Source organism: Sporosarcina sp. SG10008, assembly GCF_044569405.1.
Classification (GTDB): Bacteria; Bacillota; Bacilli; order Bacillales_A; family Planococcaceae; genus Sporosarcina; species Sporosarcina psychrophila.
The window spans coordinates 908,872-966,542 of the sequence record NZ_CP172607.1 but is presented as its reverse complement, the minus strand read 5'-3'; the positions used below and the strand labels follow the sequence as shown (position 1 = coordinate 966,542).

The 57,671-nt window shown below is 41.0% G+C and carries 54 protein-coding genes (2 of these 54 only partly in view); 10 read left to right on the top strand and 44 right to left on the bottom strand.

Annotated features, from left to right (window positions below):
* A protein-coding gene (locus tag ACGLYD_RS04770; RefSeq protein ID WP_399631635.1) for a polysaccharide deacetylase family protein crosses the window boundary here: on the top strand, positions 1-942 show its 3' portion. It extends 21 nt beyond the left edge of the window; 942 of the gene's 963 nt are visible here — the last part of the coding sequence; its start codon lies off the left edge, out of view; it ends in the stop codon at positions 940-942.
* A gap of 398 nt (positions 943-1,340) precedes the next feature.
* Positions 1,341-1,529 (top strand): hypothetical protein, encoded by a 189-nt coding sequence (locus ACGLYD_RS04765; protein ID WP_067207690.1) that lies wholly within the window; start codon positions 1,341-1,343, stop codon positions 1,527-1,529.
* Positions 1,530-1,588: 59 nt separating this feature from the next.
* Here the strand turns inward: ACGLYD_RS04765 and dnaI are convergent, their stop codons facing one another.
* From dnaI to citZ, 13 genes are all read right to left on the bottom strand, one after another.
* Positions 1,589-2,533 carry a primosomal protein DnaI gene (dnaI, locus tag ACGLYD_RS04760; protein ID WP_399631632.1) on the bottom strand — a complete coding sequence of 315 codons (945 nt, stop codon included), beginning with the start codon at positions 2,531-2,533 and terminating at the stop codon, positions 1,589-1,591.
* Between the two features lies 1 nt (position 2,534).
* Positions 2,535-3,914 (bottom strand): replication initiation and membrane attachment family protein, encoded by a 1,380-nt coding sequence (locus ACGLYD_RS04755; protein WP_187047312.1) that lies wholly within the window; start codon positions 3,912-3,914, stop codon positions 2,535-2,537.
* Between the two features lie 31 nt (positions 3,915-3,945).
* Entirely contained in the window at positions 3,946-4,407 is a 462-nt protein-coding gene (gene nrdR, locus ACGLYD_RS04750) for a transcriptional regulator NrdR (protein WP_067207676.1), read from the bottom strand.
* Between the two features lie 381 nt (positions 4,408-4,788).
* Complete coding sequence (locus tag ACGLYD_RS04745) at positions 4,789-5,811, bottom strand: glyceraldehyde-3-phosphate dehydrogenase (protein ID WP_187047311.1); 1,023 nt, start codon at positions 5,809-5,811, stop codon at positions 4,789-4,791.
* Between the two features lie 123 nt (positions 5,812-5,934).
* Positions 5,935-6,531 carry a dephospho-CoA kinase gene (gene coaE, locus ACGLYD_RS04740; RefSeq protein WP_067207671.1) on the bottom strand — a complete coding sequence of 199 codons (597 nt, stop codon included), beginning with the start codon at positions 6,529-6,531 and terminating at the stop codon, positions 5,935-5,937.
* Positions 6,532-6,553: 22 nt separating this feature from the next.
* On the bottom strand, positions 6,554-7,426 hold the full coding sequence (gene mutM / locus ACGLYD_RS04735) for a bifunctional DNA-formamidopyrimidine glycosylase/DNA-(apurinic or apyrimidinic site) lyase (RefSeq protein WP_067207669.1): 873 nt from the start codon (positions 7,424-7,426) through the stop codon (positions 6,554-6,556).
* Between the two features lie 9 nt (positions 7,427-7,435).
* The gene (polA, locus tag ACGLYD_RS04730; protein WP_187047309.1) at positions 7,436-10,060 is read right to left on the bottom strand and encodes a DNA polymerase I; all 2,625 of its coding nucleotides are present in this window, start codon (positions 10,058-10,060) and stop codon (positions 7,436-7,438) included.
* Positions 10,061-10,897: 837 nt separating this feature from the next.
* Positions 10,898-12,313 carry a two-component system histidine kinase PnpS gene (pnpS, locus tag ACGLYD_RS04725; RefSeq protein ID WP_067207664.1) on the bottom strand — a complete coding sequence of 472 codons (1,416 nt, stop codon included), beginning with the start codon at positions 12,311-12,313 and terminating at the stop codon, positions 10,898-10,900.
* The gene (locus ACGLYD_RS04720) at positions 12,313-13,023 is read right to left on the bottom strand and encodes a response regulator transcription factor (RefSeq protein ID WP_082786522.1); all 711 of its coding nucleotides are present in this window, start codon (positions 13,021-13,023) and stop codon (positions 12,313-12,315) included. Before ACGLYD_RS04720 ends, pnpS begins: the two co-directional genes overlap by 1 nt.
* A gap of 17 nt (positions 13,024-13,040) precedes the next feature.
* Positions 13,041-13,517, bottom strand: coding sequence for a MaoC/PaaZ C-terminal domain-containing protein (locus ACGLYD_RS04715; protein ID WP_067207661.1), 477 nt, complete (start codon positions 13,515-13,517; stop codon positions 13,041-13,043).
* A gap of 92 nt (positions 13,518-13,609) precedes the next feature.
* Positions 13,610-14,548, bottom strand: a complete 939-nt coding sequence (gene mdh / locus ACGLYD_RS04710; protein WP_067207658.1) for a malate dehydrogenase — start codon at positions 14,546-14,548, stop codon at positions 13,610-13,612.
* A 114-nt stretch (positions 14,549-14,662) separates the two neighbouring features.
* Positions 14,663-15,931 carry an NADP-dependent isocitrate dehydrogenase gene (gene icd, locus ACGLYD_RS04705; RefSeq protein WP_067207657.1) on the bottom strand — a complete coding sequence of 423 codons (1,269 nt, stop codon included), beginning with the start codon at positions 15,929-15,931 and terminating at the stop codon, positions 14,663-14,665.
* Between the two features lie 70 nt (positions 15,932-16,001).
* Positions 16,002-17,117, bottom strand: a complete 1,116-nt coding sequence (citZ, locus tag ACGLYD_RS04700; RefSeq protein ID WP_067207654.1) for a citrate synthase — start codon at positions 17,115-17,117, stop codon at positions 16,002-16,004.
* Between the two features lie 184 nt (positions 17,118-17,301).
* On the opposite strand from citZ, the gene ACGLYD_RS04695 reads away from it, so the two are divergent.
* Complete coding sequence (locus ACGLYD_RS04695; protein WP_187047307.1) at positions 17,302-18,276, top strand: AI-2E family transporter; 975 nt, start codon at positions 17,302-17,304, stop codon at positions 18,274-18,276.
* Here the strand turns inward: ACGLYD_RS04695 and ACGLYD_RS04690 are convergent.
* The 8 genes from ACGLYD_RS04690 to ACGLYD_RS04655 form a co-directional block, all read right to left on the bottom strand.
* Positions 18,266-18,649: an FxsA family protein gene (locus ACGLYD_RS04690; RefSeq protein ID WP_340741811.1), complete on the bottom strand. Its 384-nt coding sequence runs from the start codon at positions 18,647-18,649 to the stop codon at positions 18,266-18,268. The two genes, ACGLYD_RS04695 and ACGLYD_RS04690, sit on opposite strands and share 11 nt — an antisense overlap.
* A 215-nt stretch (positions 18,650-18,864) precedes the next feature.
* Positions 18,865-20,625, bottom strand: a complete 1,761-nt coding sequence (gene pyk, locus ACGLYD_RS04685; protein WP_067207646.1) for a pyruvate kinase — start codon at positions 20,623-20,625, stop codon at positions 18,865-18,867.
* Between the two features lie 163 nt (positions 20,626-20,788).
* On the bottom strand, positions 20,789-21,748 hold the full coding sequence (gene pfkA / locus ACGLYD_RS04680) for a 6-phosphofructokinase (RefSeq protein WP_067207620.1): 960 nt from the start codon (positions 21,746-21,748) through the stop codon (positions 20,789-20,791).
* 62 nt (positions 21,749-21,810) lie between these two features.
* Positions 21,811-22,764: an acetyl-CoA carboxylase carboxyl transferase subunit alpha gene (gene accA, locus ACGLYD_RS04675; RefSeq protein ID WP_338652901.1), complete on the bottom strand. Its 954-nt coding sequence runs from the start codon at positions 22,762-22,764 to the stop codon at positions 21,811-21,813.
* A 1-nt stretch (position 22,765) separates the two neighbouring features.
* Positions 22,766-23,626 carry an acetyl-CoA carboxylase, carboxyltransferase subunit beta gene (gene accD, locus ACGLYD_RS04670; protein WP_399631622.1) on the bottom strand — a complete coding sequence of 287 codons (861 nt, stop codon included), beginning with the start codon at positions 23,624-23,626 and terminating at the stop codon, positions 22,766-22,768.
* The gene (locus ACGLYD_RS04665) at positions 23,623-24,282 is read right to left on the bottom strand and encodes a FadR/GntR family transcriptional regulator (RefSeq protein ID WP_067207615.1); all 660 of its coding nucleotides are present in this window, start codon (positions 24,280-24,282) and stop codon (positions 23,623-23,625) included. Before ACGLYD_RS04665 ends, accD begins: the two co-directional genes overlap by 4 nt.
* 176 nt (positions 24,283-24,458) lie before the next feature.
* On the bottom strand, positions 24,459-27,542 hold the full coding sequence (dnaE, locus tag ACGLYD_RS04660; protein ID WP_399631619.1) for a DNA polymerase III subunit alpha: 3,084 nt from the start codon (positions 27,540-27,542) through the stop codon (positions 24,459-24,461).
* Between the two features lie 21 nt (positions 27,543-27,563).
* On the bottom strand, positions 27,564-28,499 hold the full coding sequence (locus tag ACGLYD_RS04655) for a bifunctional oligoribonuclease/PAP phosphatase NrnA (protein ID WP_067207610.1): 936 nt from the start codon (positions 28,497-28,499) through the stop codon (positions 27,564-27,566).
* A gap of 92 nt (positions 28,500-28,591) precedes the next feature.
* Here ACGLYD_RS04655 and ACGLYD_RS04650 point away from each other — a divergent pair, with 92 nt between their 5' ends.
* Complete coding sequence (locus ACGLYD_RS04650; protein WP_067207609.1) at positions 28,592-28,912, top strand: YtpI family protein; 321 nt, start codon at positions 28,592-28,594, stop codon at positions 28,910-28,912.
* A gap of 165 nt (positions 28,913-29,077) precedes the next feature.
* On the opposite strand, the gene ACGLYD_RS04645 is transcribed toward ACGLYD_RS04650, so the two are convergent.
* Positions 29,078-30,385, bottom strand: a complete 1,308-nt coding sequence (locus tag ACGLYD_RS04645; protein ID WP_067207606.1) for a DRTGG domain-containing protein — start codon at positions 30,383-30,385, stop codon at positions 29,078-29,080.
* Between the two features lie 122 nt (positions 30,386-30,507).
* Complete coding sequence (locus ACGLYD_RS04640; RefSeq protein WP_067207604.1) at positions 30,508-31,188, bottom strand: metal-dependent hydrolase; 681 nt, start codon at positions 31,186-31,188, stop codon at positions 30,508-30,510.
* 105 nt (positions 31,189-31,293) lie between these two features.
* Here ACGLYD_RS04640 and ACGLYD_RS04635 point away from each other — a divergent pair, with 105 nt between their 5' ends.
* Positions 31,294-32,391, top strand: a complete 1,098-nt coding sequence (locus ACGLYD_RS04635) for a Xaa-Pro peptidase family protein (RefSeq protein WP_338652903.1) — start codon at positions 31,294-31,296, stop codon at positions 32,389-32,391.
* Between the two features lie 81 nt (positions 32,392-32,472).
* Here ACGLYD_RS04635 and ald read toward each other — a convergent pair whose 3' ends face one another.
* Positions 32,473-33,591, bottom strand: a complete 1,119-nt coding sequence (gene ald, locus ACGLYD_RS04630) for an alanine dehydrogenase (protein WP_067207599.1) — start codon at positions 33,589-33,591, stop codon at positions 32,473-32,475.
* Between the two features lie 299 nt (positions 33,592-33,890).
* Between ald and ACGLYD_RS04625 the strand changes: the two genes are divergently transcribed.
* Entirely contained in the window at positions 33,891-34,340 is a 450-nt protein-coding gene (locus ACGLYD_RS04625) for a universal stress protein (protein ID WP_067207597.1), read from the top strand.
* A gap of 130 nt (positions 34,341-34,470) precedes the next feature.
* On the opposite strand, the gene ACGLYD_RS04620 is transcribed toward ACGLYD_RS04625, so the two are convergent.
* From ACGLYD_RS04620 to sppA, 5 genes are all read right to left on the bottom strand, one after another.
* Positions 34,471-35,661: an acetate kinase gene (locus tag ACGLYD_RS04620; protein ID WP_067207594.1), complete on the bottom strand. Its 1,191-nt coding sequence runs from the start codon at positions 35,659-35,661 to the stop codon at positions 34,471-34,473.
* 79 nt (positions 35,662-35,740) lie between these two features.
* Positions 35,741-36,652, bottom strand: a complete 912-nt coding sequence (locus ACGLYD_RS04615; protein ID WP_067207591.1) for a class I SAM-dependent methyltransferase — start codon at positions 36,650-36,652, stop codon at positions 35,741-35,743.
* Between the two features lie 64 nt (positions 36,653-36,716).
* A complete protein-coding gene (gene tpx / locus ACGLYD_RS04610; RefSeq protein ID WP_067207588.1) occupies positions 36,717-37,223 on the bottom strand; it encodes a thiol peroxidase in 507 nt (168 codons plus the stop codon).
* Positions 37,224-37,253: 30 nt separating this feature from the next.
* Positions 37,254-37,844, bottom strand: a complete 591-nt coding sequence (locus ACGLYD_RS04605) for an RDD family protein (protein ID WP_082786520.1) — start codon at positions 37,842-37,844, stop codon at positions 37,254-37,256.
* 13 nt (positions 37,845-37,857) lie between these two features.
* Positions 37,858-38,871 (bottom strand): signal peptide peptidase SppA, encoded by a 1,014-nt coding sequence (gene sppA, locus ACGLYD_RS04600; protein ID WP_067207586.1) that lies wholly within the window; start codon positions 38,869-38,871, stop codon positions 37,858-37,860.
* A 106-nt stretch (positions 38,872-38,977) separates the two neighbouring features.
* Between sppA and ACGLYD_RS04595 the strand changes: the two genes are divergently transcribed.
* Positions 38,978-39,778: an NAD kinase gene (locus tag ACGLYD_RS04595; RefSeq protein WP_067207583.1), complete on the top strand. Its 801-nt coding sequence runs from the start codon at positions 38,978-38,980 to the stop codon at positions 39,776-39,778.
* 1,369 nt (positions 39,779-41,147) lie between these two features.
* Here ACGLYD_RS04595 and ACGLYD_RS04590 read toward each other — a convergent pair.
* The 11 genes from ACGLYD_RS04590 to ezrA form a co-directional block, all read right to left on the bottom strand.
* Positions 41,148-41,486 carry a hypothetical protein gene (locus ACGLYD_RS04590; RefSeq protein WP_067207580.1) on the bottom strand — a complete coding sequence of 113 codons (339 nt, stop codon included), beginning with the start codon at positions 41,484-41,486 and terminating at the stop codon, positions 41,148-41,150.
* A gap of 65 nt (positions 41,487-41,551) precedes the next feature.
* Positions 41,552-41,884, bottom strand: a complete 333-nt coding sequence (locus ACGLYD_RS04585; RefSeq protein WP_067207578.1) for a hypothetical protein — start codon at positions 41,882-41,884, stop codon at positions 41,552-41,554.
* Between the two features lie 78 nt (positions 41,885-41,962).
* Positions 41,963-42,427 carry an N-acetyltransferase gene (locus ACGLYD_RS04580; RefSeq protein ID WP_067207576.1) on the bottom strand — a complete coding sequence of 155 codons (465 nt, stop codon included), beginning with the start codon at positions 42,425-42,427 and terminating at the stop codon, positions 41,963-41,965.
* A 137-nt stretch (positions 42,428-42,564) separates the two neighbouring features.
* Complete coding sequence (gene rarD, locus ACGLYD_RS04575; protein ID WP_067207573.1) at positions 42,565-43,470, bottom strand: EamA family transporter RarD; 906 nt, start codon at positions 43,468-43,470, stop codon at positions 42,565-42,567.
* A 176-nt stretch (positions 43,471-43,646) separates the two neighbouring features.
* Complete coding sequence (gene mbcS, locus ACGLYD_RS04570; RefSeq protein WP_067207570.1) at positions 43,647-45,218, bottom strand: acyl-CoA synthetase MbcS; 1,572 nt, start codon at positions 45,216-45,218, stop codon at positions 43,647-43,649.
* A gap of 179 nt (positions 45,219-45,397) precedes the next feature.
* Entirely contained in the window at positions 45,398-45,604 is a 207-nt protein-coding gene (locus ACGLYD_RS04565) for an alpha/beta-type small acid-soluble spore protein (RefSeq protein WP_067207567.1), read from the bottom strand.
* Positions 45,605-45,777: 173 nt separating this feature from the next.
* Positions 45,778-45,987: an alpha/beta-type small acid-soluble spore protein gene (locus tag ACGLYD_RS04560; protein WP_067207564.1), complete on the bottom strand. Its 210-nt coding sequence runs from the start codon at positions 45,985-45,987 to the stop codon at positions 45,778-45,780.
* Between the two features lie 166 nt (positions 45,988-46,153).
* On the bottom strand, positions 46,154-46,360 hold the full coding sequence (locus ACGLYD_RS04555) for an alpha/beta-type small acid-soluble spore protein (RefSeq protein WP_067207561.1): 207 nt from the start codon (positions 46,358-46,360) through the stop codon (positions 46,154-46,156).
* A gap of 403 nt (positions 46,361-46,763) precedes the next feature.
* Positions 46,764-47,966: a tRNA uracil 4-sulfurtransferase ThiI gene (gene thiI / locus ACGLYD_RS04550; protein ID WP_067207559.1), complete on the bottom strand. Its 1,203-nt coding sequence runs from the start codon at positions 47,964-47,966 to the stop codon at positions 46,764-46,766.
* Positions 47,966-49,099 (bottom strand): cysteine desulfurase family protein, encoded by a 1,134-nt coding sequence (locus ACGLYD_RS04545; protein WP_067207557.1) that lies wholly within the window; start codon positions 49,097-49,099, stop codon positions 47,966-47,968. The genes thiI and ACGLYD_RS04545 overlap by 1 nt, the downstream gene beginning before the upstream one ends.
* A 183-nt stretch (positions 49,100-49,282) precedes the next feature.
* Positions 49,283-50,974: a septation ring formation regulator EzrA gene (gene ezrA, locus ACGLYD_RS04540; protein WP_067207555.1), complete on the bottom strand. Its 1,692-nt coding sequence runs from the start codon at positions 50,972-50,974 to the stop codon at positions 49,283-49,285.
* Positions 50,975-51,170: 196 nt separating this feature from the next.
* Between ezrA and ACGLYD_RS04535 the strand changes: the two genes are divergently transcribed.
* Positions 51,171-51,650 carry a GAF domain-containing protein gene (locus ACGLYD_RS04535; RefSeq protein ID WP_067207552.1) on the top strand — a complete coding sequence of 160 codons (480 nt, stop codon included), beginning with the start codon at positions 51,171-51,173 and terminating at the stop codon, positions 51,648-51,650.
* Positions 51,651-51,841: 191 nt separating this feature from the next.
* Here ACGLYD_RS04535 and megL read toward each other — a convergent pair whose 3' ends face one another.
* A complete protein-coding gene (megL, locus tag ACGLYD_RS04530) occupies positions 51,842-53,053 on the bottom strand; it encodes a methionine gamma-lyase (RefSeq protein ID WP_399631603.1) in 1,212 nt (403 codons plus the stop codon).
* Positions 53,054-53,122: 69 nt separating this feature from the next.
* Positions 53,123-54,991: a GGDEF domain-containing protein gene (locus ACGLYD_RS04525; protein ID WP_399631601.1), complete on the bottom strand. Its 1,869-nt coding sequence runs from the start codon at positions 54,989-54,991 to the stop codon at positions 53,123-53,125.
* A 348-nt stretch (positions 54,992-55,339) separates the two neighbouring features.
* Here ACGLYD_RS04525 and rpsD point away from each other — a divergent pair, with 348 nt between their 5' ends.
* Positions 55,340-55,942 (top strand): 30S ribosomal protein S4, encoded by a 603-nt coding sequence (rpsD, locus tag ACGLYD_RS04520; protein ID WP_067207545.1) that lies wholly within the window; start codon positions 55,340-55,342, stop codon positions 55,940-55,942.
* A gap of 82 nt (positions 55,943-56,024) precedes the next feature.
* A complete protein-coding gene (locus ACGLYD_RS04515) occupies positions 56,025-56,837 on the top strand; it encodes a cobalamin-binding protein (RefSeq protein ID WP_340741802.1) in 813 nt (270 codons plus the stop codon).
* 67 nt (positions 56,838-56,904) lie between these two features.
* On the opposite strand, the gene ACGLYD_RS04510 is transcribed toward ACGLYD_RS04515, so the two are convergent.
* Positions 56,905-57,060, bottom strand: coding sequence for a hypothetical protein (locus tag ACGLYD_RS04510; protein ID WP_156475989.1), 156 nt, complete (start codon positions 57,058-57,060; stop codon positions 56,905-56,907).
* A 203-nt stretch (positions 57,061-57,263) separates the two neighbouring features.
* On the bottom strand, positions 57,264-57,671 hold the final stretch of the coding sequence (gene tyrS, locus ACGLYD_RS04505) for a tyrosine--tRNA ligase (protein ID WP_399631597.1). 858 nt of this gene lie beyond the right edge of the window; only the last 408 of its 1,266 coding nucleotides appear in the window; the start codon falls outside the window, past its right edge — the gene reads right to left on this strand; it ends in the stop codon at positions 57,264-57,266.

Below are 57,671 nucleotides of genomic sequence, written 5' to 3'. Positions count from 1 at the left end.
ATTATGATTTTTATTGTGCTAGTCTCAGTGCCGAGCATTCTCATTAAGACATTTACAGATATTTCTTCAAAGCCTGACGCCGAAAGCTCCATCACTACTTTCTCAGAAGCTGATAATGATGAACTTATTAAAATGATTTCAGCTTATAATGACCAACATAAAACTGAACCTATTAACGCTAAAATCGACAGAGTCTGGAAAGCAATACCCGGATATAATGGCTTAGAAGTAGATATTGAAGCCAGCTATAAGAACATGAAACCCAGCACAGATATTGATACAAATAAAATCATTTTCAAGGAAACTTCTCCGGAAATCCATTTGAGCGATTTAGAACCGTCACCGATTTATCGTGGGAATCCTGAAAAACCAATGGTAGCCCTACTCATAAATGTCGCTTGGGGCAATGAGTACATTCCGGGTATCCTGAAAACATTATCAGACAACCAGGTAAAGGCAACATTCTTTTTTGACGGTAGTTGGGTTAAAAATAATCCCGATCTGGCTACAATGATTAACCTTGAAGGTCACGAAATCGGCAACCATGCTTATAGTCACCCCGACCTTAAACAGCGTTCTCGAAATGAAACAGTGAATGAATTGAAAAAAACAAATGATGTAATTGAGGAAACTCTTGGTATAAAACCGATATGGTTTGCACCGCCAAGTGGAAGCTTTAATCAGGAAACCATTTTGGTCGCCAATGAGCTTGGCATGAAAACCATTCTATGGACGGTCGATACAGTTGACTGGAGAAAGCCAGCAACCTCCGAAATGGTTGTGCGTGTTGTCTCTGGGGTAAGTAGCGGTGCGATGGTTCTAATGCACCCCACAAAAGCCGTTTTTGAAGGGCTGGAAACTATGATAATTGAAATTAAAGGGAAAGGGCTTCGACTAGGTACCGTAAGTGATTTAATGAGCGAAAAGCGGATTGACGACTAAAACCAGCCCTAGTAGCAACGGTATTTAATAGTGAGGTAAAAGGGAGATAAAGTGAATAACGAGGACATTCACCCGCCCGATATTGATATAGGTAAATTTATAATCATTCAGGCCACTTTTCCGAAGAATTTGAGCCGGAAAGAACAAAATATCAAATTCTGTACAGGAGTGAATAGGGAGTTTGTAGCATTATTGTTATCAATTACGAAACGCGAAGGCTTGTCAAAAATATGAAGTTAAAAATCAGACATCGCACTTGATATATATGTTGAACTAATGATTCTATGTGCCGAGCGTTGTTGAGAGGATTCTTTATGTCAACATATATAGGTAGAATTAATTACCATGGAATGAAAAGCTGCATTAAACACATGATACGTTTATGGAGGTGATTAATCTTGCCAAATAACAAAGACAGAAATCCAAACCGTGACCAAAAACAAAATCAAGACCGTAACAAAAACCAAAAACCAAATGATATGCGTGAAGAATTCGGCTCTACATTCGATATCGATAAGTTGAATACTCAAGAAAATGAGAATCAAAAGCAAAGAGAACAACGCACAAACCGTTTTGAAAAAAGATAATAAATAAACTATTAAAAATGACAGAAGCTCAATGCTTCTGTCATTTTTAGGTTTCCCTTTTATTTATCGCGTCTATTTTCACCATCGAGTCGTATTGGAATGCTAATCATTTGCACCCTCTCCATGATTCTTGCCGCTTTTACAGCTTCTTTTTCACCACGCTGTGTGTATGTCAAATGATCTTCAAGTTCAGCGTAACTAAGGTTAGATGTGAAAAAAGTCGGCAATTTTTCTGCCATCCTGTATTGTAAAATAGTGCCGAGCACTTCATCACGCGTCCAAGCAGACATTGTTTCTGCACCAATATCATCAAGCATAAGTACTTGTGCGTTTTTCACAAAATCAATTTTCTCATTTAAGGTCTGATCTTGAATAGATTGTTTCATTTCCCTTAGGAATTCCGGGACATATACAGCAACTGTACGTATCCGACGATTGGCTAATTCGTTCGCCAATGCTCCAAGCACGAATGATTTACCGATTCCAAACGGGCCATAAATGTACATACCTCGCTCTGGAAGTTTTCCGGTTTCATCGAAAGCGTTCAAGAAATCTTTTGCAGCTCGAACCGCCGGCACCCTACTATCATCAAAAAACATATCAATGCTTTGCAATTTCGCTTCCATGACATCTTTGGGCATATACATACTGTCTATCATCTTCTTAATATTACGTTGATCATCATCAACTAATTTGTTGGGACACTTTGTATATTCCACATCTATAAGCCCACGGGATAATACCAATTTCGGTTCGAAGCCGTTCATGATATTCACACATCCTGCGAGGTCGGGACATTTTCCACAACTATGGGAAGCGGTGGCGTATTCGTATAGTTTCCCAAGACTCCGCTCGACCACTTCGCCATCAACTTCAGTGGAATGATCCGTCAAAAATTGTTGTACCCCTGGACTCTCCATCACTTCTCTGCGCAATTCATCATATCTTGCGGCAAATGCCGGTGATTTCACGACCCGTTTCAACGTATCGCCAATATGTTCCATTTCACTTCACCGTCCCGTCCCCCGTTACGCCTAATTCCTCAAGTAATTTACGGCGTTCTTCATCAATCTCTGAAGAAGACTTAACAGGTTTATCTGATTTTGTTTTCTTTTCTTCTTTTTTATAAAACCATTCCGGTACTTTCTCTTCCCGCGCGGATTTTCGTCTAGGCGTCGATTTCGATCCTGTGCTCTGACCTTCATTTTTCCATTTAACATACTGGTCATGCTCATTCCTCGACATTTCAAGTGCAGTTTTCACTGTATCAACCTTTTTGTTCATCCAATGGGAAGCAATCCTCTCGACATAACTATTCGTTATTTTCCCGTCATTGCGCAAATGAACGTATTGCAGCAGAACATTGACGACACCGACGGACAACCCATGTGTATTGACCAACTTTTCAGCAAGCTTCACGTCTACAGAAAGTGGCTCTTTCCCGTTAATCTCACGCAACATTTCAAGGGGTGCCGTATTTTCAAGGTAATGCACCAATTCTTCATCTCGCGTTAATAGTCCTGTTTCAGGCTTAGGTAATTCTTTCGCATACACTTTATGCAAGACTGGCGCCTCTTTTGAAACATTCATTTTATAAAACTCCGCTGCTGACTTTCGCAATCTGTCTTCCGGCAACTTGAGATCTTCATCGAGAGCCATCATGATGACTTTTTGCATATCTAGCGGCGTGAGCGAATAAAGGAATGCGATTTTCGCAATTAATTCCTTAGAAACAGAAGATAATGAAGCTTTGGGAACCATTTGTTCAGATAACCCCGAACTTAGCAGATTGAAATCAAAGTCTGAATGCAAAAACGGAACACCTTCCGGTTCATTCCGTCCGATAAACTGCTGGCCCTCGCCCATATCCATGCTATAGCCCTGCTGAACGGGCGTATACACATCTAAAAATGTACGAGAAACATCTTCAAATCCAACTTCATTAACACTGTCTAGCGCAAAGCGGCTACGTAGATTTCGGTATGCCTGTTCTCCGATTTTACTAAACAAGAATGTCGACAACAGTGGATCTAGGAAAAAAGCTTTGGCATCAAGTGGAGGAAGCAGATCGTAAACAAATAATCTCGCATCTCCATCTTTTTTCTTGTACGTTCGTAATAAGCCGATTGCTTCAAGAGATATACGGGCTTCGAAGACAGGTCCCAGTGGCATCGTCAAAATGTTCATAAGGTGGTAATGGTTGTATTCACGGTCATCTTCACGCTCTGCGTCCGCCCATAATGTCATAAACAAACTCATCGCACCTGGGCCAATCAGCGGTTGGTAAAATAAAGTGAGGAGTTGACGATCATAATCTGAAAAGGGCTGCGATAACCGTATTTTGTATGCGTCAACTGGCTGTAGTTCTTTATAAAGGGGTGCCATCAAACTCTACTTCCTATCTGAATGGGATACGTTACTTTTTCGTTCGTTTTTGTAGGTCTTGCAATTCTTTTATGAAAACTGTGATGTCTTTATATTGGCGATAGACTGAAGCGAATCTGACATAAGCGACTTCATCAACTTCCGATAGCTGTTCCATAACCATTTCCCCAACATCATCAGAATTAATCTCCACGACACCTGCGCTTCTCAATTCTTTTTCAATAGAATAGACGATCTTTTTTAGGTCCTCAAGGGAAACAGCGCGTTTTTCACATGCTCGAATAAGACCTCTGAGCACTTTTTCTCCACTAAATTCTTCACGCGAATCGTCTTTCTTCACGACAATCAAAGGCATTTCCTCAACTTTTTCAAATGTCGTAAAACGGAATGCGCATTGTTCGCATTCTCTGCGACGCCGGATGGATCTATTCTCCTCGGCCGGTCTAGAATCAACTACCCGGGTGCCATTGAACTGGCAAGCTGGACATTTCATAATGTGTATCCTCCGCTTTTTCTTAGATAATAACTTAATTATAACAGAAAACGACAAAAAAAATCGAAATAGAGTGGAAAGAAGCATTGTACAATGAGAAAAGCGCAAGACGCCATCCACCCCGACAGGCATAAGTGATAAAAGAAGGCAGTTGAAGTTCGCGACGTCCTGTCGCTATGACTGCTTACAAGTACGAGGAGGCGTACTTCAACCCCCACACAGGAGAGATGTAGTTCAATCCCTTCCCAAACAACTTATGACCCAAGGGTTGGCGCCTGGAGCCTGGGCACCGTTCCACGTCGAAAACATATACTTGTCTTCCAAGAAAAAACGTCCCTAAAGTCATCGTTCACTGACTTTAGGGACGCTCTCTATTCACAATTAAGCAAGTTCTTTTGTTTTCAAAGCTACTGCAACTTTCTTTGTCAAATCGACGACTCGTGCAGAATAACCCCACTCATTATCGTACCAGGCAAGTACTTTCACTTTGCGATCTGCCATAACAATTGTTGAAAGACCGTCAATGATTGCTGAGTCAGTTGTTGTATTGTAATCAATAGATACAAGCGGCTCTGTTGAGAAACGGAGAATACCTGCCATCGCTCCTTCAGAAGCCTGCTTAAATGCATTGTTTACCATCTCTACTGTCACGTCTTGCTTCAAATCTACAACTAGGTCGACAAGCGAAACATTCGGCGTAGGTATACGAAGTGACATTCCGTGAATCTTCCCTTCCAATTCTGGAAGCACAAGTGCCAACGCTTTCGCAGCCCCAGTAGATGTTGGAATGATAGATTGTCCGCATGCACGTGCACGTCGAAGGTCCTTATGAGGATTATCCAAGTTCTTTTGGTCATTTGTATACGCATGAACCGTTGTCATTAAACCGTTGTCAATCCCAAATGTATCGTTTAATACCTTAGCTACAGGAGCAAGACAGTTCGTTGTACAACTTGCATTCGAAATGATGTCATGCTTTTCGATATCTAATTTATCATCGTTTACACCTAAAACAATTGTGATATCTTCATTTTTACCAGGTGCCGATATAATGACTTTTTTTGCCCCCGCTTCAAGGTGAAGAGCCGCTTTGTCACGCGAATTGAACTTACCAGTCGCTTCAATGACAATATCGACACCAAGCTTTTTCCAAGGAAGGTTAAGCGGGTCACGGTCAGAGACGATTTGCACTCGTTTCCCATTGACGACAATCGCATTTTCTTCTGCAATGACTTCGCCATCAAATGTACCGTGATTCGTATCGTACTTTATAAGATGAGCGAGTGTTTCTGATGAATACATTGCGTTAATCGCAACGATTGTTACATCTTCTTCTGTAATCATTTGACGGAATACCATTCGTCCAATTCGTCCAAACCCGTTTATCGCAATAGAAGTAGTCATATAAAGATCCTCCTGTATGTATGTTATACTTTTTATCTAATACTCGTCATTAGTATAACACATATTATGCTAAAACCAAGATTTACTATGGACAATTGAAATGTTTCATTTTTCAGAATCACTTCAAGGCTCTGCATTCCATTTAGAAAGTACCTCAGTCAACTGGCTTTCTGTCTCTTCCACTGGACCGTTATTGAATAAAACCGCGTCTGCACTCAGTTCCTTCTCTTCGATTGATAGTTGGGAACGGATTCGTGCATCCGCTTCTTCTTCCGATAACACATTCCTCGCAATGAGACGTTCCTTTTGTATTTCTGCTGTGACAGACACGACAATAATTTTATCCACGAACGATTGCAACTTGCTTTCAAACAACAAAGGGATGTCCATGATAACTGTATTCGATCCCGTTGAAATCAATTGCTCTTTTTGCCTTAACATCTCTTGTCGTATTGCAGGATGGATGATACCATTCAACTTTTGGCGCTCTTCTACATTACCGAATATTTGCTGTCCTAGCTTTTCACGATTAAGCGATCCGTCCGAACGTAAAATCCCCTGACCAAATACGCGACTGATCTCTTGTAAAACTGGACTCCCGGGTTCGACAACAAGACGTGCAATTTCATCCGCATCTACAATTGGAAAGCCCTTTTTCTTCAACATCTTGGATACGGTGCTTTTCCCACTTGCAATACTGCCCGTTAAACCGATAATCATAGCTCACACAGCCCTTCAACAATCATTTCTGGCATGTCGGACAATAAACGGATGTCCTACCTGCGATTTTCATACTCTCCGTGGCAGAGCCGCAAGCAGGGCAAAATTTCCTGCCATACATTTTAAGACGATCCTGCATTGTGCCCGCTTCCCCATTAATATTCCGGTAATCAGAAATGGAGCTGCCTCCCGCATCAATACTTTCCTGTAAAATAGCCACAATCACATCAAATAATTCATTTTTTCTTTTTAGACTAATCCGCTCCGTAGTCCTTTCGGGATGAATCTTCATCTTATAGATTGCTTCCGTCGCATAAATATTCCCACATCCAGATAGTACATGCCCGTCCATAATGACTTCTTTGATTGGTTTTCGGGCATATTTCGGCATAGCTGCAAACTCAAGGAAATGCTTGCGCGCTCCAGTAGCGAACGGTTCAGGAGCCATTTTCAATAGTGGCGGATGATCTGCTTCACAGCCAAGAAGCCGTAGTTCTCCAAAACGACGAATATCCGAATACACCAGTAGTCCCCCGCCTTCCAGCGTAAAAACAACATGAACATGGTTACGGAACTTCATTTCCGTAATGTCATCAACGCTGTCAACTGTGAACCAAGCCCCTGTCATACCAAGATGACTGACAAGAAGACAGGTGTTACCATCTTTCATTAAATGAAAGTAAATGTATTTACTGCGCCGTGTGACATTTCCAATCGTCATACCAGCCATATCTACTATAAAATCTTCGGTTGTAATTCCTTTTATCACAGCTTCTTTACCTAGTTGTTTTGATTTGATAACCGTATCTGAAACGGTTACGTTCTGGATTGTCCTTCCAATCGCAATTGGTGCGAGTGCACGGACAACCCCTTCTACTTCCGGTAATTCAGGCACTTTATCCCCTCACTTCGTCTCATACCAAGATAATCCGAATGCCCAATCTACTTTCAATGGCACGTCAAGCGCTAGAGCAGATTCCATCACTTCAGGTACGATTTCTTTTAGTTTCTCAATTTCTTCTTGTGGTGCTTCAAAGATCAATTCATCATGTACTTGCAGGAGCATACGTGTCTGCATGCCTTCAACTTCAAGCCTGTTAGCCATTTCAATCATTGCTTTTTTAATAATATCGGCTGCACTTCCTTGAATCGGTGTATTCATAGCAGTCCGTTCCGCAAAACTTCTTAAGTTGAAATTCGAACTTGTGATTTCTGGTAAATAGCGTCTCCGGTTCATAAGCGTCGTCACATAGCCTTTCCTTTTCGCCTCTGCAACAATGTCGCTCATATACTGTTTGACTCCCGGGAAACTGCTGAGATAAGTATCGATGAATTGTGCTGCGTCTTTGCGCGTAATATCCAAGTTTTGCGAAAGTCCGTAATCACTTATACCGTAGACAATTCCAAAGTTGACTGCTTTTGCTGCTCGTCGCATGTCTGACGTCACTGAATCTTCATCAACACCGAAAACATCCATTGCTGTCTTCGTGTGAATATCTGCACCTGCACGGAAAGCCTCAATCAGTTTTTCATCTTGCGACATATGTGCGAGTACCCGCAGTTCGATTTGTGAATAATCCGCGGCAAATAGATACCAGCCCGGTTCAGATGGAACGAACGCTGCACGAATTTTCCTTCCCTCTTCAAGCCGTACAGGAATGTTCTGTAAATTGGGATTGATGGAACTAAGTCGACCTGTTGTCGTGAGTGCTTGCTGGAAACGGGTATGAATCTTGCCATCCTCGTGAATTTCTTTCAATAGTCCTTCGATATATGTCGAATTCAATTTACCGAGTTGGCGATAGTTCAATATATGGCTGATAATTTCATGTTCGCTTTCAAGCTTCTCAAGCACATCCGCCGCAGTTGAATAACCAGTTTTCGTCTTTTTAATCGGAGTAAGTCCGATTTTCTCAAAAAGGATGACGCCAAGCTGTTTAGGTGAATTAATGTTGAATTTTTCTCCTGCAATTTCATAAATAGTTGTCTCAAGTGTGGCCAGTTTAGCAGACAGTTCAGTTCCGATTGTCAGAAGCGTCTCTCGGTCCGTCTTAACACCAGTCGTTTCCATTTTCGCAAGAATCGCCGCAAGCGGTAACTCAAGTTCATGGTATAAATCATATTGATCATTATCTTGTAATTTCTCTTCAATCTCTGCGTGCAATTTCCAAATCGCCAGCGCTTTTCGACCGGCGTGGTCTGCAATTATTTCTTCGGTCGGTATCGCTTTCTTAGCACCTTTTCCATAAATCACTTCATCCTGCTCGACTTCTGTGTAACCAAACTCTCCTGTAATGGAAGCTACATCGGTATAGGTCGTCGATGGGTTGACGATGTAGGTCGCCAGCAATAGGTCAAACTGGAAGCCTTCTGCATCTAGACCTTGACGCGCTAGTGATGCACTAGCTGCTTTTGAATCAGACGAGTATTTCAGCTTGTCCGTATTTTGCAACCAGTTTTTGAATGGTGTCGATTTTTTTGCAACTTCAAGCGGTATAAATAGAATGTTTTTTTCATCCGCTAAACTAATGCCTAAAATCTCTGCAGTCAAATAGTTTTCATCCATCATTTCAACATGAATCGCCATCTCATCTGATAAATCCTTGTCCAAGAGTTCGGCAACAATCGTGACTTCAATTGCTTCTTTTGGTTCTTCAGCTGCTTGAGGAGTAATTTTTTCGAGGAGCGTTTTGAATTTCAACTCCCGGTAAATAGTCGTCACTTGATCCATATCGGGGCCGTCATACGCTAAATCATTAATGTTAACCGTGATCGGTGCATTCACTTCAATTGTCGCAAGATCTTTGCTCATAAACGCTTGCGCTTCATTTTCCGTTAGGTTCTGATTCAGCTTTTTAGCAGTAATTTTAGCAAGTGATTTATAAACATTTTCAATCGAACCGTATTCGATTAACAATTTGAGCGCAGTTTTCTCCCCGACTCCAGGAACGCCGGGAATATTATCGGATGCATCGCCCATTAGTCCTTTCATATCAATGATTTGATGGGGCTCAATGCCGTATTTCTCCATGACGTGTTCAGGCGTGTATTTCTCAATATCCGTCATCCCTTTTCGAGTGATGAACACCGTTGTATGGCTACTGGCAAGTTGCGTTAAATCCTTATCCCCTGAAATGACGACGATTTCGGAACCGTCCGCATCTCCCGCTTTGCTAAGCGTGCCGATGATATCATCCGCTTCATACTGATCCAGTTCGTACTGGGGGATATTGTATGCTTCAAGCAACTTTCGCAGATAAGGGAATTGCTCGGATAATTCAGGTGGCGTTTTCTGACGCCCACCTTTATATTCTCCGTATGTTTTATGCCTGAATGTTGTTTTGCCAGCATCCCATGCCACGAGAATATGCGTCGGTTTTTCATCCTCAAGGATGTTTTGTAGCATCATCGTGAAGCCATATACCGCATTGGTATGGATACCGTTATCATTTGTTAATAAAGGTAATGCAAAAAATGCCCGGTACGCAAGACTGTTTCCGTCAAGTAACACAATTTTCTTTGTCGTCATGTACATTCCACTCCCATTCAAAAAAACGTCATCTTCATTCATCTTACCACGGGGGCGGATAGAATTGAAAATGACGCGTTGTTTAGTGTGCTTCTGTAATTCTTTACTTATGAACACGTCTGTTGATTAACCATTTATTCGTATAAAATACGGATGAGTAGGGCTTGGGAAAACCCATTTTCACTGGATCATTTCCGGTTCGTTTTCGGCGAACTAATCACGACACATTTAACGAGAGATATGTGTGGAAGAAGTGACTCCGTCACTTCTAGCCACACTTTTTCGGTAATCCTGTTGAGAATAGTTGCCTGTCGCGTACCTACAATGTTCAAGTGAAAAATGCGGTTAAGTTTGAAAGAAATGAATAGATGACTTTCTATAGAGATTGTAGTGCCCGAAGATGCAATTTCGGGCACCCTTGCACATTGTACGATGTGTTCCTTGCTTACTTTTAGTAAAGTTTATGCATCTAATTATGTGATGTCTACTAGAAAGTGACACTTCTTTTAATAAAGAAAGGCAAAACCATAGAGTAAGCATCAGCCGCCAAAATTGCATCTTTGGCGGCTTTTATCCAGGTAGATGCCCCTCTATTCTTTCGTCCCAATAAGCTTGAGCACTTCGTGGACTTATCCATTTGGAGCAGGGCGGATGAAGGACCACCATACGATTACCGAAAAAATGTGTAGGAATGCGACAAATTCGCATCCCTACACATCCAGATATCTCGGTAAAAGTATAGAAATCATTCAATCCAAGCAAACCAAAAGCAATTATACACGTAGCGCCCAGTGTGTGATCCTGGTTACTTTGGTTAATCAACAGACGTGGGATTGCTTAATTACCTTGTCGTAAAGGTAGACAGATACGAATCAATGTACCAACACCGATTGTGCTCTCCACTTCGACTGTACCACTATGGGCTTCCACGAGATGTTTGACAATGGCTAGTCCTAACCCTGTGCCACCCGAGTCACGGCTCCTTGCACGGTCAACACGGTAGAAGCGTTCAAACAGCCGTGCCAGTTCAACTTGTTCGATACCGATTCCTTCATCTTGTACTTCAATAATTACATTTTGCGCTATTTTTTTTACTGAAACAGTGATTTTTGTCTGTTCTTTTGAATAGTTAATCGCATTTGATAAGAGATTCACCATTACTTGAATTAATCGACTTGCATCGCCTTCGATAGCAATTTCATCTGCAATATCCAAGTTGATAGCCATCTTCTTACGCTCCAAACTACCGGAAACGATTTTCAATGCATCATTCATCAGTTCTAACAGCTCAACATGTCCAAACTGAAGTGAAAAGTTTTCTCTTTCCATTGCTGATAATTCGAGCAAGTCATCAATTAATAGATGTAGGCGGTTACTTTCTTTCTGAATGATTTCAAGAAATTCTTTCATTATGACAGGTTCATTCATCGCACCATCTAATAATGTTTCAGTGAACCCTTTAATTGAAGTAATAGGAGTACGAAGTTCGTGGGATACATTTGCAACGAAATCTTTTCTTACTTCTTCTAGCCGGACAAGCTTTGTAATATCATGCATGACAACAACAATTCCGAGCCAATTCCCATGATGGCCGATAACAGGCGCACCATAAACGCCCATGTAGGAATAAAAACCTCCAGAATCAATCCTAACCTGTTTTTCACGTACTTGTTCTGTCATAAAAACATCTTCAATCAAATCTTCAATTTCAATAGGCAAACCGATTGTTTTGAACGTTTTACCAATTGGCTCCTCTTTTGAAAATCCAAATGTCTTTTCGAATACCCCATTTACAAGATTGACTGATCCTTCACGACCAAACATCAGAAGACCGCTTCCCATACTTTCTATAAGTGTTTTCAAGCGTTCTTTTTCCATCATTCGAAGTGTCGACATTTCTTGCAGATTACTCGCTATTTTGTTAATAGAAATCGCAAGTTCATTATCATATTCTGGTTCATCCGTTTTAGTCCTTGCATGGTAATCGCCCTGTGCAATTTGAACGGCCACTTTTGTCACTTCATCGACCGGACGAGCGTATTGCATCATCATCCGCATCGCTATAAAGAGAGAGAGAATAAATGCAATTATCAGCGTGACGATTAAATAGACCCAGTATTGTCGTTGCAGATCAAGTGTGATATCACGCGCGAATAAAGGGAAAAACTGACCCAGGACAATACCGAGGCCAGTTAAAAGAACCGAAAGAAGAATTGCACACGCAATAGTTAATCGGGAATATAAATCTTTCATCAAATTTTCGGCTCCTCAAATTTATAGCCAATTCCCCTTACCGTCTTGATGAAAACAGGTTTCTTCGTGTTTTCTTCAATTTTCTCCCGTAGATGACTGACGTGAACATCGACGATGCGTGTATCGCCAGCAAAGTCATAATTCCAGACTGCACTTAAAAGTTGGTCCCGTGATAGAACACGATTCTTGTTCTGCATGAAATAAACAAGAAGTTCAAATTCCTTTGGTGTGAACTCAAGTTCTACTTTGTCAAGATAAGCTTCATATTGTTCAGCGTGCACAGTTAAAGATCCAGTGGTCAAAATCCCTGTTTCTTCGACACGGCCTGTCCATTCCCCACTACGTCTCAATACAGCCTTAACGCGTGCAACAACCTCTCTAGGACTAAACGGTTTCGTCATATAATCATCCGCGCCAATTTCAAGACCTAGCACCTTGTCGAGCTCGTCCCCTTTTGCCGTCAGCATGATAATCGGAATATCGAGTCCCCGCTGTCTTAACGTTTTGCAGACATCAATCCCATCCATTTTCGGAAGCATTAAGTCAAGTAAAATTAAATCAGGTTTTTCCATTTCTGTTTTCAATACAGCTTCTTCTCCGTCAGCAGCGGTGATTGTTTCGTATTGCGCCTGCTTTAAGTTGTATTCTAATAGTGTTCGAATCGGCTGTTCGTCATCGACAATCAATATTTTCTTTATACTTGAACTCAACTTGCATCAATCCCCCGTCAAAAGTTATCCATTGCTTGTGATGTAAGACGCTCTTCCACTTTTGGCGGAGTGACTGTCACTATTCCAGAAATAACGATATCTTCCTTTTCGTCACACGCTTCTATTGAAATGTCTATTGAGTTTTTTTCTTTATCAACATGAATTACTTCGAGCAAAAAATTGATAGTTGTATAGTGATACACAGCTTTTGGGAATGACAATTGCTGTTTCACGATATGTGAACCAGGTCCAGGTAAATACTTTGAAACGGCGGATGTCACAATCCCTGTCAGCATAATAGTTGGTACGATAGGCAATCCATAAGCCGTCTGTGAAGCGTAATCATGCTGGATATAGAGCGGGTTACTATCATTTGTTAGACCAAGATAGAGTAGGAGATCTTTATCTTCAATTTTCTCTGTCAATTTCAACTTTTCTCCAACAGTGATTTCCTCTATCTTTCTACCTAGACGTCTTTTCTTCCCTAGTATCAACTTATTTCCCCCTTTTAGTATGATAATACAAGTTTATCAATAATCAGAATAAAAATCGAGTAGCATATGCTACTCGATTTTTATTAAAGATATTAGACAAGAACTTTCATAACAGCTTTAACTGATTCAGCAGAATTAGCCAATGCCGCCATTTCGTCTTCAGTCAATTCAAGTTCGATGATTTTTTCGATACCGCCTGCGCCAAGCACAGTTGGAACACCAATGTAAATACCGTCAAGGCCGTACTCACCCTCAAGATATGCTATCGAAGGAAGTACACGTTTCTGATCTTTTAGAATCGCTTCAGCCATTTCAACAAGTGATGCTGCTGGTGCATAGTAAGCAGAACCATTACCAAGAAGGTTTACGATTTCTGCTCCACCTTTGCGTGTGCGATCTACGATTTCTTCAAGACGCTCAGGAGAGATCAACGTTTCAAGTGGAATACCACCCGCATATGAGTAGCGTACAAGTGGAACCATATCATCGCCATGACCGCCAAGAACGAAACCAGTGACGTCTTTAACAGACAAGTTCAATTCTTGCGCTACAAACGTACGGAAACGTGCAGTGTCAAGTACACCAGATTGTCCGATTACGCGTTCTTTCGGCAATCCTGATTCTTTGTATACTGTGTACGTCATAGCATCGACAGGGTTTGTCAATACAATGATGGTTGTATTCGGAGAATGTTTTACGATTTCACCTGTTACGATTTTCATGACTTTTTGGTTCGTCTGAACAAGGTCATCACGGCTCATACCTGGTTTGCGTGCAATACCAGCTGTGATAATGACGATATCAGAGTCTTTTGTATCCGCGTAATCTGAAGTTCCAATAATACTCGCGTCAAAACCTTGAATAGGTCCAGCTTCCATCATATCAAGAGCTTTCCCTTTTGTCGGATTTTCCATTTGTGGAATATCAACGATCACTACATCACAAAGCTCTTTTTGAGCTAAAAGAAATGCTGTAGTCGCACCTGTGAAACCAGAACCGATAACTGAGACTTTTTTACGTTGCATTGTCATGAGTTGTCTCTCCTTTTATTCATATGTATGAGGGGTTGAGCCCTCATTTAATCTACTATAAACCTTCAGCGGTGAAGAAAACCGAAGTCTTCTCCACCGCTAAAGTAGTAATAATTAAAGGTTTTTGATCAATTCATTTGCGAATTCAGATGCTTTCACTTCAGTTGCACCGTCCATAAGACGAGCAAAGTCGTATGTTACAACTTTAGAAACAATTGTTTTTTCGATTGAAGCAGTGATCATAGCTGCCGCTTCGTTCCATCCAAGGTGCTCAAGCATCAAGACGCCTGAAAGAAGGAGTGAAGAAGGGTTAACTTTGTCAAGTCCTGCATATTTCGGTGCAGTACCATGAGTTGCTTCAAAGATTGCATGCCCAGTAATGTAGTTGATATTTGCTCCAGGAGCAATACCAATTCCACCAACTTGTGCAGCAAGTGCATCAGAAATATAGTCGCCGTTCAAGTTCATTGTTGCAACAACATCGAACTCTTTTGGACGTGTCAAGATTTGTTGCAAGAAGATATCAGCAATTGCATCTTTAACGATGATTTTGCCTGCTGCTTCAGCTTCAGCTTGTGCTTTGTTTGCAGCATCAGTTCCATCAGCATCTTTGATTTGATCATACTGGTTCCATGTGAAGACTTTATCGCCGAATTCTTGTTCAGCTACTTCATAGCCCCAGTTTTTGAATGCGCCTTCTGTAAACTTCATGATATTTCCTTTATGGACAAGCGTCAGTGACTTGCGGCCTTCTTTAATGATATAAGCAAGAGCAGCACGTACAAGACGTTTTGTACCTTCTTCAGAAATAGGTTTGATACCGATACCAGAAGTTTCTGGGAAGCGAATATTTTTAACACCCATTTCGTTTTGTAGGAATTCGATTACTTTTTTCGCTTCAGGTGTACCTTCTTTATATTCAATACCTGCATAGATATCTTCCGTATTTTCGCGGAAAATAACCATATCGCAATCTTCAGGACGTTTAACTGGTGAAGGAACACCTTCAAAGTAACGTACTGGACGTAGGCAAGTGTAAAGATCCAATTCTTGGCGAAGCGCAACGTTCAATGAACGGAAACCGCCACCAATTGGCGTAGTAAGTGGTCCTTTAATAGCGATCAAATACTCATCGATTGTGTCTAGTGTTGCTTGTGGAAGCCATTCGCCAGTTTCGTTGAATGCTTTTTCCCCTGCAAGAACTTCTTTCCACACAAGCTTTTTCTTGCCGTCGTAAGCTTTATCAACAGCTGCTTCAAGTACGCGTGATGCCGAATGCCAAATATCCGGACCAGTACCGTCACCGATAATAAAAGGAATTGTTGCGTGATCAGGAACGTTTAAAACACCATTAGTTACTGTAATTTTTCCACCGTTAGTCATGAATAATTTCCTCCCAAATTCAAAATCAGAGGGCCGGCATATATCTATGCTGCCCCATGTATTTTCGTTCTTATCGTTCTTTAATTGGAACGTATTTTTGCATGCCCGGTCCCGTATAATCTGCACGAGGACGGATCAATCTATTGTTCGCATATTGCTCACGGATATGTGCAATCCATCCCGAAATACGAGATACTGCGAAAATCGGCGTGAATAAATCATGATCGATGTCGAGTGAATGATAGACAGAAGCCGAATAGAAATCGACGTTCGGCGGCAAATTCTTTTCGCCGGTAACAATTTCTTCGATTTTATTGGACATATTGTACCATTTCTCTTCGCCGCGAAGTTCAGTCAAACGCTTAGACATCTCACGCAGATGTTTCGCACGTGGATCACCTTTACGGTAGACACGGTGGCCGAAGCCCATGATTTTTTCTTTGTTATCCAATTTTGCACGGATATATGCTTCTACTTTGTCTTCTGAACCGATTTCCATCAGCATTTTCATTACTTGTTCGTTTGCGCCACCGTGAAGTGGTCCTTTAAGTGCACCAATCGCTGCTGTCACACCTGAATACATATCAGAAAGCGTAGCTACACAAACACGTGCTGTGAATGTAGACGCATTTAGCTCATGGTCTGCATGTAGGACAAGTGCTTTGTCGAATGCTTCAATTGCAATTGCTTCAGGCTGTTTTCCTGAAAGCATGTATAGGAAGTTTTCAGCATAGCCAAGTTCAGCTTTTGGAGCAACCGGCTCAAGGCCTTTACGGATACGTGAGAATGAAGTAACGAGTGTAGCGATTTTCGCCTGAAGCTTAATCGCTTTTTCGTAATTTGCTTCATCAGACATATCTTCTGCTTTTTCATCGTATAGTCCAAGTAGAGATACTGCAGTACGCAGTGCAGCCATTGGGTGTACTTCCCCAATTGGATACGTTTTGAAATGATTAAGTACTTCTTGAGGAACAGACATGTTCTCTGCAAGCTGTTTTTTCAGCTCTGCAAGCTCGTCCTCTTTTGGCAGACGCTGGTGCCAAAGAAGATAAATAACTTCTTCAAAGCTGGCGTTATCTGCAAGATCATCAATATCATAGCCGACATATGTAAGTGTGTCATCAATAATAGAACTGATTGCTGACTGTGTCGCTACGACTCCTTCCAACCCTTTGGTTGACGTCATATAAATCGCTCCCTCTTTCAGTACAGCTGTCCAATCTACAAAAAGGAGACAGAAGAACAGCTAGTCTGCTAATACTAATTCGCTACTTAAAAACGCTTACAACGACCATTATAATCAATATTGTCATCTTTGTGAATGGATACGCTTGTTTTTGTTTTTAGATTTATAAAAAGGGGGACGGAAAATGCCGGAAAATCGGAACAAGCAACAAGCATTTCAATCAATTTTCATGAAATGGTTGCCTGCTTTTTTGGCGGGTATTATCCTGTTCACTGTTCCCCCGGCGGCAATCGCTATCATTATCGCCTACTTCACTGCCCCTATCTTATCATCCGTCCGCTCAATGACCAAGCTTCCGCTTACAATTGCAACATTATTCGTTATGACACTTATGCTTTTTTTAATTAGCGCGTTCACTTTCATCGCAATCCATGGGCTTATTGACACCGTTCCAACTGTCGAACGCCATATAGCTCCATTCACACAAAATACCGACATCCCTAGCAAGCTATTCACTTTCCTCGAGGATAAAGTTGTAGAATATGGCCATGCGCTTTTAGAATACACCCTAACAATCATCAGTACCGTTTTTCAACAGTTATTCAGCTTGTTCATTTTCCTCGTTGCTTATTTTTTTGCCTTACGGGAATCCGGAAAAAACCGCTACTGGTTTCTAGTCTATTTCCCTAGCACCATACGCCTGCCAGCAAAAGGTATGTTTACGAAATCCGGTAAACTTATCGGCACTTTCGTATCAGTAGAAGCCCGCTTATTCTTCCTGACATTCTGTATTATCTCAATAGGGTTCTTGCTTCTACGGTTCGAGTCACCCATTGGCAACGCTTTTCTTATCTCGCTGGCAGATAGTCTGCCATTCCTCGGTATCGGCCTGTTCCTACTGCCCATGGCCGCTTTCTTCCTATACACAAACAATTTATATATAGGTATCTCACTTATTTTACTCTATCTATTCACCATGATAACTAGACAAATGGCCGAATCATACATGTGGGCATCCACTTTCCACCTAAAGCCCATTCATGCTTTTTTCATAACGGCTTCTTCCTTCTATTTATTCGGATTACCCGGTATTCTACTGACACCATTCTTACTTTTTACCGCACTGAAAGTCAGACAGCATCCTTTATTTACCGGATAACAATTTGTCCTTTTTTCATTTTATTATAAATCCAATTCTGAATAAATGGTCTGATACTATTTCTTGGTCCTTTGAAAAGGAGTAATAAGCCGACTAAGTCGGTAATGAAACCAGGCATGATTAGCAGAAGCCCCCCAAATAGGATACAAACACTATCAATAAGTGCATCTCCAGGTGTCTCCATAGCTGTCATACGCATTTTCAATTCAGTCCAAGCCTTCATACCTTGGCGTTTGGCGAGATATGCCCCTCCTATCCCCGTGATAAAAATAATAGCTATCGTGGGCAATAGACCTAGCGTCTTCCCTGAATAAATTAGTAAAGCAAGCTCAGCTGCCGGAACAGCAATAAATGTGAGTACTATCCATTTCATGCAAAATTCATCTCCTAAAAAAGGCTGCTTACCGAGCATTTCGGAAGCAGCCTTATCTTATTTATCCCGAATGGGTAGGGCCAATGAGGAAGAATTGCAGTTCATTCCTCCCTGTTGGTTACTTAGGTTTTGCCACAGGACGTGGCGCACTTAGCCTAAGTTCTTTAAACAATCAGTGGGGGATGAAGAACCCCCACTCTGATTGAAGATTAACTTTATAGAACGCTCGCGTGTCCATTATAGATAACGCCAGATTCAGCATCCATCGTAATTTCCTTGCCATGTTGGATAAGCTCGGTAGCATTTTCAACTCCGACAATTATCGGTATACCTAAACTGAGTCCGACAATTGCACCATGACTCGTCAATCCGCCTTCTTCCGTAATGAGTCCTGCGCATTTCTCGATGGCAGGCATCATATCACGATCAGATGCGTTCGTTACAAGAATAGCTCCTTCTGTATCATACGCCAATGCTTCAGCTGCATTTTTGGCTACAACAGTTCGACCATAAGCTACATCTTTGCCAATTCCTTGTCCTCGTGCAAGCAAATCACCTATGACATGTATTTTCATCAAGTTCGTCGTTCCCGCTTCACCAACTGGAACACCTGCTGTAATGATAACCACATCACCATGTCCGACATATTGATGTTTAACACTCTCTTCTACAGACTCTTGCAAGATTTCATCAATCGAAGAAGCTTTTTTTCCAACTATCGGGTAGACGCCCCAGATAAGTGATAGTTTTCTTGAACACATTTCAGATGACGTTACCGCAATAACTGGGCAACCTGGACGATATTTGGCAATCATTTTAGCTGTGTGACCACTTTCTGTTGGGGCAAGGACAGCCTTCACTTTCAAGTTGATAGCCGTGTATGCTGCAGCTTGTCCAATCGCTTCAGTCATATTACCATGTTTTTCTCGTCGACGTGTCGACACTACAGAGCGATAATCGATGGCCGCTTCCGTAGTAAGCGCAATTCGATCCATCGTTTGGACTGATTCGACTGGATAAATTCCTGCTGCCGTCTCTCCTGACAGCATAATTGCATCGGTACCGTCAAAAATCGCATTCGCTACATCGCTCGCTTCTGCACGTGTAGGACGCGGGTTACGCTGCATCGAATCAAGCATTTGTGTTGCCGTGATAACCGGTTTACCCGCCTGGTTACACTTCTCAATCAAATTTTTCTGGACAAGTGGTACTTCTTCTGGTGGTATTTCTACACCCAGATCACCACGTGCTACCATAAGACCATCTGAAACATTCAAAATTTCATCGATATTGTCGACGCCTTCTTGGTTTTCTATCTTCGGAATAATTTGCAGGTTCGAGCCGTTGTTGTTCTCAAGAAGGGCACGGATTTCCATAACATCGGAAGCCCGTCTTACGAATGAGGCAGCTATGAAGTCGACACCTTCCCTAATACCAAACAGGATATCTTCTGCATCTTTTTCCGTCATTCCAGGAAGTTGTACTGAAACACCCGGTATGTTAACGCCCTTATTATTGCTTAATGACCCCGAATTAATAATTAGTGTATGAATTAACCCTCGTGCTACGTCTTTACCAGTAACTTCTAATTGGATTAGACCATCGTCTAAAAGAATGACAGAACCCTCGTTTACATCTTCAATAAGTTTATCGTAACTTACTGAAAATACATCATTGTTTCCTTCGACTTGCGTCATGGAAATATCAATTTTTTGTCCCGTTACAAGTTCCAACTTTCCATTCATCATGGAATGCGTCCGAATTTCAGGTCCTTTCGTATCTAATAGAATCCCAACAACTTTGCCTTTTTCACGAGCGACTTTTCTAATGGAATCGATACGGGCTTTATGTTCCGCATGATTACCATGGGAAAAATTCAGCCTCGCTACATTCATACCAGCCTCAATAAGTTGTTCCAATAATTCCGGTGATTCACTTGCAGGGCCAATCGTACATACTATTTTCGTTTTTCTCATCAAATATCGCCTCTTTTAGTTTTTTTAACAACCCAATTAATTGCACCCAGATTTTAAATAGTGCTCGCTCGATTCAGCCGACATTTTGATGCCCTCTGAATTACTGACTTCGTTCGCGTTTGTCTTCCCACGTATAAAGGCAGGGAATTTTTGCTACACAAAGTTAAATAGACAATTCGTTGGACAGCTTGTACATTTCCATATCCAAACCATTTGATTGTTCGAAAACATCTGTCAACTCATAGTCTACCACCACATGATTTCGCATGCCAATCGCAATGCCACCGCGTCCTTCTTTCAATACTTCTACAGCTTTTGCTCCGTACTGACTTGCAATGACACGATCACGTGCAGAAGGTGAACCTCCTCGCTGAATATGTCCAAGCACTGATATACGTGTTTCGATATCTGCTTCGCGCTTCAATATTTCAGCAAGCTCTGCGGCCGACATAACCCCTTCAGCTACAATAATGATACTATGCTTTTTACCTCGTCCCTTACCGCTTTTCAGCCGTTCGATGATCGTAGGCAATTCATACTTCTCTTCCGGTACAAGAATCGTTTCAGCACCGCCAGCCAGTCCCGCCCATAAGGCAAGGTCTCCAGCATCGCGTCCCATAACTTCAATAATGAATGTACGTTCATGAGATGTAGCAGTATCGCGAATCTTATCGATGGCATCTATGACTGTATTCAATGCCGTATCAAAACCGATTGTGAGTTCAGTGCCATTGATATCATTATCTATTGTTGCTGGAACACAGACACATGGTAGACCAAGAGCCGTTAATTCAAGTGCACCTCTGAACGAACCATCACCGCCAATGACGACTAAAGCCTCAATCCCGTTCAACTTCAATTGTTTCAGTGCTTTTTGACGGCCTTCGAGCGTCCGGAATTCAGCGCTGCGGGCTGACCGTAATATGGTCCCGCCCCGTTGAATTATATCACCCACGGAACCCAGTTGTAGAAGTTCGATTTTTCCTTCGATTAATCCTTGATAACCATTGAAAACGCCTGCAACTTCAAGTCCTTCATAAATTGCTTTCCGAACAACTGCACGAACTGCAGCATTCATCCCAGGCGCGTCTCCCCCACTTGTCAACACAGCAATCTTCTTCATTGAAATCACTCCTATGTAGATTTTTATGAACACGAAAAAATGCGGTCACCCGCATCTTTCTTTTATTCAGAAAAAACGCCTATACAGCGAAATTTATCATAACGATGGTCAACTAAGCCTTTACCATCTAGCGTTCCTAATTCATCCAACGAAGTTCGAATTGCATTCCCGATACTAATAGCTTGCGCTTTCGAGTCACGATGCGCACCACCTCGAACTTCTGGAATAATATCATCGATAATACCCATTTCTTTCAAGTGTGGAGCTGTAATCTTCATAGCTTCGGCAGCTTGTTTGGCAAGACTTGAATCTTTCCAAAGAATGGTAGCGGCTCCTTCAGGTGAAATAACAGAGTAAGTTGAGTGCTCAAGCATATGAATATGATTTGCCACCCCAAGTGCCAGCGCTCCGCCACTCCCGCCTTCTCCGATGACGATAGAGATAACTGGAACAGTCAAGCCAGCCATTTCAACAAGATTACGTGCAATCGCTTCGCTTTGTCCCCGCTCTTCAGCCGCCTTGCCAGGAAAAGCACCTTTCGTATCGATGAAGCAAATGATTGGTCTGCCGAATTTCTCAGCCTGTTTCATAAGGCGCAATGCTTTCCTATACCCCTCAGGATGCGGCATTCCGAAATTCCGTTTGACGTTTTCTTTTGTGTCTTTCCCACGCTGATGGCCGATAACTGTTATTGGAACCGATTCAAATGAAGCGATCCCCCCCACAATTGCTGCATCATCACCATAAGCCCGATCCCCGTGCAGTTGCATAAAATCTTCAAACAACATATTGATATAGTCAATTGTAGTTGGACGTTCCGGATGCCTTGCCACTTGAACACGGTCCCACGGTTCCATATTCTCATATATTTCTTCTTCCAAGTTCTTCAAACGAACCTTTAACGTTCCGATTTCATCTGAAAGGTCAACCGAATTGTTCGCTGTGAACTCTTCAAGTTCTACGATTTTCTCGCGCAGCTTGACGATTGGTTCCTCGAATTTCAACGTTTTCCCCATTTCAGTTAGCCCCTTTCACGTGAAGTCGAACAATCTTAGATATAGTTTCTTTCATATCCGTACGATGAACGACTGCATCCAGTTGGCCGTGGTCCAGGAGAAATTCTGCTGTTTGGAAGTCGTCTGGCAATTTTTCTCTAACAGTTTGTTCGATAACGCGTCTACCTGCAAAACCTATGAGAGCTTTTGGCTCCGCGATATTAATATCACCAACCGATGCGAAACTTGCTGACACGCCGCCTGTCGTTGGGTATGTCATGACTGATATATATAACAAACCTTCACTGGCGTGACGCGTAAGTGCGACACTTGTTTTCGCCATTTGCATGAGTGATAACACGCCTTCCTGCATACGTGCCCCACCGCTCGCCGAAAAGATAATCATTGGAATGCCAAGTGCAGTCGCTTTTTCGATTGCGCGGGTAATCTTTTCACCAACAACCGACCCCATCGAGCCCATACGGAAATGTGAATCCATAATAGCTACAGCAATTTCCAGTCCATCGATTTTACCTGTTCCAGTAAGAACTGCCTCATTCAAACCCGTTTTTCTCGAATCTGACTCAACTTTTTCAGTGTAAGCAGGAAAATTAAGTGGATTTTCCGTCTTCAAATGATCGTCAATTGATTTGAATGTCTCTTCATCGAATAGACAAGCTACACGTTCTGCTGCTGTCATCTTCAAATGATGATCACATTTCGGGCAGACTTTCATTAGTTTGATTAGATCTTTTGTTAAAATAATATTTTTACATTCTGGACACTTTGTCATAATTCCTTCTGGTACATCATTTTTAGCGTCAACGGAAGGTATTGTCGTCGTATGCTTTTTTCTATTTTTCATAAATAGATCGCGAATCATTTATTATTGTCCCCTCTTTCACTTTCAACTAGTTCAATCCATTCAGAATAGGCTTCCAACGTGGCAATCACGTTGCCATCACCCAAGTTTAGAAGCAACATTTTCACACTATCGTTTTCATCAACTTTTGTCATTTCACTGAATGGTACTTTACTATATTGTTTTAATAAAAACCAAATTTTAAGCGATAATCGATTTCCCGCTGCAACAATCATCTCACGGACAAGGTCCTCTCGTAAAATTTCCCCATCCTGATCAATTTTTTTCAGCAAGCTCTCCCATACTGGTAATGCCCGTAATGCACTGTCCTTACATATAGCGAGGATTGCCGCCGTTTCGTGAATTCTCCGTGTTTCCTGAACATCGATGACGGAATCGGGCTGTTGCATGATGAAAGCTGCAAGGACTTCAACAAGTTGATGCTTCCTGAAATCGACAAGGAACGTACCTTCACCACGCCGAGTTTCGATAAGCCCGAGCAGTTCCAAACTTCGTAACGCTTCACGAACCGTGGATCTTCCTGCCTGCAGACGTTCTGCCAGTTCACGTTCGGAAGGTAGCTTTCCACCGGTTTCAATGCCCTCTTCTTTAATTATCGATTTAAGTTCACCGACAATATCTAGAAACATTTTCGACGATGGTTTTGGATTTTGCATGCGTGGACCCCTTTGGAAATAGACATGATGATAAGTGGTCTGACCACTCCTGCCTTTAGCATACAGAAAACGATGCTGAACGTAAAGTGAAAGATGGAAATCGAATCAAACCGTAATACACAACACATACTTTTATGCAACGGTTAAGAGACATGCCTGTTATATCAGCATGCCTCTTAACTGCCTTTCGTTTGTTGAACAAGTATTTGTGGCTTCCCTCTACGACGTTCGACAGTTCCTTCTACATGAATTATCGCCATTTCAGTAAGCTGACTTTCTGAAATCATATACTGTTTCGGGAATAATGTACAAGAAATTTGTCCCGTCTCATCTTGAATCGTAACAAATGCCATAGATTCCCCTTTTTTTGTTCTTATTCGTTTTATCTCAGTAATCAGACCCACCATTTTCACATATGCGCGGTCTGGAATTCCATCAATTGAAGTAATGGTATGGAATCCACCACCTGCCGCTTTTTTCACTTCTGCTGCAGGGTGTTCTGAAAGATAGAAGCCAAGTACTTCTCTTTCATATTCGAGTAGCGTCATGCGGGGCAGTGTGCCACCCGGAGAATATTTTGGGCTCGCCACCGAACGAAGCACTTCACTTAATAAATCATCGCCATCATCAGGGCGGATGAACAATGCATGAGATATCGCCGCGTCAATTGAAGCGATCAAAATAGCCCGTGATTCTCCAAACTCATCGAGTGCCCCTGCTTTTACAAGTGGCCGAATCGCCTTCTCAGTAAATACATCCCCACCGACTGATGCTGCCATATCAAATAATGTCTTCCAATTACCACCAGACTTCCTTGCACGCTTTATAGCATCGTAAAATGTAGGCGTCACACCTTTGATAGCGCCAAGTCCAATCCGAATTGAGCCTTTTTCAACTGTATACATATATTTACTATACTTAATAGATGGCGGTAAAATCTTAACGCCCGCCGCCTCAGATTCACGCATTAACTCCATTGCCTTGTCATTATTTCCAGTCATCGATGAAAGGAGTGCAGCATAAAAATAAGCGGGTTCATTCGCTTTTAAATAAGCAAGCCGGTACGAGATAAGGGAATAGGCAACAGCATGGCTTTTCGGAAATCCGTAGTCCGCAAACTTTACAATAAGATCGTAAATTGCAACAGCGGAATTTTCCGGAAAACCATTTCCAAGAGCTTTTTGCGTGAAATGAGTTCGTTCATTTTCTAGATTCTCCCGATTTTTCTTACTTACAGCACGCCTTAACAAATCCGCTTCACCCATCGTAAATCCTGCCACGCGGACAGCGATTTCCATGATTTGTTCTTGATAGACGATAACCCCATAGGTTTCTTTCAAAACAGATTCAAGTTGCGGATGAATATACGTTATTTTTTCATTATCATTTTTACGCCTGCTATACAATGGAATATTGTCCATCGGTCCTGGTCTATAAAGTGCATTAATTGCAAAGATATCTTCAAATTTATTCGGTCGAATCAAACGAAGGGCATCTCTCATTCCATCCGATTCAAACTGAAAGATCCCTGTCATATCTCCCGCCCTAAAAAGCTCAAAGGTTTTTTCATCGTTTAGGGGAATCTTTTCAAAATCCAAGCGAATTCCTCTGTCATAAGTAATCATAGATCTGATACGGTCTAATAAAGTTAAATTACGCAGACCTAAGAAGTCCATTTTCAATAAACCTTGTTCTTCAACATCTCCCATCGGCCATTGGGTAAGGTAAATTCCATCCGCACCACTTTGAAGCGGTACCACCTCAACAAGCGGGACAGGCGATAAAATCACACCTGCAGCATGTGTAGATGCGTTACGAGGTAATCCTTCAAGACGAATTGCTCCTTTCAACCAATCATTTCTTAGCGGGTCAATTGCAATCCAATCTTGCAGTGCCTTCGATTCTGCAACTGCCGCTTCAAGCGTAATTCCATGTCTATTAGGAATTTCCTTCGATAAATAAGCCATTTCTTCATTTGAAAAGTCAAACACACGTGCCACATTTCGAGCAACCGATCTGGCAGAAAGCGTGCCAAACGTAATGATTTGCGCAACATTTGTCTTCCCGTATTTCTGTGCAACATAGTCAATTACTTCCGCACGTCGATTATCCGCAAAGTCAATATCAATGTCCGGCATTGTTACCCGGCCCGGATTTAGAAATCGTTCAAAAATGAGCCTATATTTAATCGGATCAACATCTGTGATGCCAAGCGCATAAGCAACGAGCGATCCGGCCGAAGACCCCCGCCCTGGACCCGTCAAGATAGCATTTTCTTTAGCGTAACGCATAAAATCTTCGACAATCAGGAAGTAATCGGCAAAGCCCATTTCACTAATTACACTAATTTCATAACGGAGTCGTTTTTCATATGCCTCATCCACTTTGCCTAGTCGTTTTTGCAAACCCGTCATTCCATTTTGCTCCAACAAACTTGTCGCCGTTTCTCCCGCCGGAACTGGAAACACAGGCATAAGCGATTGACTCGGAGGCAATTCTGCATCACACGCCAAGAGGATACTTGACGTATTTGTAAGCCACTCTGCTCTGTCTGAGAACCATTCAGCAAGCTCAGCTTCTTCTGGTAGATATGCTGCCTTGTGACGGTTTTCAGGCCTAGCAGGGTCATTCAGCTTGAATCCTGTCCGAATTGCTTCCGCAACTTCATAAGCGAATGCATCCTCCTTGTCGGTGTACCGACTTTCATAAACCGCAACGATAGGCGTATTGGTTACATCTGCAATTTTCTCAATTAATTCTTCATCAGGATGTCTGACGCCTTCTGTCCTAGCAACACCAATGAATATCGATGACTTGTCGCAATCCTTTATGACGCGCTGGAACACTTCTTCGTTATGTGATAGTGAAGGCCCCCAGGATATATCCGTCAACGGACAAACGATGATACAGCCTTTGCTGTATGCTTTCAACCATTGTAGCGGCAGCGTTTCAGACTCTCTTACGGAAACGGCACTGCTCATCTTCAACAAATTTCGATAACCTTCATCATCTTTTGCGTAAACGTAAAGAAGAGCAACTACCCCTTCTTCAATTTCTAAAAAGATAGATAATCCTATAACCGGACGAATTCCGTATTTTTTCATCACCTTATAAAATGACCGAATACCGTACAACTTCGAGTTAACGATCGCGACGGCTTTAGCCCCTCTCCTTTTCAGAAGCGGGGCTAAATAATCTAGTTTATTAATTCCACGCAGAAGATCGGCGCCAGTTACTACTTGCGGATAGACAAGTGTCAATGCAATCCCTCCGCCTGTTTTTTATAGACATAATTGTTTTAACTTCGCGATGACTTCGTCTACTTCTTCCCATGAATGAACAGAAGCACCCGAGGCAAGAGGATGTCCACCGCCACCGTATTGGGCAGCTAAAGTATTGATGACAGGACCTTTTGAGCGTAGTCGAACGCGAATTTGATCCTCTTCTTCTATGAATATGATCCATGCACAAATCCCTTGCACGTCACCTAACGCCCCAACGAGTTGAGATGTATCAGATGCAGTTACGCCAAATTGTTTAAGTGTCGCTTTATCTATTTTAACAAATGCGGCTCCATTTTCATCCATGGTAAAGTTTTGGTACATATATCCTTTTAAATGTAGCAATTCCCGCTTAACTTCGTACATTCCCGCAAATAATTCCGGACGATCAAAATCAAATTTGATAAGCTCGCTAACTGCTTCAAAAGTTGTTGTTGTTGTACTTGGAAACAGAAAACGTCCTGTATCCCCGACAATTCCCGCGAATAGCAACCTAGCCACATCAGTGGTCATTTTCCACCCATAAAACTGTTTGCCTTCTTCATACAACGAGTAGATCATTTCAGATGTCGAGCTTGCAGAGGTGTTAACCCATTTGATATCGCCGTATGGGTCTGCATCAGGATGATGATCAATTTTCATAAGTACAGCACCTTCTGTATAAAACTCGCTGTCAATTCGACCCGTGTTTCCTGTATCAGTGACAATCACAAGAGCTCCTTCATAAAACGACCGCTCGACGTGATCTTGTTGCGCGAGATAGGTAAGTGATTCTTCGTGTTGGCCAACTGCAAACACTTGCTTATTAGGATAGTTTGCTTTTATCAATTCCTTCAGTCCTGATTGTGATCCGTATGCATCAGGATCTGGTCTCACATGACGATGAATAATGATTTTATCGTACTTTTCAATTGTGTCGATGATTTGTCTTTTCATATCCGATTCCCCCAAGCTTCGATATATTCAGTTCGCATTCTGCTCCAAAAGCCGCTACAATGTAAGAAGTTTGTATGTAATGGAGGGCTTTCATGTTAACGATAAATTTCATTTTCGTATTTTTCATCATCGCTTCTGCGGTCTTCTACTTTTACTTTAAGACTCGGCAGTTCCGCACAAGATCACTATTTCCAATTCGCAAGAAAATGTATGCTAGTATGTCTGGCGCCTCGCTCGGCGGTTTGCTGTTGTTTTTCGGATTCAATCAGCTGATGCTTTTTGACGGTATCACAACATATGTTATCGCAGCCTTATTTATCCTATTCGGAGCTTACGTAGGTATTTTTAATTTCAAGGCCTATAAACATTACAGAAGCTTTGTAGATGAAGAAACAAAGTTGAACGACAACTGATGCGCACATGTGCATCAGTTTTTTTGTCTTTATACGTTAAAATAGAGAATTCCATTGAATCCGCTGCGGCTACCCCTTGAAAGGCGCCTACGCTCAGTTATCAATACTTCAACTTATATGACCAATTTACGACAGGATGCTGCGTCCTTGGACCGCGTTCTTTAATTATCGTTCAAACAATTGATACATAATCATGGCCTTTGCAACTAGGTCCCCTTCGGTTAGTATGTCGAAATCGACTTTTACAAACCTTCTGCTCATATGTAATATCTTTGGAATAACGACAACTATACTTCCAAGTTCAACATTCTTAATGAAGTACAGTGACATATTTTCCGGGACACTTTCCCCGCGTTTCCGCATTTTGATAGCTCTGTTGCCTGCCTCAGTTAAAAGGGTGGTCAAAGCTCCGTATGACAAAGAACCAAACTGATTCGTCATCTGCGGGATAACTGTAAATTCGACAGTATGCGGTTGTTCAGGAATGGATTTCATCTGATTTTTAACAATATCATCAATTGTTTCACCCTGCTGAGGTTGACGCTGAGTCATTTGAAGCGCCTTCAAGACATCTTGACGACTAATAATTCCAGCAAGCAATCCCGCATCCGAAACAACTGGTAACAAATCAATACCTTCCCAAATCATACTATGCCCAGCCGAAGCAACAGATGTTTTTCCCGTAACTGTTATCGGATGACGTGTCATTACTTTTTCAATCAATTCATCATCCATTTTACCAATCGCGTCACGTGAAGTAATTACACCCACAAGTTTCCCCTTTTTCTCTACAACTGGATAACCAGTATGAGATGTCCTATCGTTCACTTCATGAAAATGAGTGACCTGATCTTTTGCTGAAAGTGTAATTGTGTCAGCGAGCGGGGTCAAAATATCTTCCACCAGCAAAATTTCTTTTTCAATTAACTGATCATAGATTGCCCTATTCAACATCGTTGCTACGGTAAATGTGTCGTAACTCGTCGAAATAACCGGTAGTTCCAATTCATCCGCTAACTTCTTCACTTCATCGGATGCGTCAAATCCACCAGTGACTAGCACTGCAGCCCCTGCAAGAAGCGCAGTTTCATGCGCTTTCAATCTATTTCCGACAATCAAAAGACTTCCCGCATCGATGTAGCGCATCATGTCGTCTAATTGCATTGCACCTATAACGAATTTCGTCAACGTCTTATGTAATCCCCCACGGCCACCGATTACTAGCCCGTCGACAATGTTAAGTACTTCTGCAAATGTGAGTCGTTCAATATTCTCTTTCTTTTTCTTTTCAATCCGGATTGTTCCTACACGTTCAATCGTATTGACGAGCTTCTGATTTTCCGCCTCTTTGATGGCCCGGTAAGCAGTCCCTTCGCTGACAGACAGCGCCTTCGCTACTTGGCGGACCGAAATTTTCTCACCGACGGCTAACCCCTCGATATAGCGGAGTATCAATTCATGTTTTGTCGCCATGTCTTCACCTTTTCTCTATCATGACCTTAAGGACATTCTACCACAAAAGGCTTAAGAAAAGCGCTAACCGGGCGCCTGGACGCAATAGATAAGCTATTTCAAAAAACTTTCGCATAGCTCTTTTATAATTCAAAAACTTCTCCCGCTATCATTATTTTCACTTCATGTCCTTCCACTAGCGCTTTGAATGTTTCGGGGTCTTGCTCAATCGGCGGAAATGTATTGAAATGGATTGGTACAGCTAGTTGCGGATTGAGCAACTTGACTGCGCATGCAGCATCTTCAGGGCCCATTGTAAAATTATCACCTATTGGAACAAATGCGACATCGATTGGATGACGCTTACCAATCATCTCCATATCGCTAAAAATTGCCGTATCCCCAGCATGATAAATTGTTTTCTCTTCCACCATTACTAAAATACCTGCTGGCATACCTGTATAAATGATGTCATTGGTCTCTGTTGTGTAAGAAGAACTATGAAATGCTTGCGTATATTTTACTGTACCGAATTCAAATTTACAGGCACCTCCAATATTCATGCCATGTGTTCTTATTCCCTGCCAACCCAAGTAAACGGCAAGTTCATTTGGTGCTATAACTAGTGCATCGCTCGCCTTTGCAATTGCCACCGTATCTCCAACATGATCATTATGTCCATGCGTCAGTAAAATAATATCCGGTTTTTCGTTTCCAACTTCAAGATCTGTAAGCTTATTTCCTGTAATGAACGGGTCAATGAGAATTGTGCAGTTGCCTGTTTTTATTTTCACAATTGAATGACCGTGGTATGATATTTGCATTGAATAATCTCCTCCATTTTCTTATCTTATTAAACAATTTTCGTTATACAACCTGAAAACCCTCTTTTTTGTTATGATAGAAGTATATTAGAGGAGGTCATTGAATTGAGTAAAGTTAAAGAAATACAACAGTTTTTACAGAAAGAAAACTTGGACGCGGCATTTATCACTACACCAGATAACGTATTTTACGTATCTGGATTCCAGAGTGACCCGCATGAACGTCTTCTTGGCGTAATGGTATTTAAAGATGCAGAACCATTTGTAATTTGTCCCTTGATGGAAGTACCTGACGTAAAAACAGCGGGCTGGTCCTATGACGCTGTTGGTCACGAAGATACAGATGATGCTTGGGTTATCGTAATGGAGGCTGTCCGTAAACGTGGAGAACTCCCTGCTTCAATCGCAATTGAGAAATCTCATTTGACAGTGGAGCGTCTTGAGCGGATGAATGAACTGTTTACTGGCGCTAAATTTGTTCGCCTTGACGAACAGCTAAACGGCATGCGTAACATCAAAAGCGAAGATGAACTAAATAATTTACGTAAAGCCGCTGAACTGGCTGATTACGCTATTGAAGTTGGTTGCAGAGAAATCGCTGAAGGAAAAACTGAACTTGAGATTCTTATGGCAATTGAGTTTGAAATGAAGAAAAAAGGAGTTCAGAAAATGTCGTTCGATACGATGGTTCTTTCTGGCCCGAAAACAGCATCTCCACACGGTACACCTGGAGATCGTAAAATCCAAAAAGGCGACTTCATCCTCTTTGACCTAGGCGTCGTTTATAACGGCTACTGTTCAGATATTACACGCACAGTTGCGTTCGGTGAACCAACGGATGCAATGCGTGAAATTTATGAAACGGTAAGAAAAGCGGAGCAGGCTGCTGTTGATTTGGTTCGTCCCGGCGTCAAGGCTATGGAAATTGATAAAGCTGCGCGTGATGTGATTGATCAAGCGGGTTACGGTGAATACTTCACACACCGTATCGGTCACGGACTTGGAATTTCAGTTCACGAGTTCCCATCCATGACTGGTACAAACGAATTTGCCCTTGTGGAAGGTATGGTCTTCACAATTGAGCCAGGTATTTATAATCCAGCAGTTACGGGTGTACGGATTGAAGATGATGTTGTCGTTACAGCTGATGGCGTCGAAGTATTAACCAAGTTCCCTAAAGAATTACAGATTATTCAACCATAATTAGAAAAGGCTGTCCACACTCTAACAAGTGTGGACAGCCTTTTTATATCAGCAGGGACTTCTGCTGAATCAAGTTAAACATTATTGATTCAAAAGTGTTTCAGCGGATACATACTCAACACCTTGAGCATCTGCTACAGCTCTATACGTAACATGCCCTTCCATTGTGTTGATACCTTTTTGAAGAGGAACGTTGTCTAAACAAGCTTGTTTGTAGCCTTTATTCGCAATTTGAAGTGCATAAGGAACTGTAACGTTCGTTAATGCAGTTGTTGAAGTTTGTGGAACTGCACCTGGCATATTCGCTACCGCGTAGTGAACAACACCATGTTTCACATAGGTTGGCTCATCATGAGTCGTTACACGATCCGATGTCGCAAAAATACCACCTTGGTCAATTGCAATGTCTACAAGAACAGATCCAGGTTTCATTGATTTAACCATTTCCTCTGAAACAAGTTTCGGCGCTCTCGCTCCTGGGATTAAGACCGCCCCGATAACAAGGTCTGCATTTTTTACTGATTCAGCAATGTTGAATGGATTTGAAACAAGTGTCTGAATATCATTGCCGAAGATTTCGTCTAATTGACGCAGACGATCGACTGACAAGTCAAGAACAGTTACTTTCGCACCCATACCAACCGCAATACGAGCAGCATTTGTTCCAGCTTGCCCACCACCAATAACAGTTACGTGACCACGTGAAACGCCCGGTACGCCACTCAATAGAATACCTTTACCACCATTTGTTTGTTGTAAGTATTGTGCACCAATTTGTGTAGCCATGCGGCCTGCAACTTCACTCATAGGAGCTAGAAGAGGCAACGAGTTATTTGGAAGCTGTACTGTTTCGTAAGCGATTCCTACAACTTTATTGTCAAGAAGTGCTTTTGTTAATTCTACTTCAGGGGCAAGGTGCAAGTAAGTGAACAAGATAAGCCCTTCACTGAAATAACCATACTCAGCGGCAACCGGTTCTTTTACTTTCATAACCATATTTACATTCCATGCTTCTTCTGCAGTTGCAACGATTTTAGCGCCTGCTGCAGTATAATCCTCGTCCGTAAAACTTGAACCTAGACCTGCACCTTTTTCAATGATAACTTCATGACCTGCCGACTTTAAGTTAAAAACCCCTGCAGGTGTCATAGCGACACGGTTTTCGTTGTTTTTCACTTCTTTTGGGACACCAATAATCATTGCGATTCCTCCTAAAGATAACATTTAGTTAGTTGACCATTCGAAAATCTTTCATCCAGGCCAATCTATTTTTAATATTATCAGATAGTAAGGATTTATGCTGTATTTTATCAATTCGCAGAATACTCTATTACTCAAAAGTCTTATTATTCGAGAAATTTTTTACTCTTAATTCGAAAATGTGACATTTTTGTCGAAACTAAAACTATTCGTCACTTTATTCTTTATTATTAAAAGGTTTTTCATCCTTTTTATCGAAGTAAGTAAGTATACCTATTTAAAGAATGGAGTGAAATTAAATGACATTAGTATACAAACAAATTCTTGTTGCTGTCGACGGATCAAAGGAATCAGAGTGGGCTTTCAAAAAAGCGGTGGCAATTGCCGATAGAAACGAGGCTACATTAAACTTGATTAACATCATCGACACACGTTCATATGCTGCGGTCGAAGCTTATGATCGGTCGATTGCCGAAAGAGCACAAAAGTTCGCAGAAGAATTGTTAAACGACTATAAATTGGAAGCCGAGAAAGCTGGCTTGCAACGCGTTAATGTCATAGTAGAATATGGGTCACCAAAAACAATGATTTCGAAAGATATTTCTAAAAAACTAAATGCAGACCTTATCATTTGTGGTGCAACTGGCTTGAATGCGGTCGAACGTTTCCTAATCGGTAGTGTATCCGAAAACATCGTCCGTTCTGCAAAATGTGACGTCCTCGTCATTCGTACACCTGAAGCATTATAATACGAAAAGCGCAAGGCGCCTTCTAGACAAAGTGCTAAGTCAAAACTTATATCTTCTTATCTTTTCAAAAAAGAGTTGCCCATTATTTCCCTGGGCAACTCTTTTATTATCTAACACTCAATTGGATGTTTTATAACTTCGCAACACGCATCGTATCACGTGCAATCATTACTTCTTCATTCGTCGGGATTACTAACACCTTAACGGGAGAGTACGGAAAGCTGATATGCACTTCCTTACCCCTGATAGTATTCAAATCCGGATCAACATAGACCCCCATAAATTCAAGACCTTCTAACACTTTCTTACGAATGACATCACTATTTTCACCGATTCCGGCTGTAAAGATAATCGCATCCACTCCGCCCATCCTTGCCGCATACGAACCAATGTATTTATGAATTCGATCTGCGAAGACATCTAGAGCCAGCTGTGCACGCGCATTCCCTTTTGAAGCCTCGATTTCAATGTCACGTAAATCGCTTGAAAACCCTGAAATAGCAAGCATTCCCGATTGTTTATTCAAAACGTCTAGGACTTCTTCGACCGTCTTTCCCGTCTGCTCCATAATATATGGGATGAGTGCCGGATCGATATTTCCTGAACGCGTCCCCATTGTCACCCCCGCAAGAGGGGTAAAACCCATCGACGTATCGAGTGATTTCCCACCTTCAACAGCAGCTATACTTGCACCATTTCCCAAATGGCAGGAAATAAGACGTGTATCTTCAAGTGGACGATTTAATAATTCCGCAGCACGTTCCGTTACATACTTATGGCTTGTACCGTGGAAACCGTATTTTCGGATGCCATATTTTTCATAATACTCGTAGGGTAACGGATAAAGAAAAGAACTTTCCGGCATCGTCTGATGAAACGCCGTATCAAAAACCGCAACAGCAGGCACATTAGGCAATGCTTTACTAAACTCCTTAATGCCAACAATGTTTGCGGGATTATGGAGTGGCGCAAGGTTTGATAGTCCCTCAAGCGTTGCAAGTATCTCATCATTGATGAGTACGGAACCGCTGAAAACTTCGCCACCGTGTACAACACGGTGACCGATCCCATCAATTTCATCGAATGATCGAACGACTCCTTCACTAATCAGCATCTTAAGAAGCATAGCTACAGCTTCGGTATGATTCTGGATATCTTGACCCTTTTCTACCCTGCGTTGTTCGAACTTCATGTTGAAAATCGATTCTGAATGACCTATTCTGTCAATTTGTCCCTTTGCTATTACGTGCTCTTCTGGCATCTGGAGAAGTTGAAACTTCAAGGACGAACTTCCAGCGTTTATCGCTAAAATGTTCCGCATATAAAGCGCTCCTTTTACACATATTTCTTTACCAAGCAATTCTAAACACACAGCTACCGAGTAAGTCTAGATTCCAGCTTTATTCAGTAGCCCAAATATCGATTTTCTGAAGAAACAGGGCCATGGCATGCTTATCAGTCATATTAGGAACTTTAGCAAGAAGAACATCATGTGTCACTTTTGCTTCTGGTAAAGGTTTTTGTAAGATTAATATACTTTTTGCATGCGCTACATTTTTAAATAACGAATCAGGTAACTGAATAATTGCCCGGATATTCGTTTGTTTTTTCAAATAGGGATGCAATGTAGGCGATTGATCGGACTCAAACAAATTTGCAGGTATGATGAATACACCGTGCCCACCTGGTTTCGTATGCTTCATTGATTGTTCAATGAACAGATGATGTGCATAAGCATGCCCCTCTGCAGGCATCAATTCATAATTGAGTGCATTTTCATCATCAGGATAAAATCCGACAGGTAAATCGCTTATGGTGATGTCGACTGGATCGACAAATAACGGTCGCAATGCATCCTGCACATAGAATGTGACAGGGTGCTCAAGTAATTCCGCAGTAACAGCGGACAATCTCACTAACAAATCATCAATTTCTATTGCTGTCGCAGTGACATCGTTCTCAATTGTGTTCATGACCGTATAGAGAAGATTTCCTGTACCAGCTGCAGGGTCAAGAAGTGTAATACCTTGTTCACCTATCGCCAATTTTCCAGCAATATGTCCAATGAGCATTCCGATTGAATCAGGAGTCATCTGGTGGTTAGGCTGTACATTTTGCTTCATCCCCTTCAGGACTGCAAGCTGGATACCTCTACGGATATCCTCTTTAGTTACTGTTTCTGATACCGCAGGTTGCGATTCTCCTGAAAGCCATTTTTGACAAATATCAATGGTTGCTTCCAGGTAAAGTACTTCTGTAGATTCTGCATATGCATCAATGAATGAAAATATTTTTTCTGTATTAGTTGTCATTTAGTTATCCCTCAACTCACAAAACCCACCCGTTTCCGAGTGGGTTTTCATTAGTATTTTTTAGTTACTTCGTTAATTCTTTTACCGCTAAGATTGCTTGTTCATAGTTAGGATGGTCTGTACCTTCGCCGACATACTCAACATACGTCACTTTATCATCTTTATCGATAACGAAGACAGAACGTGCAAGCAAGCGAAGTTCTTTCATTACGACGCCGTACGCTTCTCCAAATGATAAATCGCGATGATCGGATAATGTCTGTAGATTTGCAATACCTTCAGCAGCACACCATCTCGCTTGTGCAAAAGGAAGATCGGCAGAAATCGTCAATACTTGAACGTCATCCCCAAGAGAAGCAGCCTCTTCGTTAAATTTACGCGTCTGTGTTGAACAGACACCCGTATCAATTGAAGGAATCACACTGATTAACCTGATTTTCCCTTTTGAATCGGCAAGTGTCACCGGACTCAAATCGTTCGCAAGTGCTGTAAAATCTTGCGCAGTATCACCTACTGCAACTTCTTTTCCAAGCAATGTAACAGGGTTGTTCTTGAATGTAACGTTAGCCATTAAGACGCCTCCTCTTCTAAGTCTATCTTACTAAATGATAGTACCGTCTTGCAACTGTTGTCCCTCAATCCGTTTACGGTAATCTACAACCATCTCTTTTTCATAAGAATGCTCATGTTCAACAACAGTATCGGCGAATAAGTCATGCAATGCTTCTTTTCTAGGCATAAATAGGACCAGCAGATAAGGGATGACCAACATTTTGGATATGAATCTTCCGATGACTTCGCGGAATATGACAGACCCCCACGTAAGCTTACCCTCGTCTTTAGCCACTACTCTTATGCCCATGATCATCTTCCCTACTGTTTGCTGTAAATACTTCGTCATAAGCGCAAAGTAAAGTAACATCAAAATAAGGATAGTAACTTTATAGGTGCTGAAGAAGAAGAATGAGGGATTTGTAATCTCCCAACCTGCAACTCGAAAAATCGGTTTAATGATAATCCCGCTTATTGCTGATAAAACAAGAAGATCGATTGTATATGCCCATAGTCGCGTCCAGAAACCCGCATACTTCGCCCGATAATGTTCAGTTTGAATAGTCTCGTAATCTGGAATAGGCGTCGCAGCAGTGGAATTCCCCGTCAGATCCGGTTGTTGTTCGATGTGTTCCGACATTCGCTAGCCCTCCTTATTTTTCACCATACAAATACATCATCCGTGGTGCATTATAATCGTTTAATAACTTACCGATTAGTTCAGACTCAATATTACCGCCAAACATATTTCCTGCTTTCACGCCGAGTATTGAAGTCCAGCTATCAAGGGACGTATACTCAAAGACTGTGGCATCTTGAAGATTATAATCTTCTTTCATGGCAGCAATAACATCACCCGCCTTGCCGAATTCATCTGCAAGCCCAGCTTCGATTGCCTGACGCCCATTCATGATACGGCCATCAGCTACTTTTTTCACTTCAGCCTCTGTCATGCCGCGACCTTCTTCGATAATATCAACAAAGCGTTCGTAGGAATCATTTATCATTTCTTGAAGCATTACGCGTTCTTCATCTTTCATCTCACGAGATCCACTCATAATATCTTTATATGGACCTGTTTTAATCGTGTTAAAATCAATGCCGTATTTCTCAGCAAGTTTCGCATAGTTAACACTTTCCATAATGACACCGATTGAACCTGTAATCGTTTCACGATTAACAAATATCTTATCAGCTGGAGCTGATACATAATAACCGCCTGAAGCAGCCATTCCGCCCATCGAAACATACAGCGGAATCTCTCTTTCTACTTGAATCATACGGAGAGCATCATAAATGTCCGCTGATTCAACGACTCCGCCACCTGGTGAATTCACTTCAAGCACAACGCCTTTTACATTAGTATCTTCAAGAATTTCAGACAACTGATTCATGAAATACTGATGATTATAACCTGCAGATTGGAAAAGGGATGACGTATCCCCTAAGTCCTGAATAACCCCATCAAGAGAAAGAACAGCGATTTTATCCTTACCCGTTCCTTCCTCAATAATCGCTTCCTCATACCCCGAAGATGAAGTTGCCATCATGTCTTCAAAGAATCCGTTGAAATCTCTCGTAAATATGTACGATAGTGAATTTATGCCTATTGACACAAAAACAAGTGCTGCAGCTACGATGATTGCAATCCATCGTTTAATTGTCATTTCAAATTCCTCCTTTTTCATTCCATTAACTTATACGTTCGGACACACCAAAATGTTTCACCACGTGGTAAAATCAGTATAACTTATTCAGAGGGGGCTTTGTGTAATGACAGATCGAATGAATATTTTTATTTACAGTAAACATGATGAAGATTCACTTGATAAAAAATCCAAAGTGGCAGATGCGTTGATTCATGAGGGTTTTACAATGACCGACAACGATAAAGATGCAAATATTATCATCAGCATCGGTAGCGATGGTTCTTTTTTACAAGCGGTTCGAAAAACCGGTTTCCGACAGGATTGTTTATATGCAGGTATTTCTTTAACAGGTAAACCCGGACTTTATTGTGATTTTCATTATAACAATCTTTACGAAATGACGCAGACCATTCGTAAAGAAGGTCTTGAAGTGAGAAAGTATCCACTTATCGAAGTAAAGATTGATGATCACCAACCATTCTATTGCCTAAATGAATTCAGTATTCGCTCGAATATCATTCGGACATTCGTCCTGGATGTCATTATAGATGATAAATTATTCGAAACATTCCTCGGTGATGGTCTAATAATTTCCACACCGACTGGCAGTACTGCTTACAATAAGTCTGTCAATGGAGCGGTCGTTGATCCACTACTTCGGTGTTTCCAAGTGACTGAGCTTGCTTCCGTAAACAATAATAAATACAGAACACTTGGCTCGTCCTTCATAATGAGTGGCGAACGTAAATTCCAACTAAAAGTTCATCAGGATGGCAACGTTTTCCCTTTAGTTGCTGCTGACAATGAAGCGCTGGGGATTCGCCAAGTTGAAAGTGTGGAAATTAGATTAAGCGATAAAACTGTGAAAACTGTGAAACTGAAAAATAACTCCTTCTGGGAGAAAGTGCAGCGAATTTATTTATAAAAGAAAAGCAACACCGCCTGTCGATTACCGTTTTATAGCAATACATATGATTTCAACATTGAAAAGCTCAACTACTTTAGTAAGAACCTTTCAATCTACAATTACGTCTGTTGATTAACCATTTATTTGCATAAAATACTGGTATTAAGGCTTGGAAAAACCCATTTTCACTGGACCATTTCCGGTTCGCTTTCGGCGAACTAATCACGACAGTTTTACCGTGAGGCATGTGTGGCTAGAAGTGACTCCGTCACTTCTAGCCACACTTTTTTTGGGTCATCATGTTGTGAATAGTTGCCTGTCGCGTTCCTACAATGTTCAAGTGAAAAATACAGTTGTTTTGAAAGAAAAGAATAGATGACTTTCTATAGGGATTGTAAGTGTCCGAAGATGCAATTTCTGGCACTCTTGCACGTTATATTGCTTACTATTAGCAAAAGAGTAAGCATGTAATCATGTGATACCATATAGAAATTGACACTTCTTTACTAGTAAAAAAGAGAAAACCCTAAAGACAGTTTCAGCCGCCAAAATAACATCTTTGGCAGCTTTTATCCAGGTCTATGCCCCTCTATTCTTTCGTCCCAAAAAGCTTTAGCACTTCGTGTACTTATGAAATTGGAGCGCGATGGAACAATCATGATTTATCTTCGTCTTAAGTATGTACTTACTCCTAATTCTTTCATTTTATGGCATTACCCTATCTCCATAACCTGATTTCTCCATAAAAATTTAAAAAATATGTTTTAAAGTATTTCGGCATTATTAACTCACTTATCCCTAGCTCTATATATGTTGAACAAATGAATACAACGTATGCGCTTTACAAGGGCTTTTGAAAGGCTACTGAAAAAAACAATAATTGGAATGAAATAAAAATCCTACGAATACCGCTTCGACGCTTTGTGGATGCCTCCCGCGATAAGCCAGAAAGAAGACCACTTTCAGTCTTATCGCTCCGGCTACCACGAAGACGCGCCTTTGCTAGATGGTCTATGTGAGATAGCGCATTTCATTTTCAGGGATGAAATATGCAACCTGTAGTGTGTCTTTCTTGAATAGAATGAGTAGCAAAAAGTAATCACATTATAATCTCAGCATATACATCTCAAAATCATATTTCTCTCTATAATGAACACCCTAGCGCAGGCGCGGCAAAGGGGTCGCCGAAGTCGTAAGACTGGATGCGAAGCGCTAATCCAGTCTTACAGCGAGAGGCATCCCCAGAGCGCCAAGCGTTCTACAATCCACACACCGAATTACAACTCTCTCATTATTGAGCACCATAGCAGATTCAATGAGATTCTTTAATTCAACATATATACTATATTTTTTAATCCTGTTTTATCATATAGATGAGCTCTAAGCTCTAAAAAAGTAAAGGATATGTACGTGAAGATTTATTAAAATTGAATAGGATTTTTAGAAGGGAGTGGAATGGAATGGAAATAACTATTAATTCATTGTCCTTTATACTTTCTTTACTTTGTATTCCTCTGTTTTTAATCGCAATATCGTCTGCGGATTTTTTTAGTTTTACCACAAAAATCATAGGGCTTTTTCCATTAGATATTGTCTTAGGCATAACAGTGATAACATTTTTTCTTGGAGTCATCGGGTTAAAGGATGTAAGGGAATGGAAGGCAATGGCAAGAGGTATATTTACTATAATTTTCATGTCAGTTTTTTCAATCGTATTAACTTTCATTATATTCATCGGCAGAATGCTTGGTTAACCTTCTTCAACTAACTGCTTCGTTCGTTGAAGAAGGTTTAATCTCTATTAACAAACCCATTAACCTCTTGAACTGAGCTAGTTGAAAGTCTGTAAATAGTATGAGTGTCTTTTGTATTCATTATTGTTCCATTGTCTTCTGAAATCCAAAGGGAATATGATTCTTCACCAAGGTCGAATCTATACGACGGATTTACCATATTAACAATTCCTAGTTCGCTGGTCGAATCACTCACCGCTTTACTGAATATAGCTATTCCACTTTTTTCTTTTAAATCTAAATACCCCGTTTTTTTTTCTATTTGTTCCTTTTGAAAACTCCCTACTAGTAAAGTTCCTAGTATAATAAATAGCATTGATAACTCTTTCATATTATCCCCCCTTTCTACTAGTAGACGTGTACTTATCAGATGGGTTTCACAATATGGCTCTACTAGGAAAGAAGGCTGTTAGCGATATCGAGTTATTTTCTTTTCAAATGAAGTTATTGATAAACCTTCCATTACTTTTGTTTCTCCAGTTATTATGAATCCATTTTTTTCATAGAAGGAGATTGCTGGTGCATTTTTAGAACCCGTTGATACGATCAGTTTTTCATTCCCTTCTCCGACGCTTTCAATGAAATCTAATAATCTCTTGGCAATTCCTTTTCTAAAATGTTTTGGGTGCACCATCAACCGATGAATATCTATTAGATTCTCTTCTGCCTTTATAGAAATGACTCCGCTTAACTCTCCATCTAAATAGCATCCATAGAAATTTTCGCCACATTGTTGCAATGTGCTAACCGAATCCCTTAATGGCGGAATGTCATAGAAATCAATCAACTCCGCCTCTACCTTATACGAAGCAATTTGAACGCTCAATACCTCCTTAGCAAGTTTCGGATTTATAATATCTATTTTATTAATCAATATTATCCTCCTTTTTTTCAGTTAATGTATGAACAGATGAATATATTTAGCCTAGACATCCCCAAAATACCAGAACGGGTTTGATGTAATTCTTTACTTCAACATATAAAGATAGCCTTTTTCAGTAGCCTCCTAATTTAAAGGAGGCTCTTCTTCATTTTCATCACTTCAATTAGTTTAGATACCGTAAAGAGTAACAATGCTGCCCAAATGAAAGCGAATGACAATACCTCAATTTTTCCGAACGTTTCTTTGTACACAACAACTCCGAGAAACAGCATCATCGTTGGGGCTATGTATTGAAGAAATCCAGCCATATATAGCGGTATTCTTTGTACGCCTTTTGCATACATAATAAGTGGTAAAGCCGTTGCTATACCTGTTAGGATAAGTAAAATGTCCGTCTTGATGTCAGAATGTAAGAACACTGCATTGCCTTCCATGAATAGCCACACATAATAGATGACAGCAAACGGAACAATGAAGAACGTTTCAATTGTCAACCCACGAAGTGCATCTAGCTTAATTTGTTTCTTGATAAGACCGTAAACTGCAAACGTTATTGCCAGTGTAAATGCCAACCATGGAAACTTACCGTACGAAATCGTCAAAATTGTGACTCCTGTTGCCGCCAGTAAAAAAGCAACTTGCTGTGCTCTTGACAACTTTTCTTTCAAGAAAAAGATTCCAAGTAGTACCGATATAAGCGGGTTAATATAGTAACCAAGACTTGTTTGGACAATATAGTTATGATTCACTGCCCATATGTAGATAAACCAGTTCGTTGAAACAAGTGCTGAAGCAGCGAACAAAGCCCAAAAGTCTTTTTGCGAGATCCACAAGGTTTTTATATCCGCCTTAAGATGACGTCCATTTTTCATAAGAAGAACTACTACTAACGTTAGAACAAATGCCCACACGATGCGACTCACTAATATTTCAGCACTTGCGACATGCTCAAGGCTTTTCCAATAAATCGGCATAATCCCCCAAATAAGATACGAACCGATTGCCCAAAGGACACCGCTTTTTTCTGTTTGCATCACGACGCCCCCATATATTTTGATTACCGAAATAATAAACTAAGTATAGCCCCATTAATTCACTACGTAAAGATGAGATTATTTAGAATACTGACAACCTACTCGTAAACACCAAAAACCGCTTAAAAAGTACGGAATAACCCGTGCTTTTTAAGCGGTTTGTTTTCTGGAATGATTTACAGTTGTTCTTTTTTCCTTAATTCAATTCGCATGATTTTTCCTGAAGCAGTTTTCGGCAAAGTATCCAGGAATTCAATTTTACGTGGATATTTATAAGGCGCTGTCAAACTTTTCACGTGATCCTGTAAGTCTTTAATAAGACCCTCTTCATTTTTCCTTTCCGGGTCACGTAGCACCACGAATGCTTTGACGATATTCCCCCTGACTTCATCCGGACTCGCAACGACTGCGCATTCACGGACTGCGGGATGCTTCGTCAATGCATCCTCTACTTCAAATGGTCCAATTGTGTAGCCGGAACTAATAATAATGTCATCCCCGCGACCTTCAAACCAGAAATAACCATCCTCATCCATTTTTGCACGATCACCCGTTACGTAATAATCACCTCGGAACTGCATTGTTGTCCGTTCCGGATCTTTTAAATACTCTTTGAATAACGCAGGTGTCGATACGTGTACCGCAATATCCCCAACTTCCCCAACAACCGCTGGATTTCCTTCGTCATTGATAATGTCGACCTTATTGCCAGGCGTCGGTTTTCCCATAGAACCCTTCCGCGCCTCCATACCTAGCATCGTCCCGACGAGTAATGTGTTTTCCGTCTGCCCATAGCCATCTCTTACTGAAAGCGAAAAAGTCTTATCAAATATATCAATTACTTCACGGTTAAGCGGTTCTCCAGCCGAAACCGCACTACGAATAGAAGAAAGATCAAAATCCCCAAGGTTTTCGGCCTTCGCCATAAACCTGTATTCCGTTGGCGTACAACATAATACATTCACTTGATATTTACCAATCAACTCTAAATAAGTCGTCACATCAAACTTCCCGTCATATACAAGTCCCGTTGCGCCGCTACCAATTACGGATAAGAAAGGTGTCCAAATCCACTTTTGCCATCCTGGTGCAGCAGTAGCCCAGACTACGTCACCTTCATTGATACCCAACCAGCTTGCTCCTGTTGTCCGTAAGTGCGCATACCCCCAAGCGTGTGTATGTACGACACCTTTTGGTTTCCCCGTCGTGCCTGATGTGTAAGATAGAAATGCCATGTCCGAACTTTTCGTTTGTGGTGCTGTAAACGCCGTTGATGCAGTTTCCATTAGATCGGTTAATGAAAGTTGATCTTTCTTAGCCTGTCCAACAACGAATACCTTGACATCCCCTATGTTTTTTACTTCGCTAAATTGATCAGTAAACGCATCGAACGCAACGATTGCTTTAGCATCACTATGTGCCAATCGATATTCAATATCGGAAGACCGTAACATTTCTGAACTCGGGATTACGACAAGTCCCGCTTTAAGGGCGCCGATATACGTCACATATGCTTCGATTAGCCTTGGAACCATGACAAGAACGACATCACCCTTTTCAAGTCCGTTCGATTTGAAGACATTGGCTGCCTTATTCGCTAAAGTGATTAATTCATCATATGTAATTTCCTTCTTGTTTCCTTCTGCATTAACATAAATTAGCGCTTTTTTTCCTGTACCTGTTGCATACTTTTCAAATTCACTGACAAGGTTATATTGTTCTGGCGCAATCAGTTGTTCACGATTCATGCAAATTCCCCCTTAGATGTATCATCTAAGTATACAAATAAAGTACCGATAATTCAAAACTAATTTACTTTTCTAAATAAACCTAAGAGTAATTCATTCTTTACTAGCTAATACTTGTAAAAATTATGAAAAGCTGTTCCGGAATAATTCCGGAACAGCTTTTCATTAAACAATTATTCTTAGTGACCCTTCATCTGTTCTTGAGCCTGTCGCACTAAGCGCTTTGTAATTTCTCCGCCGACGGATCCGTTGGCACGCGCTGATGCATCTGGTCCCATTTGTACGCCAAATTCTGTTGCGATCTCATTTTTCATTTGATCCAATGCTTGTCGTACGCCTGGAACTAATAGCTGATTCGAGTTGTTGCTGCTGTTGTTGTTCGCCATGATTGCCACCTCCTTGTATAATTAGAATGTGCTAGATGCAGAAATTCATGCAAAATTATAGGTGGTAAAGTTTGTAAATCACTTTGAATTGATTAAGCAACTGTACTTTTGATAACACTGTATAAGCGAAAGCTGTTTTAGATAATACCTAAACCAGCCTCACAGTTAAAGAGTTATTTTTGGTACCCGCTCATTTGTTGTTGCGCTTGACGCACTAGTCGTTTTGTAATTTCTCCACCGACCGAACCATTAGCACGTGATGATGCATCTGGTCCCATTTGTACACCAAATTCTGCTGCAATTTCATTTTTCATTTGATCCAGTGCTTGTCTTACGCCTGGAACTACTAACTGATTTGAATTACCACTGTTGTTGTTTGGCATGTTTGTCACCTCCTGTGCACATAGAATGTGCCGTTTATAAAACTTTATGCATTTATTTGTTATGGTAATGTCCACCAATTACATAAAATAGTTTAAACATCTGCATTTTTGCTTACACTATATTAGCGAAAAGTTGTTCCGAAACATCTTTTCATTGAATAAATCTTTATTTATTGCCATTCATTTGTTGTTGCGCCTGACGCACTAATCGCTTAGTAATTTCTCCGCCGACGGATCCGTTGGCACGCGATGATGCGTCTGGCCCCATTTGTACGCCAAATTCTGCTGCAATTTCATTTTTCATTTGATCAAGTGCTTGTCTTACGCCTGGAACTACTAGCTGATTCGAGTTGCCGCTGTTGTTGTTCGCCATGTTTATCACCTCCTTGTGCAGTTAGAATGCACAAGTTAATAAAATTCATGCGCGAATAATAAGTGGTAAATAACGCCAAATAATTAAGATTAGTTTAAGCAACCATTCTTTTGCTTACACTATATAAGCCAAAAAGCTGCATCAGACAATGTCCGATGCAGCTTTTATATTGGTTGAAATAAAGAATTTCATTGAATTCGCTCAGGCGCTAGACGATGCCTTCGCACAGTTTATACAGATACTTATTTGTTCGATATATAGTTCTTCAATTTGATTGAGTTCCCATTATCCCTAATCCACTTAAATTGATGCCTTTAACTTTGGTACTAACTTCTATGTGCGTATAGAATGCATCGCAAACGGAATTTCATACAGTGGATGTAAACAGTAATTTATTCTAACATTAAAGAAGGTCTTCGAAGTCGTCCTTTTGTTGAAGTGGTAGTTCAACGATTAGTCGTTTTTCAATCGCTTCTTCAATCATTGGCTCGAAATCAGTAAAGCTTTCATAATAAGCTACTTTTTCAAGCTTTGGTTTTGTTTTCGGGTTTGAAGGCGAGAAGATTGTGCAGCAATCTTCATAGGGTCTAATTGAAATGTCGTATGTGCCAATCTTTTGGGCAATATCTATAATATCCAGTTTGTCCGTTGCAATGAGCGGGCGCAAAATAGGGGAAGAGGTCACAGCGTTAATAGCCGTTAAGCTTTCGAGCGTTTGACTAGCAACTTGTCCAAGGCTTTCCCCTGTTACAATTGCGAGCGCACCTTCTTCTTCACGCACTTTATCAGCAATTTGAAGCATTAATCTCCGCGTTGTCGTCATTGAAACATTATCAGGTACTTGACTGACAATCGCTTGTTGGATTTCAGTGAATGGTATTATATGAAGCCTAACTGCTGCTCCGAATGAACTTAACTTCTCTGCAAGGTCCATCACTTTCTTTTTAGCCAAATCACTTGTGAATGGCGGACTGGCAAAGTGAATTGCATCAATCGACACACCGCGCTTCATCATAAGATAGCCTGCAACTGGGCTATCGATACCACCTGAAAGCATTAGAATTGAATGTCCATTTGAACCTACCGGCATACCGCCTGCACCTTCATATACTTTAGCTGTTAAGAAAGCTCCTTCTATTCTAATATCAATGAGTAGCACGATATCAGGTTTTTTCATTTGCACAATGAGGTCTGGGAAGCTACGTAACACATGTGACCCAATTTCTAGCTGCAACTCGTTTGTCACAAGCGGAAACCTTTTGTCTGTACGTCTCACTTCAACTTTAAACGTTTTTCCAGCTGTTTCGTTTGCCCCAATGATTTCTAAGGCTTTTTCTTTAATCGCTTCAAGCGTCGCTTCACATTTTGCAACTGGACTGAAAGATTGAATGCCGAAAATATGTGGCAAACGAGCTATCGCTTCTTCCATATCGCTTTTGTCTTCCGCAAAAAGAAACATGCGATCACGTTCAGGTTTAATGATTACCGTTTTCAAATCACTCAAAGCATCTTTAATATTGTTTCTTAATTTCTTGACGAATACATTCCTGTTTCGTCCCTTTAATGATATCTCTCCATAGCGTATCAATAGTTCGTTCCATTCCATTACTTATTTCCCCTTCCAAGCAGTTCCATGAACCGTGCAAATACTTGCTCGAATTCCACTACATGCTGTTCTATATTATTTTTTCCAAAGCTGATACGGATTACTCCGTTTTTAAATTTCCCATTAACACCTATAGCTTCTATTACATGCCCCGCAGTGCCACTTTTCGATGAACAAGCGCTAGATGTAGAAATTGTAATACCGTTTTCTTGAAAGAAATTAACTGCAACTTCCCCTTTTACTTTATAAAAAGCGACAGCTAAAATATGCGGTGCTGCCTTATCAGGGGCAAGTACACGAACGTTCTCAAATTGCCCGATAAAGCCTATAAGCCGATTTCTCCATTGCCTGAAATCCTTCTGCTCGATTTCTATCGCACTCATCCGTATCGCCTTTGCCATCGTCACTGCATTCGCTACGGATACGGTACCGTTGCGAATACCACTTTCCTGGCCGCCGCCATAACTAATTGCTTCTGGTGCCATTCCTTTTCTTAATGCTAGTATGCCCGAACCTTTCAAGCCATTAATTTTATGGGCTGAAATCGTTATTGCGTCCGGACCATCTCCAGTTAACGAAACGGGTAGTTTTCCGAAACTTTGAACAGCATCCGAATGAAATAGTGCTCTTGTATTTTCTTTAATGAGGCGTGCACATTCAGCAATTGGCTGTATTGTACCGATTTCATTATTGACATGCATAATACTGACAAGTATTGTATCTTTCCGAAGTTTACTTTTCAACTCTTCAACAGAGATCATTCCTTGCTCATCAACTGACAAATAATCCACTTCAAACCCTTGCGTCTCTAAATATCCCATTGAATGAAGAACAGATGGATGTTCAATTTTTGTTGTGATGAGATGGTTGCCTCTAGCACGCAAAGCACGTGCAAAACCGATTACCGCTAAATTATTGGCTTCCGTACCACCCGATGTGAATAAAAGCTCTCCATCATGTGCACCAAGAATCGATAGGATCTGTTCTCTCGATCGTTCAAGAAGCGCCTCGGCTTCCTTTCCAGCAAGATGTATTGAAGCGGGATTCGCAAAAAAGCGCTTGTTCACTTCTATGAAAGATGTAAGCACACCCTCATCAGGAGCTGTTGTAGCGCTATTATCAAAATAAATCATGTGAATCTTCCTTTCATTTTACATTAAATACGCATTTCAGCATTGATCCCACCACTTATAGAAGTGGGTACTACTTTAGCTAACGCTTCGCTTTCAGTACAAAAAAATTACTGAATCAAGTTCAATGCGTGACAAAGCCACCTGCATTATATGCCGGTGGCTATTTGTAGTCTACTTTTTAACTCAGACATGTTCTTTCACAAGTTCTTCAATTCGTTTCATAGCACCCGGTTCCATTTCTTCAACCGCTGTCGCTGCTTCTTCCAATGCTTTTGCATAACGGAATTGTCTGAATGACTCTTCAGCATCTAACAAGCGGGCGTGAACTTCCGGATTGGATGCACGGTATCTGTTTCCATATTGGATGATCCACTCAATCAGTAATACATTCTCAAGCATCTCTTCAACTTTTATAGATACATCATTTATAGCTTTCCCTGCGTTCTCCAAATAAGAATCGACAAGACTCATATTAAGCGGTACTTCCTGTAAACTTTGTGTCACAATATAAATTTGTTCATCTGCTTCTTCAAGACGTGCTTCCATATCATCTGGTATACCTGGGATATTCCCCTTATGTAGCATACGTTCTGAATTTTGTAATTTACGCGACAGTTCATCCAGTTTAGTTCGAACATTATTTTCATCAATCCGCAAGTTTTTCATACGATTTGTGAAACTTTCCTGTTCAACAGCAATTTGCTCTAGTTCTTCAAAAATGGATTGCAACTCTTCCTGTAATCCCGAATAAGCAGATAATTGTTCCTCAAGCCTATAAATAAGCACACCAAATCGTTTGTCGAGAGAACCTAACTTTTTGAGAGCCAGCTGTGGAATTTGTGCTTCTTTTTCATCCATTCGATAACTTTGCTGAACAAAAGCCGCCTCGTCTGAAGTTTCTCTTGTCAATATCGTTATTGCGTGAAGCCTCTCAGCAATTTGATTGTAGTACTCATCTACATAATGCTTTGCATTCACTTCATTTTCAAGCGCATCGTAAAATGAATCAATGCGATCATTTATTTCACTTGTACACTGTTGAACAGATTCAATTTGAAGATCAGCCATTTTTAACAATAGTTCTTCAAGTTCAATCTCAATTGTTCTAAGTTGTTTTGTCAGTTCTAGGTGTTGCAAATAATAGGACTGTTCTTCCATCTCTCTCGTTCCATTTCGCAGTTCACGAATCGATGCTGGAATTTTGCTTTGTATTTCAGAAAGCAACGATGGGATCTCGTGGATTAACGTAAAAACATGATCTCCCTTTGCTGATAATGCCATGACAATTTCCCGTGCCAACAAATAATTGCCATTCGCTGTCAACTCGTCATATTCTGCGAATTTCGGGTTAAATGATTCCAGTTCCTTTTCAAGTGGATTCGCTGTCATCCCAAACGAATGTTGATGAGCGAGTACCGCTTTGCGAGCGGCACGATGCTGCTCTTTTAATTTTTCCATCTCAATGCGATTTTTTTCTTCACTGCCAACGAGTTCGTTTAGCTCTTGCAAAATATTATTCATTTTTTTATCGCAAAATCGAACTTTTTCTTGAATTTCTTTCTCTAATCCTGTTGCTTTTCTAAAACGGAAACGATCTACTACATCCTCTACATCAAATAATAATGTATCGATTTTTGGCATATGTACGTCCATCAATTCTGTCCATTCGCTACGCCACCGTTCGAATTTCTCTTCGGTTTCGCCTGTCATGTTCAGTTGTTTCACTTTTGTCATCTCTTCTAAGATAGGTTTGTGTTGAATTTGTAGCTTCTCCTGCTCCAACCGACCAATTTCCTGGATATGTTTACGCCTGAATAAGAAGGCGATTGTCGTTAATATAATAACTACTAGTATGGCAATGATGATGATTTTCATCGTGGTCCCCCTGTCCAAGTCACTGTACCATGATATTATCCTATATAGTACCACGTTTAAACCCTTTTGGTTGCGAATATGAATGATTTATAGGGAAAAACCTGTTTTCCACCCTAATAATCGACAAAATTTGTTTATAAACGTCTTAATATGTATACTTATTTAAACAAAATATACTTAACAAGGGGTGTTCTATTTGTTTCAAGAAATTGACTATGCCACTGATTTAAAAGTGAAATATGAACAACTTTCAAGTCAATTGGACGCATTGTTGACGGGTGAGAGAAATATGTACGCAAACTTGAGCAACGCTTCTGCTTTACTCAATCAATTTTTCGACCGCATCAATTGGGTCGGTTTTTACTTAATGGATGACGGAGAACTGGTGCTTGGTCCTTTCCAAGGTCTTCCCGCGTGCATTCGTATTCCCCTTGGAAGAGGCGTCTGCGGAACAGCTGCTGAAACAAAAAAATCCATTATCGTATCGGACGTCAATGCTTTCCCAGGACATATTGCATGCGATGCAGCTTCCCAGTCTGAAGTTGTCATTCCTATTTTAAAAGATGGTGTCTTACTTGGTGTCCTTGACATCGACAGCCCCGAGTTGAATCGCTTCACAAAAGAAGATCAGGCTGGACTGGAACATCTTGTCGAGGTACTAGTCAAACATCTTTGAACAACAAGCTGCCCTGGCCACCAGACAATCGGTGCCAAGGCAGTTTTTTCATTGCTCAACAATCATGAAATCCTGCTCTGTTGTTAATTATAGCAGAGAGGTTCCTGTCCTATTTGTTCAAAGATAAAAAAGTATAAGTTTTTTCGCTTAAAATAGTATCTAGTTTCCAGGCGCCTTGCGATTTTCTTATTTTAAGCCCGCTCGGTAATCACTGTCTCCATGATTGCGAATGCCGCCTTGAAGTCAGCTATGAGATCCTCGGCATGTTCAAGACCGACTGAAAGCCTTAGTAAAGAATCAGTGATACCCATCTGTAGTCGCTCCGCCTCAGGAATAACAGAATGTGTCATCGTCGCAGGATGCTGGATAAGCGTTTCTGCGTCTCCTAGGCTGACTGCAATCTTAATGAGAGAAAGGCTATCCATGAATAGCTGAGCCCCTTCTTTACCACCTTTAACTGTAAATGAAATCAGGCCGCCTCCTGCTCTCATTTGACGTTTCGCTATTTCATATTGTGGATTGTCTTTATCGAACGGATAATAGATTTCTTCAACAAGCTTCTGACCTTTTAAATAAGCTATCACTTTTTCCGCATTCGAGGTATGGCGCTCCATGCGAACCGATAGCGTTTTTAATCCGCGGATTAAAAGCCAAGCATCGAATGGCGATATGATGCCTCCGAAATCTTTCTGCACAGACATACGAATTGACTCCATCTCTTCTTTGTCGGCTCCGACAAGAAGCCCAGCTATGACATCTCCGTGACCGTTAATATACTTTGTTGCGCTATGCAAAACGAAGTCCGCACCGAAATCGAGCGGATTTTGCAAATAGGGCGACGAAAAAGTATTGTCTACTACAACTCGAAGTCCATGACGTTTAGCTACATTTACGACCGCCTGAATATCGACAAGTTCCATTGTTGGATTGATAGGCGTTTCAATATATATACAGACCGTTTCCGGTGTAATAGCCCGTTCAATCTCTTCTTCTGACTTCATTTGAATAAGGTCATGCGAGATATTGTATTTCTCATTCAGCATACCAAGAAGTCCAAATGTGCAGCCATAAATTCCACGTGAACACAGAATATGATCACCCGATTTCGTCAAGTGGACGAGAATCGTACTGACTGCTGCCATCCCCGAACCAAACGCAAGTGCACCTTTTCCGTTCTCAAGAGCTGTCATACGCTCTTCTAACACGCGGACAGTCGGATTACCAAGCCTGGAGTAAATGTTCCCTCCCTCTACACCTGAAAAGCGATTCTCCCCTTGCAATGCTGTTTCAAACGAGAAGGTCGATGTTTGGTAAAGTGGCACCGCTAAACTCCCCTGATGTTCCTTATCATCATATCCCTCATGAATGACAATCGTATCTTTGTGAAGGTTTTTTTTGTCCATTTCCATTGCCCTCCTTATGTTTAAAGAATATTCTAACTCTACATCTATTAGTTTACTCTTTAATCACAGTTAGGAAAAGGTATAACTGGTTTCTTCATGGATTACTACTTGGTTTTTACCGTTATTTTTCGCTATATACAGTGCTTTGTCAGTGTGTTGAAACAGCTCTTTATAAGTCGACTGTCTTTTAGACGTCCAGTTATGCATCCCTATCGATACCGTAATTGAGGGTTCAGTGGCAGCAGGAATAAGTTTAACCAGTCGTTCCGCAAATAATGCCCCTTCTTGAAATTCTGTCAACGGCAAAAAGATAGCGATTTCCTCTCCACCCCATCTTCCCGCAACCCCTCTACCGGATACCTCTGCAAGTATGATGGTAGCGATCTGCTTCAGCACATCATCACCAGTTACATGACCATATGTGTCGTTTATCTTCTTGAAGTCATCGACATCTACGAGAACAAAGACACCCATTTCATCATCAACAATCGACTTTTCAATAATCTTATCTACGTAACTTCTTGTATAGAGTTTGGTTAAGTGATCTTTATCAACAAGTTCCTGTAACTGGTCGCGTAATACCGAGTTCGCAAGTGCAAGCGAAGAGTGTCCAATAAGTGATTGCATGAGTTTGAAGCTGTCGAATGAAAAGAAGTATTGATCCATATGCAGTAGTACAACGAAACCCGTAAGTACCTCTTGATTCACAATCGGAATCGCTATGATTGACTCGTAACCAATAGATTCGTTCATGGTTCGGCTAAAATTCGCATCAAATAAAGCTTCTTTGCCACTACTCAAGTATTTCGATGAGAATTCAATATAATTCTTGCCTGATTCCGTACGAAAAAAATCTGAACTTAATTGAGAGAGGTCATAACCATCTTGTTCATTGTTAAAAACAAATGCAATTTCTGCTGGCCGAAACGCTTTCAGCAATTGCTGTTTCAAAAATGCTGTCATTTCTCCAAAATGCATATTGCTATTCAATTTTTTCGACGTTTCATTGACAAGTTGTAAATCTTCGATAACACGGTGGGATTGATCATGTAGAATCGCTTTTTCCAGTGCACTTCCTGCTGTATTTACTACCATACTGATAAACTTTTTCTGTGTCGATGAAAAAACGAGGTCAATTGGTGCTTTAATTTGCAACACACCATAGATACCTTGTCTTCCTCTAATTGGTGCATTAATCAGCCTGCATGACAATTCAGGCATTACTTCCTTTGTCGTTTCACCCGATACAAACGCATTCATCGCAGACGGTCTTTCGTTCATGTAATCAATTAACTTATAGTTATGCGTCACCCCTTTTTGATCATGTGATAAAAGAAGTCCCACTTCAGATGACGGGAAATTTTTAGATATCGCAGAGACTACGCCATCTAAAATCACATTACTTTGCATTGTTGAATTGAATAATTCGGTGACTCCGAACAAACGCTTGGAGCTTTTTTCCTCTTTTATAAGAAAAACCATTTTCTTTACTATCTCAATGAGGTCGCTTACCGCCTTTTCAAGTTCATGTAAAAATGGCGATGTAGCAAATGCGTTCCATTCATTAGTAGATTTCAGAACCAGCAATCCGAGTGGTTCAGATTTCAAATTTCGGAACAGAAGAAAGTCATCGGCATAGCTAAAACCTGTCTCTCTAACTCGCGAGATTAAAGAATCATGGCTAAACGCTTTTCCGGTTTTAAGTGCATCAAATACCAAGGCTTGTTCTCTCTTAGAAACGGACTTATGACCTTTAAGTGCCACAAAACTATTATTGGCATATATGAAAAAATCCGCTTCTGCAATATTAAAATGGTGATTTAGTTTTGGTTTTAACGCCTTAAACCATTGTTCATACGATTGCAAAGCAGTATCTTTGGTCCATAAATCCATCAAATCGCTTTTAATTTTCAACATCGTCAATTGATGATCCGTCACATAATCACCCCAATCCTAATCTGTATATAGAATTCAAATAAGTCTTACTTTCATTGTAATGCATTGGTACTATAGTTACCATTACTTTACATAGACCATTTGGCTTATTTTGGTTTACAAGTATGACGCTTGACTCTTACTTCTATAGTTGTTATGATGGAACTTGTGTAAAATAGTTGCAGCAGTTGTGTGTTTCAGATTGTCCAGTCTATTCCTTTTACAAGGTGCATCGAGTAACTTCCTGGCTGCGGAGGCGAGGGTGCAAGATGATAGAATGGCATTTGGATTGAACACATCTGGTTCTTATTTTACAACAAAATAAAACCAACAATAGAGGAGGAGTCTTTCATGGCTCGTTATACAGGTCCATCATGGAAACTTTCCCGTCGTCTTGGGATTTCACTTACAGGCACAGGAAAAGAAATCGAAAAACGCCCTTACGGTCCAGGACAACACGGTCCTAACCAACGCATAAAACTTTCTGAGTACGGAAAGCAATTACAAGAAAAACAAAAACTTCGTTTTATGTTTGGCGTAAACGAACGTCAATTCAAAACGATGTTCATCAAAGCAGGTAAAATGCCTGGTAAACACGGTGTTAACTTCATGATTCTTCTTGAGACTCGTCTTGATAACATTGTATACCGCATGGGTCTTGCACGCACACGTCGTGCATCACGCCAACTTGTAAACCACGGCCATATCATGGTTGATGGTAAACGCGTTGATATCCCTTCTTTCAGCGTTAAACCTGGTCAAGAAATTTCTTTCCGTGAGAAATCTCAAAACCTTGATACTGTAAATGAATCGCTTGAAGTGAACAGCTATGTTCCTGAATACGTAACATTCAACAAAGACACTAAAGTCGGTCAATTCGTCCGCATGCCTGAGCGCAGCGAACTTGCAGCAGAAATTAACGAATCACTTATCGTTGAATTCTACTCTCGTTAATAGCATCTTTGGAAAAGAGCCCTTCACAGGGCTCTTTTTTTTCGTGATATACTGTACATACTACGACTTATGAGGTGATTATATGAAACTTGTATCGATTTGTCCGAGTAATACGGAACTACTTGCCTACCTTGGCCTCATTGATCAACTCGTTGCAGTTGATGATTTTTCTGATTGGCCTAGCGGAATCAATTCTTTACCCAAATTAGGGCCTGACTTGTCGATTGATATGGACAAATTGGAATTGTATGAACCTGACTTAGTGCTTGCATCGCTCAGTGTTCCCGGAATGGAAAAAAACATCGCAGAACTCGAGAAGCGAATGATTCCACACGTAGTATTAGATCCACAAAGCCTGGATGATATCGCAGAAGATCTGTTAACTGTCGGAAAAGCATGTGGAATTGAAGAACACGCACTTCAAATTAAAGAAGAGTATTTATTATTTATTCAAGACATGAAAAAACGTGCCGAAACTGTCGAAGTTACCCCTTCATTATACTGGGAGTGGTGGCCCAAACCTGTATTTACACCTGGAAAAATTAATTGGCTGACTGAAATAAGCACTATTTCCGGAGCTTTGAATGAATTTCGCGACGTCGAATTTGCCAGTGTTCAGACTGACTGGGAGGATGTACTAAATAGAGCACCTGATTACATCCTTCTAGCTTGGGTCGGAGTACGAATCAATAAAGTGAAAAAAGAAGTTGTTCTGAAACGGCCCGGTTGGAAAGAGTTGGACGCCGTGAAAAGTGACCGCCTTTCAGTAATGGAAGAAGAACTGTATTGTCGCCCTTCCCCGCGGCTCCTTGAAGGCGCTTTGAAATTAGCCAAAATGATTCACCCGGAAATTTATGCGGATTTACAACTACCGCAGTGGGTTAGAAACGCGTAAAATAAAAAGGCTGTTTTCCCCTTCCTAATAGGGAAAACAGCCTTTCGCATTATAAGCAATGTTATTTCTAGACACTTTCAGTTGTTGCCGCGACAGTTGCATGACTTGCCATGACAGTTCTCGTCGTTGTCCTCACAGTTTCACGAATTGCCATGACAGTTCCTGCCGTCGCCATCATAGTTCGAAAATTCAGCTCTAAATTCTCTTCTTCAGTCAATTTCATAAGGAATCATTTCTGATTTTTCGTGCAGACTCGGAAATAGATTTGTGAAGTCAAATGCCCTCCGCGAACTGGCAAACTCATAAAATCATTCTGCAATGAGTCGTTTTAACTTCAGTTATGGAGTTTCTAACATAGCCCTCAAACATCTCTTTTTTCCTGCCGAATGAAAAGTTTGCGGGTTTCGCTTTCATGAATCTCCACAGTTAAACGAATTTCACCATTTTGTAATTTTTCTTACCGCGACGGACAATCGTAAACGCATCATCCAAACGATCTGCTGCGCTCACCTCGTATGCCGTATCCGTCACTCGTTCACCGTTCAATGATATCGCACCATTTGTCACATCTTCACGAGCTTGTCGTCTTGATGGCGACACGCCAGAATCGACGATAAAGTCAACGATGTTTTTATCCTCTTTCGCCATTTTAAACGAAGGGACATCTTTGAATGCGTCTTTCATTTCATTCGCGGTTAGTGTTTTTAAATCCCCACTGAATAATGCTTTGGAAATACGGATTGCCTGGTCAAGTGCTTCCTGACCGTGAATCAGACGCGTCATTTCTTCTGCCAATCTAAGTTGCGCTTTCCGTAAATGTGGTTCTTCTTGAAC

What these genes read in the sequence shown, in the direction of transcription:
- pyk (WP_067207646.1), bottom strand. Translation starts at nt 20,625, where the DNA reads ATGAGAAAAACGAAAATAGTATGTACGATTGGCCCTGCAAGTGAATCA.
- sppA (WP_067207586.1), bottom strand. Translation starts at nt 38,871, where the DNA reads ATGACAATTAAACGATGGATTGCAATCATCGTAGCTGCAGCACTTGTT.
- mbcS (WP_067207570.1), bottom strand. Translation starts at nt 45,218, where the DNA reads ATGAATCGTGAACAACTGATTGCGCCAGAACAATATAACCTTGTCAGT.
- ald (WP_067207599.1), bottom strand. Translation starts at nt 33,591, where the DNA reads ATGATTATTGGTGTCCCAAAAGAAGTGAAAAACAACGAAAACCGTGTC.
- citZ (WP_067207654.1), bottom strand. Translation starts at nt 17,117, where the DNA reads ATGACGTCAACCAAAGGGTTGGAAGGAGTCGTAGCGACACAGTCAGCA.
- mdh (WP_067207658.1), bottom strand. Translation starts at nt 14,548, where the DNA reads ATGACAATGCAACGTAAAAAAGTCTCAGTTATCGGTTCTGGTTTCACA.
- ACGLYD_RS04620 (WP_067207594.1), bottom strand. Translation starts at nt 35,661, where the DNA reads ATGCGGAACATTTTAGCGATAAACGCTGGAAGTTCGTCCTTGAAGTTT.
- ACGLYD_RS04640 (WP_067207604.1), bottom strand. Translation starts at nt 31,188, where the DNA reads ATGCAAATATCATACCACGGTCATTCAATTGTGAAAATAAAAACAGGC.
- accA (WP_338652901.1), bottom strand. Translation starts at nt 22,764, where the DNA reads ATGGGGAAAACGTTGAAATTCGAGGAACCAATCGTCAAGCTGCGCGAG.
- ACGLYD_RS04690 (WP_340741811.1), bottom strand. Translation starts at nt 18,649, where the DNA reads ATGAAATGGATAGTACTCACATTTATTGCTGTTCCGGCAGCTGAGCTT.
- thiI (WP_067207559.1), bottom strand. Translation starts at nt 47,966, where the DNA reads ATGGAATGGAACGAACTATTGATACGCTATGGAGAGATATCATTAAAG.
- ACGLYD_RS04515 (WP_340741802.1), top strand. Translation starts at nt 56,025, where the DNA reads ATGAAACTTGTATCGATTTGTCCGAGTAATACGGAACTACTTGCCTAC.
- ACGLYD_RS04650 (WP_067207609.1), top strand. Translation starts at nt 28,592, where the DNA reads ATGTTAACGATAAATTTCATTTTCGTATTTTTCATCATCGCTTCTGCG.
- coaE (WP_067207671.1), bottom strand. Translation starts at nt 6,531, where the DNA reads ATGATTATCGGTTTAACGGGCAGTATTGCAAGTGGGAAAAGCACCGTA.
- icd (WP_067207657.1), bottom strand. Translation starts at nt 15,931, where the DNA reads ATGACTAACGGTGGAAAAATTACAGTAACTAATGGTGTTTTAAACGTT.
- tpx (WP_067207588.1), bottom strand. Translation starts at nt 37,223, where the DNA reads ATGGCTAACGTTACATTCAAGAACAACCCTGTTACATTGCTTGGAAAA.
- dnaI (WP_399631632.1), bottom strand. Translation starts at nt 2,533, where the DNA reads ATGGAACATATTGGCGATACGTTGAAACGGGTCGTGAAATCACCGGCA.
- ACGLYD_RS04545 (WP_067207557.1), bottom strand. Translation starts at nt 49,099, where the DNA reads ATGATTTATTTTGATAATAGCGCTACAACAGCTCCTGATGAGGGTGTG.
- ACGLYD_RS04655 (WP_067207610.1), bottom strand. Translation starts at nt 28,499, where the DNA reads ATGAAAAGACAAATCATCGACACAATTGAAAAGTACGATAAAATCATT.
- ACGLYD_RS04745 (WP_187047311.1), bottom strand. Translation starts at nt 5,811, where the DNA reads ATGACTACTTCTATTGCGATAAACGGGTTTGGACGAATTGGACGAATG.
- ezrA (WP_067207555.1), bottom strand. Translation starts at nt 50,974, where the DNA reads ATGAAAATCATCATCATTGCCATACTAGTAGTTATTATATTAACGACA.
- ACGLYD_RS04695 (WP_187047307.1), top strand. Translation starts at nt 17,302, where the DNA reads ATGCCGGAAAATCGGAACAAGCAACAAGCATTTCAATCAATTTTCATG.
- ACGLYD_RS04585 (WP_067207578.1), bottom strand. Translation starts at nt 41,884, where the DNA reads ATGAAAGAGTTATCAATGCTATTTATTATACTAGGAACTTTACTAGTA.
- ACGLYD_RS04625 (WP_067207597.1), top strand. Translation starts at nt 33,891, where the DNA reads ATGACATTAGTATACAAACAAATTCTTGTTGCTGTCGACGGATCAAAG.
- ACGLYD_RS04565 (WP_067207567.1), bottom strand. Translation starts at nt 45,604, where the DNA reads ATGGCGAACAACAACAGCAGCAACAACTCGAATCAGCTATTAGTTCCA.
- accD (WP_399631622.1), bottom strand. Translation starts at nt 23,626, where the DNA reads ATGATTCGCGATCTATTTATGAAAAATAGAAAAAAGCATACGACGACA.
- nrdR (WP_067207676.1), bottom strand. Translation starts at nt 4,407, where the DNA reads ATGAAATGTCCAGCTTGCCAGTTCAATGGCACCCGGGTAGTTGATTCT.
- ACGLYD_RS04510 (WP_156475989.1), bottom strand. Translation starts at nt 57,060, where the DNA reads ATGAAATTGACTGAAGAAGAGAATTTAGAGCTGAATTTTCGAACTATG.
- ACGLYD_RS04665 (WP_067207615.1), bottom strand. Translation starts at nt 24,282, where the DNA reads ATGCAAAATCCAAAACCATCGTCGAAAATGTTTCTAGATATTGTCGGT.
- ACGLYD_RS04645 (WP_067207606.1), bottom strand. Translation starts at nt 30,385, where the DNA reads ATGGCGACAAAACATGAATTGATACTCCGCTATATCGAGGGGTTAGCC.
- ACGLYD_RS04555 (WP_067207561.1), bottom strand. Translation starts at nt 46,360, where the DNA reads ATGGCGAACAACAACAGCGGCAACTCGAATCAGCTAGTAGTTCCAGGC.
- ACGLYD_RS04560 (WP_067207564.1), bottom strand. Translation starts at nt 45,987, where the DNA reads ATGCCAAACAACAACAGTGGTAATTCAAATCAGTTAGTAGTTCCAGGC.
- rpsD (WP_067207545.1), top strand. Translation starts at nt 55,340, where the DNA reads ATGGCTCGTTATACAGGTCCATCATGGAAACTTTCCCGTCGTCTTGGG.
- pnpS (WP_067207664.1), bottom strand. Translation starts at nt 12,313, where the DNA reads ATGAAAGATTTATATTCCCGATTAACTATTGCGTGTGCAATTCTTCTT.
- rarD (WP_067207573.1), bottom strand. Translation starts at nt 43,470, where the DNA reads ATGCAAACAGAAAAAAGCGGTGTCCTTTGGGCAATCGGTTCGTATCTT.
- polA (WP_187047309.1), bottom strand. Translation starts at nt 10,060, where the DNA reads ATGACGACAAAGAAAATTGTGTTACTTGACGGAAACAGTCTTGCGTAC.
- ACGLYD_RS04590 (WP_067207580.1), bottom strand. Translation starts at nt 41,486, where the DNA reads ATGAAAGTTAATACGATTGAAAAAACTGACATGAAAATTATAGTAAAT.
- megL (WP_399631603.1), bottom strand. Translation starts at nt 53,053, where the DNA reads ATGGACAAAAAAAACCTTCACAAAGATACGATTGTCATTCATGAGGGA.
- ACGLYD_RS04605 (WP_082786520.1), bottom strand. Translation starts at nt 37,844, where the DNA reads ATGTCGGAACACATCGAACAACAACCGGATCTGACGGGGAATTCCACT.
- ACGLYD_RS04615 (WP_067207591.1), bottom strand. Translation starts at nt 36,652, where the DNA reads ATGACAACTAATACAGAAAAAATATTTTCATTCATTGATGCATATGCA.
- ACGLYD_RS04755 (WP_187047312.1), bottom strand. Translation starts at nt 3,914, where the DNA reads ATGGCACCCCTTTATAAAGAACTACAGCCAGTTGACGCATACAAAATA.
- ACGLYD_RS04595 (WP_067207583.1), top strand. Translation starts at nt 38,978, where the DNA reads ATGACAGATCGAATGAATATTTTTATTTACAGTAAACATGATGAAGAT.
- pfkA (WP_067207620.1), bottom strand. Translation starts at nt 21,748, where the DNA reads ATGAAGAAGATTGCTGTGTTGACAAGTGGGGGAGACGCGCCTGGGATG.